This is a genomic window from Burkholderia sp. Ac-20344 (assembly GCF_017104975.1).
Taxonomy (GTDB): Bacteria; Pseudomonadota; Gammaproteobacteria; order Burkholderiales; family Burkholderiaceae; genus Burkholderia.
The window spans coordinates 1-57,671 of sequence record NZ_JAAGPP010000010.1 but is presented as its reverse complement, the minus strand read 5'-3'; the positions used below and the strand labels follow the sequence as shown (position 1 = coordinate 57,671).

Here is a 57,671-nt window from a genome sequence, read left to right as displayed (position 1 = left end):
CCAGGTCACGCAACAGGTCGGCACGACGACCGGCCTCGGCCAACCCGTCTCGGGCCTGCTCGGCCAGGTCGGCGGCGCGATCAGCTCGGCCGGCAAGCAGGTCGGCGGCGCGTCGAGCCAGCCGCTTGTCGGCGACGTCGGTCAGCTCGTGACTGCGGTCGGCAACACCGTGACCAACGCGGGTGGCCTCGTCAACCCGAATGGCCCGAACGGCGCGGCACCGATTCCCGGCCTGATCACGAGCCTCGTCGGCGGCTCGACGGCGACCGTACAGAACGGCACGTCGTCGGGTTCCGGCTCGACGAATCCGCTCGGCGGCCTGCTGTCGGGTCTCGGCTCGACGCCGCTCGGCCCGCTCACAGGCGCACTCGGCGGCGCGACCGGCGGTTCGGGCAGCAGCCCGCTCGCACCTGTCACGGGGCTCGTCTCCACTGCTACCGGCGCATTGAGCGGCGCGGCGGGCGGCAGCAGCGGCCCGCTCGCGCCCGTCACGAATCTTGTGTCGACGGTCACGGGCACGCTCGGCGGCGCAACGGGTGGCACAGGCAGTGCAAACCCTCTCGCGCCTGTCACCGGTTTGCTGAATACTGTCACCGGGGCAGTTGGCGGTGCAGCAGGATCCGGGGGAGCGAGCCCGCTCGCGCCGGTCACGTCGCTGGTCGGCAGCGTCACGGGTACGGCAACGTCGGGCAGCGGCTCGACAGGCCTGCTGGCACCGGTAACGGGGTTGCTGGGTAGCGTTGGCAAGTAAGGAGGACGGTCGCACTTTCGCAGCCGGAGCGAATGGCGCGACCGCACAAACACAACCGGCATTGCGGCACGCGGCGCGCGGCACCCTGGTGTCGCGCGCCGGCAATACAAAGAAGACGAAAAGCAAGGCCAACGAGGAAGAACAATGAAATCCAGACTCGACAGATGGATGATGCTGCTCGCCATCGCGGCAGCAGGCACGGCACATGCACAAACGCGCGCCGGGGGTAACCCGCTCGACTCCCTGCCCCAGATCAACGCACCGAAAGCCGGCCCGAACGTGACCGTACAGGTCGCACCGCAAGCGCCGCAATTGCAGGAATTGCTGTCGCGCCACCTGACGCCGACCACATTCCAGGTCGAAGGCGTGAAGTCCGTACCGTTCGAGGAAATCTCGCGTCGCTTCACCCCTCTCGTCGGCAAGGACATCACGGTCGGCGAATTGATCGAAACCGCCAACGGCGTGACGAAGCTGTACCAGGATCGCGGCTACGCACTGTCGTTCGCGTTCGTTCCCGCGCAGACGTTCGAGAACGGCGTCGTGCGCATCACGGTTGTCGAAGGCTATGTGTCGGACGTCAAGGTCACCGGCAAGCCCGGTGCGATGGAATCGAAGATTCGTGCGATCGCCGCGCATATCACTGCCGATCGCCCACTGCGCCGCGCGACGTTCGAACGCTACGTGAACACGTTCGGCCTGTTGCCCGGCCTCACGGTAAAAGCGAACGTACCGCCGCCGCAAACCACCGACGGAGCCACGACGCTCGAACTCGCGGTCGACCGCAAGCCGTTCAACGTCAGCACCGGTATCGACTTCAACCACCCAGGCGTCCAGGGACTCATTACCGCGACCGAAAACGGCCTCACGTCGTTCGGCGAGCAACTGAGCATTTCCGCGCTGGCGCCGCCGGGGCGCGACAAGCAGACTTATTTCGCATTCAGCGGCGCGGTACCCGTCGGCAGCAGCGGCCTGATCACGCGCCTCGACGCGAGCACGTATCGCGGCAAACCGACCGACAATCCGGGTTTGCCATCGTACGTGCAGCGTACGGTCAAGAACGAGAAGCTTGGTCTTTCGGCATCCTATCCGATACTGCTGAACAACCAGCGCAGCCTGCTGGGCACGGTATCGGGCTACGCAGCGCACAACGAGGACAATTACCAGAACCAGATCAACGGTGCGACGCTCAACAATCGGTCGCAGGTTCGCGTGCTGCAACTGCAGCTTGACTACACGAACGTCCAGCCGAAACAGGTACGAAAGCTGAGCTTCAACGTCGCCAAGGCGTTCGACATCCTCGGCGCGTCGAAATCGCAGACCGGCCAAGTTAACGGCACGACGATTACATACGCCGATCCGATATCACTGACCTTCGTCCGCACCGGTGCGACCTTCACGCAAACCAATGAATGGCCGTTCCGGATCGGCACGTCGGTCTCGCTGACCGGGCAATACAGCCCCGACTCGCTGCCGACGTCCGAGCAGATCTCGTTCGGCTCGACGCGCTACGCGCTCGGCTATCAGCCGGGCGAAGCGTCGGGTGACTCGGGATGGGGGATGTCTCTGGAGGTCAACCGTGGCTTCACGCCGGGCTGGACGTATATGAAATCCATTACCCCGTACATCGCGTACGACATGGCACGCGTATACCTGCACGCAGGCACGCCGTCGCCGAACCGCATGTCGTCGGTCGGCATCGGCGTGCGTTTCACGGACAGCCGCTTCTACAGCCTCGACCTGAACGTCGCGAAGCCGGTGGGTGACGCGCCCGTCGAAAGCGCATCGCGCAGCCCGCGCATCAATGCCGCATTCTCGTATCAGCTCAACTGATCGGTCACCAAGCAGCCCGCGCCACGCGGGCTGTTTCGATTAGAGTCCCCTCTATCAAACGTGGCGTGCGGTTTCACGTATTCTGGGGGAGCTCGCAACATGCCCGCCCCATGCAGACGGTCGTGCGAGCAAATCGAACACGACATGCAAAACAAGGAGGACGACAATGATTCAACTGACCCGCCCGTTGCGTGCAATCGCCATCGCCGGCGCACTGCTCGCTTGTGCCGCTCCCACGCTCGCACAAGCAGACAACCCCATCGGCATGTGGCAGACGATCGACGACAACACCCATCAGCCGAAGGCACTCGTGCAGATCGCCGAAGACGGCGACGGTGCGCTGACCGGCAAGGTCGTCAAGGGCCTCGGTGCAAACGATACGCCTGATCGCCGCTGCACAGCCTGCACGGACGAGCGCAAGGATCAGCTCATCAAGGGCATGACGATCATCAAAGCGATGAAGAAGGAAGGCGACCACTGGGACGGCGGCAACATTCTCGACCCGGAGAACGGCAAGGTCTACAAGTGCAAGATGACGCTTGAAGACGGCGGCCAGAAACTCGTCGTGCGCGGGTACATCGGCGTGTCGCTGCTCGGCCGTTCGCAGACCTGGGTTCGCCAGCAATAATGCGGCTCGCGCTTAAACGCGCAGCTCAATGAAAAAATCGGCCTGCGACGAAGTCGTCAGGCCGATTTTCTTTTGGAGCATGCATAGCTGGAACTGACGGACATCACGCTGCATGCTTCAGCGTGTCCGACGCATAGCTGCCAGGTGCGCGATACACGGGCGCCACATTGCTGCGCGCTTCCGCCGCCTTCGATTGCGTGTGCTTGCGCATCCGCGTGGACAATTCGTTGCACAGATTCACGCCTGCGTCGCCATAGAGTTCACGCATGATACTCATCAACGTGCCCGTCTCGTGCCAGACCTTGAAGCGTCGATGGCACGTTTGGTACGAAGGGTAACGGCGCGGCATGGCCGACCACGTTGCGCCACTGTAGATCACCCAGAGCACGCCATTCAGGACAGCACGTGTGTTGGCCAACGGCCGGCCGCGCAACTCGGTGCGCGGCTGCATTTCGGGCAGAAGCGGCGCGACGCAGCGCCACTCGTGGTCGGTCAGATCGCGATACGGTGTCATGGACATCTCCAGCCTTAGTAACCATGACACAACGATATCGGCTCACCTCAACAATGAATATAAGACAAATCCGAAAATACCCCGAGATCGCCCCAATTTGACCGGAATTGACGTTTGAATCCCGCCAATTGCCGGAAATCGCACTCAGGTCAGCGACGTATCGACGATGCGGCGCGGCGTTTCGATGTATTCCTTCGACTGCATCTCGACGATTCGCGAGACCGTCCGTGCAAACTCGTTGGCCATCGGGCCTTCGACGTACAACTGCTCCGCAGGCACTGCTGCGGACATCAGCAGCTTGACCTTGTGGTCGTACAGCACGTCGATGAGCCACGTGAAGCGGCGTGCCTCGGACGCCATCCGCGGCGACATCTGCGGCACCTCGGACAGCACGATCGCGTGGAAGCGGCTCGCAAGCTCGAGATAGTCGTTCTGCGAGCGCGGGCCGCCGCACAGCGTCGCGAAGTCGAACCATACGACGCCGTCCGCCTTGCGCAGCGCCTTCAGCTCGCGCTTCTCGATATGCAGGAGCGGACTTTCGTCGGGAACGGCAGCGAGCTTCTGGAAGGCATGCCGCAGTTCGCGATCGGCGTCCGCGCCGAGCGGCGTGTGATACATCTTCACCTGCGCGAGCGTGCGTTGTCGATAATCGACGCCCGCATCGACGTTGAGCACATCGAGCTTGGCCTTGATCAGAGCGATCGCCGGCAGCATGCGGTCGCGGTGCAGGCCGTCCGGATACAGGTCGTCCGGATCGTAGTTGGACGTCATCACGAACTGCACGCCGTTATTGAACAGGCGGTCGAGCAGACGATACAGGATCATCGCATCGGCGATGTCCGACACGTGGAACTCGTCGAAGCAGATCAGCCGGTAGCGCTTCGCAATACGGCGGGCGAGTTCGTCGAGCGGATCGGCCTGCCCTTTCAGCTCCTCGAGCTCGCGGTGCACTTCGCGCATGAATTCGTGGAAATGCAGGCGCGTCTTGCGCTGCACGGGCACGACCGCATAGAAGCTGTCCATCAGGAAGCTCTTGCCGCGACCGACACCACCCCACATGTAGACGCCACGCGGGAGGTCAGGATGAATGATGAGCTTCTTGAATGCGTTCGAGCGGCGCGCCTTGTACTCGACCCACTCGTCGAAACATTGCTGCAGGCGGTCGACGGCCGCGCGCTGGGCGGGATCGGACTGATAGCCGCGCGTGGTCAGTTCGCGCGTGTAGTATTCGGTGACGTTCATCGGGCAAACCGGAAAAAACGAAGGCGGACGGGAAACCCCGCCCGCCCTCGTCATGAAACGGCTGCGCCGGCCGGCGGCCGGCAGGCGCTATACCGTGCTCAGCTGTTCAGCGAGCGCTTGTCGACGGCGAGCGCCGCTTCGCGCATCACTTCCGACATCGACGGGTGCGGATGGCAGATGCGGGCGATGTCTTCCGACGCCGCCTTGAATTCCATCGCCACCACGGCTTCCGCGATCAGGTCCGATGCGTTCGCCGCGATCACGTGCACGCCGAGCAGTTCGTCGGTCTTCGCATCCGCGATCATCTTCACGAAGCCGTCCGGCGCGTTCATGCCGAGCGCGCGGCCGTTGATCGAGAACGGGAACTTGCCCGACTTGATCTCGCGGCCTTCCGCCTTCAGCTGCTGCTCCGTCTTGCCGACCCATGCGATTTCCGGGTACGTGTAGATCACCCACGGAATGCAGTTGTAGTCGATGTGCGGCTTCTGGCCGTCGATCACTTCCGCGACCAGCACGCCTTCGTCTTCCGCCTTGTGCGCGAGCATCGGGCCACGCACCACGTCGCCGATCGCGTACACGTTCGGCACCGCCGTACGGCAGTGATCGTCCACGTCGATGAAGCCGCGTTCGTTCGCCTTCAGGCCGATTGCCTCGAGGCCGAGGTTGTCGGTATTCGGCACGCGGCCGACCGATACGATCAGGCGGTCGGCGTCGAGCGTCTGCGCGTTGCCGTCCTTGTCCGTGTAGGCGATCGACACGCCGTCCGCGGTCGTCTTCACTTCGCCGATCTTCACGCCGAGATGGATGTCGAGGCCTTGCTTCTTGAACAGCTTGGCCGCTTCCTTCGCGAGCGCTTCGTCAGCTGCGCCGAGGAAGGCCGGCAGCGCTTCGAGCACCGTCACTTCGGCACCCAGGCGGCGCCACACCGAGCCGAGCTCGAGGCCGATCACGCCTGCGCCGATCACGGCGAGCTTCTTCGGCACCGTGTCGAACGTCAGCGCACCTTCGTTGTCCGACACGATCCTGTTGTCGACCGGGATGCCCGGCAGGTGACGCGCCTTCGAGCCCGTCGCGATGATCACGTTCTTCGCGGTGACGACTTCGGTTTCACCCTCGCCGCTCACTTCGATCTGCACGCCGGCGTCGGTCTTGCCGGTGAACTTGCCGTGGCCCTTCAGCCAGGTGATCTTGTTCTTCTTGAACAGGAACTCGATACCGGACGTCATCTTCTCGACGATCGCGTCCTTGCGGCCGAGCATCTTCGCGACGTCGATCTTCACGCCATCGACCGTGATGCCGTGATCGGCCAGGTGGTGCGACGTGTTCTCGAACTCTTCCGACGATGCGAGCAGCGCCTTCGACGGGATGCAGCCGACGTTCAGGCAGGTGCCGCCGAGCTTCAGCGCGCCGGCCGGGTTCTTCCACTTTTCGATACAGGCAACGGTCTTGCCCAGCTGCGCGGCACGGATCGCGGCGATGTAGCCGCCGGGGCCGGCGCCGATCACGACGACGTCAAATTCCTTGGACATGGCAATCCTTTCTTCTTGTGCATCCGCACGGGCGCGCGAGGTCGCGCGCCCGTGCGGAGCGGGTCAATGCGGTGAAACTCGGCTTACAGGTCGAGCAGCAGGCGTGCCGGATCTTCCAGCGCATCCTTCATCGCGACGAGCGACAGCACGGCTTCGCGGCCGTCGATGATGCGGTGGTCGTACGACAGCGCGAGGTAGTTGATCGGACGGATAACGATCTGGCCGTTTTCGACAACCGGACGCTCCTTCGTCGCGTGCACGCCAAGGATTGCCGACTGCGGCGGGTTGATGATCGGGGTCGACAGCATCGAGCCGAACACGCCGCCGTTCGAGATCGAGAACGTACCGCCCGTCATTTCCTCGATCGACAGCTTGCCGTCCTTCGCCTTCTGGCCGAACTCGGCGATCTTCTTTTCAATCTCGGCAAGGCTCAGTTGATCCGCGTTGCGCAGGATCGGCACGACGAGGCCGCGCGGCGAGCCGACAGCGATACCGATGTCGAAGTAGCCGTGGTAGACGATGTCGTTACCGTCGATCGACGCGTTCACGAGCGGGAACTTCTTCAGCGCGTGCACGGCCGCCTTCACGAAGAACGACATGAAGCCGAGCTTCACGCCATGTTCCTTCTCGAACTTGTCCTTGTACTTGTTGCGCAGTTCCATGACCGGAGCCATGTTCACTTCGTTGAACGTCGTCAGGATCGCGTTGGTCTGCTGCGACTCGAGCAGGCGCTCGGCGATACGCGCACGCAGGCGCGACATCGGCACGCGTTGTTCCGGACGATCGTTCAGCCACGTCGCTGCCGACGCCGGCACCTTCACTTCCGGCAGCGCCGGCTTCGCAGCGGCGGTCTTCGCCGGTGCAGCGGCCGGCGCAGCCTTCGGTGCGCTGCCTGCTGCGAGCGCGTCGCCCTTCGTGACGCGGCCGTCGCGGCCCGAACCTGCGACGTCGCCTGCCGACAGGCCCTTCTCGGCCAGCAGCTTCGACGCGGCCGGCGATGCGGCAGCCGAGCTCGATGCGACAGCGGCAGCCGGCTGGGCTGCCGGTGCGGCTGCAGCAGGTGCTGCTGCCGGCTTCACTTCGGCGGCGCCTGCCGCGGCTTCGGCAGCACCTGCCTTCGCTTCGGTGTCGATCGTCGCGATGATCTGGTCGGCAACGACCGTGTCACCGTCGTTCTGCAGCACTTGCGCGAGCACGCCCGCGGCCGGTGCCGGCACTTCGAGCACGACCTTGTCGGTCTCGAGTTCGATCAGGATTTCGTCCTGCGCGACTGCTTCGCCCGGCTTCTTCTTCCACTGCAGCATGGTGGCTTCCGAAACCGACTCCGAAAGCTGGGGGACTTTGACTTCTACGATAGCCATGTGATTTTCCTGGATGCTTAATCTGGGTAATGACGAGGTTCGTGCGATTCCTTCGGCCAGTGCGGCGCGCGACGCGCCCGGCAGGCCAAAAGAGACGGGAAAGCGCCGCGCGCCTTCCCGTTTCGCTTCCGTCGGTTATTTCGCGATCGATGCGCTCTTCAGGCGGCCGAACGCACCTTCGATGAGGGCCTTCTGCTGCTCGTAGTGCTTCGCGTAGTAGCCAACCGCCGGCGAGGCCGAAGCCGGACGGCCGCTGTATGCCAGCTTCTGCCCTTCCTTCATGCCTTCCTTCAGGTGGTGCTCGACGTAGAACCAGGGACCCTGGTTCTGCGGCTCGTCCTGCACCCAGACCACTTCAGTCGCGTTCTCGTACTTCTTCAATTCGGCTTCGAACTGCTTGTGCGCGAACGGATACAGCTGCTCGATACGGATGATCGCGACGTCGTTCGCCTTCGCTTCGCGGCGATGCGCGACGAGGTCGTAGTACACGCGGCCCGAGCAAGCCAGCACGCGCTTGACCTTCTTCGCGTCGATGCCGCCGTCGGTTTCGCCCAGCACCGGCTGGAACGAACCCTTCGCGAGTTCCGACAGATCCGACACCGCTTCCTTGTGGCGCAGCAGCGACTTCGGCGTTGCGACGATCAGCGGCTTGCGGAACAGGCGGATCATCTGGCGACGCAGCAGGTGGAAAATCTGCGCCGGCGTCGTCGGTTGGACGACCTGCATGTTGTGATCCGCACACAGTTGCAGGAAACGCTCGATACGCGTGGACGAGTGTTCCGGACCCTGGCCTTCGTAGCCGTGCGGCAGCAGCATCGTGAGACCCGACACGCGGCCCCACTTCACTTCGCCCGACGAGATGAACTGGTCGATCACGACCTGCGCGCCGTTGACGAAGTCGCCGAACTGCGCTTCCCACAGCACGAGCGTGTTCGGCTCGGCGGTCGAGTAACCGTATTCGAAGCCCAGCACGGCTTCTTCCGACAGCACCGAGTCGATCACCGTGAACTTCGCCTGGCCTTCAGCGATGTTCTGCAGCGGCACGTACGTGCCGTCGTTCCAGCGCTCGCGGTTCTGGTCGTGCAGCACCGCGTGACGGTGCGTGAACGTGCCGCGGCCCGAGTCCTGGCCGGTCAGGCGCACCGAGTAGCCCGATGCGACGAGCGACGCGAACGCGAGGTGTTCGCCCATGCCCCAGTCGAGCGGCTGGTCGCCACGCGCCATGTTGCGGCGGTCGTTGATCACGCGCTCGACGAGCGGGTGGACCTTGAAGTTTTCCGGGACCGTCGTGATGCGTTCGCCGAGGCGCTTCAGTTCTGCGAGCGGCACGGCCGTGTCGGCTGCATCCGTCCACTTGCGGTTCAGGAACGGAACCCAGTCGACCGCGTACTTGCTCTTGTAGTTCGACAGGACCGGGTCGACCGTGTGGTGACCGTCGTCCATCGCCTTGCGGTACGCCTTGACGTAGTTGTCGGCGTCTTCCGCGCTGATCACGCCCTGCTGCACGAGCTTCTCGGCGTACAGCGCACGGGTGCCCGGGTGCTGCGCGATCTTCTTGTACATCAGCGGCTGCGTGACCGCCGGCGTGTCCTGCTCGTTGTGGCCCAGCTTGCGGAAGCAGACGATGTCGATCACGACATCCTTGTGGAACTGCATCCGGTAGTCGATCGCGATCTGGATCGCGAGCACGACGGCTTCAGGATCGTCGCCGTTCACGTGCAGCACCGGCGCCTCGATCATCTTGACGACGTCGGTACAGTACAGCGTCGAGCGCGCATCGCGCGGGTCGGACGTCGTGAAGCCGATCTGGTTGTTGATGACGATGTGCAGCGTGCCGTGCGTGCCGTAGCCGCGCGTCTGCGCGAGGTTCAGCGTTTCCATCACGACGCCCTGGCCTGCGAAGGCCGCGTCGCCGTGGATCTGCACCGGCAGCACCTGCAGGCCGTCTTCGTCGCCGCGACGATCCATCCGCGCCTTCGCGGAACCTTCGACCACCGGGTTCACGATTTCGAGGTGCGACGGGTTGAACGCGAGCGACAGGTGGACCGGGCCGCCTTCGGTCGACACGTCCGACGAGAAGCCCTTGTGATACTTCACGTCACCGGCCGGCAGGTCGTCGACGTGCTTGCCTTCGAATTCGGCGAACAGGTCGGAGGGCATCTTGCCCAGCGTGTTGACCAGCACGTTCAGACGGCCACGGTGGGCCATGCCGATGATGATTTCCTGCACGCCGCGCTTGCCCGAGTGCTGGACGACTTCGTCCATCGCCGCGATGAAGCTTTCGCCGCCTTCGAGCGAGAAGCGCTTCTGGCCGACGTACTTGGTATGCAGGTAGCGCTCGAGGCCTTCAGCGGCCGTCAGGCGATTCAGGATGTGCTTCTTCTCATCTGCCGAGAAGTTCGGCGTCGCGCGGATCGACTCCAGGCGCTCCTGCCACCAGCGCTTCTGTTCCGGGTCGCTGATGTACATGTATTCGGCGCCGATCGTGCCGCAGTACGTGTCTCGCAGACCCTTGACGATGTCACGCAGCGAAGCCTGGTCGAAACCGAAATACAGGTTGCTTGCGCTGTACGTCTGGTCGAGGTCGCCTTCGGAGAAATCGTAGAACGCGGGTTCGAGCTCGGGAATGGCGGGACGTTCGCGACGCTTCAGGGGATCCAGATTGGCCCATTGCGAGCCGAGGAAGCGATAGGCGCTGATGAGGGACTGAACGTGCACTTGCTTGCGTGCCGCAGCCAGATTGCTGGTGCTTTCGCGCGGAATGAAGGCATTGGCCTTCGCGCGCTCGGCGAACGATTCGACGATCGGGAAATGGGCGACGTCATTGGCATTCGAACCGTCCGTTGCAGGCACATTCTGCAGCGCGTCGAAATACTCTCGCCAGTTCTCCGGCACCGATGCCGGATTGTTGAGGTATGCATCGTACAGTTCTTCAACGTACGAAGCATTGCCGCCGAACAGATAGGAGTTCAGCTGAAACTGCTTCATTACATCTGACATTTTACGCTCACCTTTCTTCGAGCTTCTCGAGAAATAGCGGGTTACTCAACCTTCCGCGACACGGCCTGACCGTTTAGCGGATTGCGAATCAAGTCTTGCTTGGAAGGACCTAAAACTTGCGTGCGCGCAGCATATCACAGAACCGATACCGGAGTTCACGGCGAAATGTGCCCGAAAGCACCGCGCGACGGGGTTTTGCCGGATTGCCACGACCCGCAGGAACAGTCTTTTGCAGACGACACGATTGCACTTCGCGCAGATGCAAAAAAGGCTGCCCCGAGGGCAGCCTTTTCCGTCATGCAAGGGAACGATCGAACGCTCAGTCGACCGCGCCTTCGCGGCTCGCGCGGCGACGCTCGTGCTCTTTCAGGAAGCGCTTGCGCAGGCGGATCGACTGCGGCGTCACTTCGACGAGCTCGTCGTCGTCGATGAACTCGACCGCGTACTCGAGCGACATCTGAACCGGCGGCACGAGGCGCACGGCTTCATCGGTACCCGATGCACGCACGTTGGTCAGCTGCTTGCCCTTGATCGGGTTCACGACGAGGTCGTTGTCACGGCTGTGGATGCCGATGATCATGCCCTCATAGAGCGCGTCACCCGGCTTCACGAACATGCGGCCGCGATCCTGCAGCTTCCACAGTGCGTAGGCCACGGCAGCGCCGTCGTCCTGCGAGATCAGCACGCCGTTGCGGCGCTCGAACACCGAGCCGTCCTTGACCGGTGCATACGAGTCGAAGATATGGCTCATCAGGCCCGTGCCGCGCGTGAGCGTCAGGAATTCGCTCTGGAAGCCGATCAGGCCACGCGCCGAGATCTTGTACTCGAGACGCGTGCGGCCGCGGCCGTCCGACGCCATGTCGAGCATCTCGCCCTTGCGGCGACCGAGCTCTTCCATCACGCCACCCTGATGCTCGTCCTCGACGTCGACGGTCAGCAGCTCGTACGGCTCGTGCCGCACGCCGTCGATTTCCTGCATCACGACGCGCGGACGCGACACGGCCAGTTCGTAGCCTTCACGACGCATGTTCTCGACGAGAATCGTCAGGTGCAGTTCGCCGCGGCCCGACACTTCGAACACCGTTTCGTCGCCGGTGTCCTTCACGCGCAGCGCGACGTTGTGGTTCAGTTCCTTCATCAGGCGGTCGCGGATCTGGCGGCTCGTGACGAACTTGCCTTCGCGGCCGGCGAGCGGCGACGAGTTGACAAGGAAGTTCATCGTCAGCGTCGGCTCGTCGACGGTGATCATCGGCAGCGCTTCCGGCGTATCCACCGCGCAGATCGTTGCGCCGATGCCGACGTCTTCAATACCGTTGATCAACACGATGTCGCCGGCCTCGGCCGATTCGACCTGCACGCGCTCGAGGCCCGTGAACGACAGCACCTGGTTGATCTTGCGGTTCAGCACGTCGCCTTCCGGGCCGAAGCGCATCGCGACCGGCTGGCCCGGCTTGATGCGGCCGCGCGTGATGCGGCCGACGCCGATCCGGCCAACGTACGTCGAATAGTCGAGCGACGTGATCTGCAGCTGCAGCGGCGCGTCCGGATCCGCCGGACGGACCGGCACGTGCTCGAGGACTGCCTCGAACAGCGGGCGCATGTCGCCTTCGCGCGCAGCGGGGTCGAGCGACGCATAGCCGTTCAGGCCCGATGCGTAGACGATCGGGAAGTCGAGCTGCTCTTCGGTTGCGCCGAGCTTGTCGAACAGGTCGAAGGTCTGGTTGATGACCCAGTCGATCCGCGCACCCGGACGGTCGATCTTGTTGACGATGACGATCGGCTTCAGGCCGAGCGCGAGCGCCTTCTTCGTGACGAAGCGCGTCTGCGGCATCGGGCCCTCGACCGCGTCGACGAGCAGCAGCACCGAGTCGACCATCGACAGCACGCGCTCCACCTCGCCTCCGAAGTCCGCGTGCCCCGGCGTGTCGACGATGTTGATGTGCGTGCCTTCGTATTCGACCGCGCAGTTCTTCGCGAGAATCGTGATCCCGCGCTCTTTTTCGATGTCGTTCGAGTCCATCACCCGCTCCGCAATCTGCTGGTTCTCGCGGAAGGTGCCGGACTGGCGAAGCAGTTGGTCGACGAGCGTAGTCTTGCCGTGGTCGACGTGGGCGATGATGGCGATATTGCGAAGGGCGCGGGTCATAGAAACCTGGAAATCGTTTGAACGCGCAAAAGCGCCCGCTCGTTTTTCACGGGCGCGCGCATTGCAGCTTGGAAAGCCTCAAATTATAGCACGTGAGAATGTCGAGAGCTGACCGGCACGCCCTCCCCTCGAACGCGCCAATCCGCCGACGCCCACGTCGCAGGCGAGCCCAAAAACCTTATCAGGATCAGGGATTTTTGTGGCGCGAAGCGCGCCCTTTGCCGTTCGATTAACATTTGCCGCGGCAAGCAACTGTGCCTATACTGCTGCCTAGTCAACTATTGCAGCTTCAGGGTTTTATGTCGGATTCTTCTACCCAACCGCCCGTTTCGCCGCTGTCTTCATATCAGATGAACGACAGCGTCGGTTATCTGATGTCGCGCGTGAAGTCGGTGATGACCAACCTCGTCACCCAACGCACGCAGGAAGAGCTCGGCATCACGGGCACGCAGGCAAGCATGCTGTTCATGATCGCTGTCGGCAAGTGCTCGACGGCCGCCGAGCTCGCACGCGAGTACGGAATCGACGCGAGCGCGGTCACGCGCCTGCTCGATCGGGTCGAGAAACGCGGCCTGCTGTCCCGCGTCCGCAGCATCGAGGATCGGCGTGTCGTGCGCCTCGAGCTGACCGACGAAGGCCGTGCACTCGCCGAACGGCTGCCGCCCATTTTCCGCAGTGTGCTCGACCAGGTGCTGGACGGGTTTACGCAGGAAGAAGTCGGGTTCCTGAAGAGCATGCTGCGCCGCATTCTCAGCAACTACTGCGAGACCGCCGGCGGCAGCATCACGTAATAGTTGCCATAACAATAACTTTTGACAGATTAATGTAAGGAAATCCTTGCAGTGTCCATCATTCATTCCGAGTCAGGGATCAGCGCGATGAAATCCTCCCCGTTGTCCGTGCGCGCCGGGTCGTGCCGCGCCGCCGTTGCCGCCGCGGTCGCCGCACTGGCGCTGGCGGGCTGCGCGAACTACATCGGCATCAAGAGCGACAAGCAGATCGCCCCCGCGTCGCAATTCGAATCCGCGCAGAGCCTGCCGGCCCAGGGCGGCCAGTGGCCGGCGCTCGACTGGGCCAGCCAGTTCGGCGATCCGCAGTTGCCGAAGCTGATCGACGAGGCCCTGCAGGGCAATCCGTCGATCGCGCAGGCGCAGGCGCGTATCGCAAAGGCGTCGTCGTACATCGAATCGTCGCGTTCGAACCTGATGCCGAAGGCGGAAGCCAGCTATTCGTGGACGCGCGAGCTGTATTCGGCGAACGCGCTGTTCCCGCCCCCGTACGGCGGCCAGTGGTATAGCGAGAACAACGCGCTCGCGAGCGCATCGTGGGAACTCGACCTGTGGGGCAAGAACCGCGAACGCCTGCACACCGCCGTGTCGCAGGAAAAGGCGGCCGAAGCCGACATGCAGCAGGCACGCATCACGCTCGCGTCGTCGGTCGCCCGCACCTACAACTCGCTCGCGCAGCTCTATGCGCTGCGCGATATCGCCCAACGCGAGATCTCCAACCGCGAGACAGTCGGCAAGATCACCGACGGCCGCGTGTCGGCCGGCCTCGACACCAATGTCGAACGCCAGACGGCCCGCGGCAACATCGCGACGACCCAGGCTTCCCTATCGGATCTCGACGGCCAGATCACGTCGGTGCGCTACCAGCTCGCGGCACTGCTCGGCAAGGGCCCCGATCGCGGGCTGCAGATCGCGGCCCCCGTGATGAACCCGAGCGGCGAAGTTGCACTGCCCGGCAACCTGCCGGCCGATCTCGTCGCGCGCCGCCCCGACATCGTCGCCGCGCGCTGGCAGGTCGAAGCCGCGATGCACGACGTGAAGGAAGCGAAAGCCGAGTTCTACCCCGACGTGAACCTCGCGGCCGGCTTCGGCTTCGATGCGTTCGGCTGGGGCAAATTCCTGAACTTCGCGAGCCGTCAGGCGCAGTTCGGCCCGGCGATCCACCTGCCGATTTTCGACGCCGGCGCGCTGCGCGCGCAGCTCAAGGGCCGCTACGCGGATTTCGACCTCTCGGTGGCGAACTACAACCAGACGCTGATCAGCGCGCTGAACGACGTCGCGACGCAGGTCGCATCGATCCGTGCGGTCGATCGCCAGATGGGTGATGCGCAACGCGCACTCGACGCATCGACGCGCGCATACGACCTCGCGGTCATCCGCTACAAGGCCGGCCTGTCGCCGCAGTTGCAGGTGCTGACCGCGGACAGCAACCGCCTCGCATCGGAGCAGACGGTGACCAACCTGAAGATGCGCCGCCGCGACATGCAGCTCGCGCTGATCAAGGCGCTGGGCGGCGGGTTCGATGCGACCGGCACGCCGCTCGCCGCGCCCGATGCCAACAAGCCGACAAAACTGGCCGCCAACTGAACCGGCGCCACCACTACGCAGACACTCGAAATAACGGACGGAGAAAATCGCAATGAGCGACCAACAAAACGCCGCCAGTGCGCAGCCGCAGAACAACGGCAAGCGCAAACGGATGATGACGCTGCTCGTCGCGGTCATCGTGATCGCGGCCATCGCGTATGGCCTGTACTACTTCCTCGTCGCCCGCTTCCATGAAGGGACCGACGACGCGTACGTGAACGGCAACGTCGTGCAGATCACGCCGCAAGTCACCGGCACCGTGATTGCGGTGAAGGCCGACGACACGCAGACGGTCAAGGCCGGCGATCCGCTCGTCGTGCTCGATCCGGCCGACTCGCAGGTCGCGCTGCAGCAGGCCGAAGCCAATCTCGCGCAGACGGTGCGCCAGGTACGCGGCCTGTTCGTCAACGACGACCAGTACCGCGCACAAGTCGCGCTGCGCCAGTCCGACCTGTCGAAAGCCGAGGACGATCTCCGCCGCCGCGTGGCCGTCGCGCAGACGGGCGCCGTGTCGCAGGAAGAAATCTCGCACGCACGCGACGCCGTTCGCGCCGCCCAGGCATCGCTCGACGCCTCGCAGCAGCAACTCGCGTCGAACCGCGCGTTGACCGCGAACACGACGATCGCGTCGCATCCGAACGTGATGGCCGCAGCCGCGAAGGTTCGCGACGCGTACCTGGCGAACGCTCGAAATGTGCTGCCCGCGCCGGTCACCGGCTATGTCGCGAAGCGCTCGGTGCAGGTCGGCCAGCGCGTGTCGCCGGGCACGCCGCTGATGTCGGTGGTGCCGCTGAACGCGGTGTGGGTCGACGCGAACTTCAAGGAAGTCCAGCTCAAGCACATGCGCATCGGCCAGCCGGTCGAACTGACGGCCGACATCTATGGCTCGTCGGCGGTCTACCACGGCAAGGTGGTCGGCTTCTCGGCCGGTACGGGCTCGGCGTTCTCGCTGCTGCCGGCGCAGAACGCGACGGGTAACTGGATCAAGGTCGTACAGCGCCTGCCGGTGCGGATCGAGCTCGATCCGAAGGATCTCGCCAAGCATCCGCTGCGCATCGGCCTGTCGATGCAGGCCGACGTGGACATCAAGGACGAACGCGGCGACCAGCTCGTGAACGCGCCGAACACCGTCTACGAGACCAACGTGTTCGCGAAATACGGCGACGAAGCCGACGCCGAAATCGCCCGCATCATCGCCGAGAACGCAGGCGGCAACGCATCGGCACCGGCCGCGGCGAAGTCGAACGCCGTCGCGAAGATGATGTAACCGTTCCGACTCCGGAAAGACAACCGACATGGCACAGGCTCCTGTCTCTCACCCGCCCTTGCAGGGCGGGCAGCTCGTGATCGGGACGATCGCGGTGTCGCTCGCGGTGTTCATGAACGTGCTCGACACGTCCATCGCGAACGTCGCGATCCCGACCATCTCGGGCGACCTCGGCGTGTCGTCCGACCAGGGCACGTGGGTCATCACGTCGTTCGCGGTCGCGAACGCGATCTCCGTGCCGCTCACCGGCTGGCTGACCGACCGCTTCGGGCAGGTACGCCTGTTCCTCGCGTCGATCATCCTGTTCGTGATTTCGTCGTGGATGTGCGGGCTCTCGCCCAACCTGCCGTTCCTGCTTGCGTCGCGCGTGTTGCAAGGCGCGGTTGCGGGCCCGATGATTCCGCTGTCGCAAGCGCTCCTGCTGTCGAGTTATCCGCGCGCCAAGGCGCCGATGGCGCTCGCGCTATGGGCCATGACGACGCTGATCGCGCCCGTTGCCGGCCCGATCCTCGGCGGCTGGATCTCGGACAATTACTCGTGGCCGTGGATCTTCTATGTCAACATCCCGGTCGGCATCGCCGCCGCCGCCGCGACGTGGGCGATCTACCGCAATCGGGAGTCGGCGGTGCGCCGCGCGCCGATCGACGGCGTGGGCCTTGCGCTGCTGGTCATCTGGGTCGGCTCGCTGCAGATCATGCTCGACAAGGGCAAGGATCTCGACTGGTTCGCGTCGACGACCATCATCGTGCTCGCGCTGACCGCCGTCATTGCGTTCGCGTTCTTCGTCATCTGGGAACTGACCGCCGAGCACCCGGTGGTCGACCTGTCGCTGTTCCGCATGCGGAACTTCACCGGCGGCACGGTCGCGCTGTCGATCGGCTACGGCCTGTACTTCGGCAACCTCGTGCTGCTGCCGCTGTGGCTGCAGACGCAGATCGGCTACACCGCGACCGACGCCGGTCTCGTGATGGCGCCGGTCGGGCTGTTCGCCATCCTGCTGTCGCCACTCACCGGGAAGTACCTGCCGCGCACCGATCCGCGCTTCATCTCGACGGCGTCGTTCCTGACGTTTGCGCTGTGCTTCTGGATGCGCTCGCGCTACACGACGGGCGTCGACGAATGGTCGCTGACGCTGCCGACGCTCGTGCAGGGCATCGCAATGGCCGGCTTCTTCATCCCGCTGGTGTCGATCACGCTGTCCGGCCTGCCCGGCCACCGCATTCCCGCGGCATCGGGCCTGTCGAACTTCGTGCGGATCATGTGCGGCGGCATCGGCACGTCGATCTTCCAGACGGCCTGGGACCATCGCAACAACTTCCATCACGCGCAATTGGTCGAGCAGGCGAACGTCTACAACCCAACGTTCAACCAGGCCGTCACGCAGATGGGCAACCTCGGGCTGACGCAGGACCAGGCGCACGGGCTGATCAACAATATGGCCACGCAGCAGGCCGCGCAACTCGGGGTGAACGACCTGTTCTACATCTCGGCGGCGATCTTCGTGCTGCTGATCGGGCTGATCTGGATCACGAAGCCCGAGCGCTCGGGTGGCGGCGATGCCGGTGCCGCGGCATCGGCTGCGCACTGAACGCGCAGCCTGAATGCAAACAAAAAGCCCGGTCGACCTCGACCGGGCTTTTTTTATTCCGACGGGAGCGCGCGTTCGCGCCGTTGCGTCAGGCCGCCGTGACGACGAGCCGTTCCGGTGCCAGCACGCCGTTCGCCTTGCGGGCCACGCCGAGCAGCCGAGTCGCGTCGTAGACACGCACACGCTCGCCTTCGGCCGCATCGATCGGGTCGAGCGCCGACAGCGGCAGACGCTGGCCGTGCAGGAACCGCTTCGCGCTGGTTTCATCGAGACGCACCAGCGGAAACGTCGACAGTAACGCGTCGACCGGCTGGAGCCACGCATCGCGCGACGCTTCGTCGGCATCGGACAGCGCATCGAGCGTCACCGCGTGCTCGAGCGTCAGCACACCGACACCCGTGCGACGCAGCATCGTCAGATGCGCACCGCAACCGAGCGCCTCGCCGACATCCTCCGCCAGCGTGCGCACGTAAGTGCCCTTGCTGCAGGTCACGCGAAACGTCACGTCGGGCAAGTCGCACGCGAGCAGGTCGAGCGCGAGGATCGTCACGTTGCGGCCCTCGCGCTCGACGGTTTGTCCCGCGCGCGCATATTCGTACAGCGGCTTGCCGTCGCGCTTGAGCGCCGAATACATCGGCGGCACCTGCACGATCTCGCCGGTGAAACGCACGAGCGCGGCTTCTACAGCCGTGCGATCGCATTCGACGGGCCGCGTGTCGATCACCTCGCCTTCCGCGTCGCCGGTCGCGGTACGCTGGCCGAGACGCATCGTCGCTTCGTAGGTCTTGTCTGCTTCGAGCAGATCCTGCGAGAACTTCGTCGCCTCGCCGAAGCACAGCGGCAGCAGGCCCGAAGCCAGCGGATCGAGCGTGCCGGTGTGACCGGCTTTCTTCGCGAGCAGCAGGCGCTTCGCGCGAATCAGCGCGTCGTTGCTCGACAGGCCGACCGGCTTGTCGAGCAGGAGGACGCCGTCCAGCACGCGCCGGGGCACGCGCGGACGTTGGGGTGCTGCAGTCGTCATAGGCCGGTCGAGCTCAGTCGTCCTTGGTGGCCGCATCGGCCTCGTCGTCGTCCTTGGCACGCGTCGCGTTCGCTTCCTTGATCAGGAGCGACATTTCCACTGCCTTCTCGATCGTCTGGTCGTAGTGGAAATGCAGCGTCGGCACCGTATGGATGTGCAGGCGCTTGAACAACAGGTTGTGCAAGTGACCCGACGCGTGGTTCAGCGCTTCCTGCGTCTTGGCCGGATCGCCGGTCAACGCGGTGAAGTAGACCTTCGCGTGTGCGTAATCCGGCGTGAGCTCCACGCTCTGGATGGTCACGATGCCGATGCGCGGGTCCTTGACCTCGCGCATGATGAGTTCGGACAGATCACGCTGAATCTGGTCAGCGATCTGCACGTTGCGATTGGGGGAAGTACGTTTCCTGGACATGATCGATCCGTGATCCGTTTATCAGGATAAAGCGGCGGCCAGTGTTGGCACGCCACCATGAAAATGGGCGGGACAGGCCCAAGCCTGCCCCGCCCATGAGCCGATGCGCGAGGGTTACAGCGTACGCGCGACTTCGGTCACTTCGAAGACTTCGAACTGGTCGCCTTCGATGACGTCGTTGAAGTTCTTCACCGACATACCGCACTCGAAGCCTTGCTTCACTTCCTTCACGTCGTCCTTGAAGCGCTTCAGCGATTCGAGTTCGCCCGTGAAGATCACGACGTTGTTGCGCAGCACGCGAACCGACGACGAGCGCTTGACGATACCGTCCGTGACCATACAGCCTGCAACCGTGCCAACCTTCGGCACCTTGAAGACCTGGCGCACCTCGACCATACCGGTGATGACTTCGCGCTTCTCCGGCGCCAGCATGCCCGACATTGCCGCCTTCACCTCATCCACTGCGTCGTAGATGATGTTGTAGTAGCGGATATCGATGCCGTTCGCTTCGGCCAGCTTGCGCGCCTGTGCATCCGCACGCGTGTTGAAGCCGATGATGACAGCCTTCGATGCCGTTGCGAGGTTGACGTCGTTTTCGCTGATGCCGCCCACCGCGCTGTGCACTATCTGCACGCGCACTTCGTCGGTCGACAGCTTGAGCAGCGACTGCACGAGTGCTTCCTGCGAGCCCTGCACGTCCGCCTTGATGATGAGCGGCAGGTTCTGCACTTCGCCTTCGCCCATCTGCTCGAGCATGCTTTCCAGCTTCGCGGCCTGCTGCTTCGCAAGCTTGACGTCGCGGAACTTGCCCTGACGGAACAGTGCGATTTCACGCGCCTTGCGCTCGTCCGGCAGCACGATCACTTCCTCGCCCGCACCCGGCACTTCCGACAGACCCTGGATTTCGACCGGGATCGACGGGCCGGCTTCCTTCGTCGGCTTGCCGTTCTCGTCGAGCATCGCACGCACGCGGCCGTAGGCCGTACCCGCCAGCACGATGTCGCCGCGGTTCAGCGTACCGGACTGCACGAGGATCGTCGCGACCGGGCCCTTGCCCTTGTCGAGCTTCGCTTCGATCACGATGCCCTTGGCCGGCGCTTCGACCGGTGCCTTCAGTTCCAGCACTTCGGCTTGCAGCAGCACGTTCTCGAGCAGATCGTCGATGCCTGCGCCCGTCTTTGCCGACACCGGCACGAACGGCGAATCGCCACCGTACTCTTCCGGCACGACGCCTTCCGCGACCAGCTCCTGCTTGACGCGATCGGGGTTCGCTTCCGGCTTGTCGATCTTGTTGATCGCGACGACGATCGGCACGCCACCCGCCTTCGCGTGGGCGATCGCTTCCTTCGTCTGCGGCATCACGCCGTCGTCGGCTGCCACCACCAGCACCACGATGTCGGTCGCCTTCGCGCCGCGTGCACGCATTGCCGTGAACGCTTCGTGACCCGGCGTATCGAGGAACGTGATGACGCCACGCGGCGTGTCGACGTGATAGGCGCCGATATGCTGCGTAATGCCGCCCGCTTCGCCTGCGGCAACCTTCGCGCGGCGGATGTGGTCGAGCAGCGAGGTCTTGCCGTGGTCGACGTGACCCATCACCGTGACGACCGGCGGACGCGGCAGTTGCTCCGCATCGGTACCGGTTTCGCCTTCGACGAGCAGCGCTTCCGGATCGTCCAGCTTCGCGGCAACCGCGCGGTGGCCCAGTTCCTCGACGACGATCATCGCCGTTTCCTGGTCCAGCACCTGGTTGATCGTGACCATCTGGCCCATCTTCATCATCACCTTGATGACTTCGGAGGCCTTGATCGACATCTTGTGCGCGAGATCGGCAACCGACACGGTTTCCGGCACGTGCACTTCACGGACGATCGGCTCGGTCGGCGCCTGGAACGACGATGCGCTGTCCTGGTGACGGCCGCGGCCCTTCGGGCCACCGCGCCAGCCGCGGTCGACGCCGCCGCTCGAATCGCCGCGCGTCTTGATGCCGCGGCGCTTCGACGCGTCGTCCTGCCAGCCGCCCTTGCCTGCGCCCGGCTTCTTGTTGCGGTCGCCCGCGCCTGCCGGCGCTTGCGTCGTTGCCGGTGCTGCACCAGCCGGCTTCTTCACGGCCGGACGCGCCTGCGCACCTTCCGGCTTTGCCGGCTTGTGCAGCGTGCCCTTCGCTTCGGCCGGCTTCGGCGGCTCGACCGGCTTCGGCGGCTCGACTGCCTTGACCACGGCCTTGCGCGGCGTGTTCATCATTTCGCGAATCGCACGCGCTTCGGCTTCTGCCGCCGCACGACGCTTGCTGATCTCTTCCTGCTCGGCGCGCGCCTTGTCCGCCGCCTCGCGGGCAGCGTCTTCAGCCTTCTTCGCCGCTTCGCGCTGTGCCGCACGTTCGGCGGCTGCGCGTGCTTCGTCCTGCGCGGACTGCGTGCTCGCCGCTTCCTGCTCGGCTGCTGCAGCCTGCTGCGCGGCTGCCTGCTGCTGTGCCGCCGCAGCGTCTGCCGCGGCACGCTTCGCCGCCGCTTCTTCCTCGGCGCGACGGCGCTCGGCTTCAGCCGCTTCCTCGCGGGCGCGACGTTCCGCTTCCTCGCGTTCGAGGCGTTCCTGACGCTCGCGCAGTTCCTGCGCCTGCTTCTCGAGCAGTTCGGCCTCGCGGCGCGCTTCTTCCTCGCGACGCTTCAGTTCCGCATCGTCGTCCGCTTCGGCGACCTGCGCCTGACCCTGTTCCGCACCCTCGCTCACGTCGTCGCGCTTGACGAACGTACGCTTCTTGCGGACCTCGACCTGAATGGTGCGAGCCTTGCCCGTCGCGTCAGATTGCTTGATCTCCGACGTATGCTTGCGGGTCAGCGTGATCTTGCGCTTGTCGCCGTCGGTTGCGCCGTGCGACTTGCGCAAATGATCGAGCAGACGCGCCTTGTCCGTTTCGGACAGCGCATCGTCTTCACTCGCTTTCTGGACGCCCGCTGCCTGCAGCTGTTCGAGCAGCACACCAGCAGGCATTTTCAGTTCCGCGGCAAATTGGGCTACGTTGTTACTCGCCATTCATTCCTCTTAGTGCAAGGACCGATTCCTTGCGGTTAGCATCGGGTCAGGCCATACGGCCGCCATCAAATCAGTGCGCCATGGTCATTTCTCACTGGAACCAGTGTTCACGTGCTTTCATGATCAACGCCTTAGCGGCATCCTCTTCCATCCCGGTCATGTCGACCAGTTCATCCACAGCCAGCTCGGCGAGATCGTCGCGCGTCTGCATGCCATGTTCAGCCAGCTTCGCGAGCAGCTCCGGCGTGATGCCGTCGAGGCTCTTGAGATCCAGCGCTGCGTTCTCGACCTTTTCTTCGTTCGCGATGGCCATCGTCAACAGCGCGTCGCGTGCGCGGTTGCGCAGTTCGTGCACGGTGTCCTCGTCGAACGCCTCGATTTCGAGCATTTCGTTGAGCGGCACGTAGGCGATCTCTTCCAGGCTCGTGAAGCCTTCGTCGATCAGGATGTCGGCAACTTCTTCGTCGACGTCGAGACGCGCCATGAACAGTGCACGCAGCCGGTCGCGCTCTTCGCCCTGCTTCAGTGCGGATTCGTCCGGCGTCATGATGTTGATCTGCCAGCCGGTCAGCTCGCCTGCAAGGCGAACGTTCTGACCACTGCGGCCGATCGCGACAGCCAGCTCGTTCTCGTCGACGACGACGTCCATCGAGTGCTTTTCTTCATCGACGACAATCGACTGGACAGCTGCCGGCGCGAGCGCGCCGATCACGAACTGGGCGGGATCTTCCGACCATAGCACGATGTCGATGTTTTCGCCACCGAGCTCGTTGCGCACGGCCTGCACGCGGGAACCGCGGATGCCGACGCAGGTGCCGATCGGATCGATCCGCTTGTCGTACGCGATGACGCCGATCTTCGCGCGCACGCCCGGGTCGCGGGCAGCCGCCTTGATCTCGAGCAGGCCCTGCTCGATTTCCGGCACTTCCATCTCGAACAGCTTCATCAGGAACTCGGGCGCCGTACGCGACAGCTCGATCTGCGGGCCGCGCGCGGTGCGGTCGACCTTCGCGATGTACGCGCGCACGCGGTCGCCCACGCGCAGGTTTTCCTTCGGGATCAGCTGATCGCGGCGCAGCAGCGCCTCGACACGGCCGGATTCGACGATGAAGTTGCCCTTGTCGAGGCGCTTCACCGTACCCGTCATGATCTTTTCACCCCGCTCGAGGTAATCGTTCAGGATCTGCTCGCGTTCGGCGTCGCGCACCTTCTGCAGGATCACCTGCTTCGCGGCCTGCGCGCCGATGCGACCGAACTCGATCGACGGGACGGGTTCCTCGACATACTCGCCGACTTCGACGTCGGGCTTCTGCTCACGTGCTTCGAACAACAGGATCTCGCGATCCGGCTCCTGCAAGCCTGCCTCGTCGGGCACGACGAGCCAGCGACGGAAGGTTTCGTGCTCGCCGCTTTCGCGATCGATATGGACGCGGATTTCGGCGCCTTCGTCGAACAGCTTCTTGGAAGCGGACGCGAGCGCAGCCTCGAGGGCGCCCAGCACCACATCCTTGTCGACGTTTTTCTCGCGCGCCAGCGCATCCACCAGCATCAACACTTCGCGACTCATTATTTGCGGCTCCTAAAGTCAACTTGCGGAATCAGGCGGGCTTTGTCGATATCGGCCAGCGTGAAATCCAGCATGGCCGCCTCGCCCTTCTTCCTCTCAAATTCCAAACCGATCGTTTCGCCATTCGGCGCGTGCAGAATGCCCCGGTACGTCTTGCGCCCGTCCAGCGGCTTTTTCAAGGTCACGGAAACTTCGCTGCCAGCGAAGCGCTCGAAGTCGGCCAGCTTCTTCAACGGGCGGTCGAGCCCCGGGGACGAGACTTCGAGCCGTTCGTAATCGATGTTTTCGACCGTCAAGACGTGCTGGAGCTGACGCGTGACCTTTTCGCAATCTTCGAGCGAGATGCCGGCAGGCTGATCGATATAGATGCAAAGCATGCCGCGCCCGGTGCGCTCGAGATCCACCAGCTCGTAGCCGAGCCCGGTGACCGTGGTTTCTATCAGTTCCGTCAGTTGCACTGTGTCCTCTCAGGTGTTCGCGCCCGCCGCTCGCGATTCACCCGCGGGCGCGCGCCTTAGCCGGCGCAGGAAGCGCTACCCGAGATGCCTAACCGTTTCAGCAAAAAAAAATGGGCGGAACGCCCATCTTCTTACTGGTGGTCGCACCTGAGCCGCACATTGAATCCGTACGCCCAGCGACTCCGCGATTATAGCGATTTTTGGCGCAAACGCCAAGCCAGCCGGTAAAAGCAGCGCGTCGCCTGCCTTTACGGCCCAAAAATGCGAAATCGGGCTGCTCGATCAACCGGCGCCATCGTGGCACGCCGGGGATCGGTTATGCCGGCGGCCATGCAGCGCCGCGCAACATATATACAGTCAAAGCAATAAACGCGATGCCGCGCGCCGACAAGACCTGCCGTATGCCGATCCGGTCGGCACGCTGCCGGCCTTGCGCCGCGAGCCCGAATGCTCAGCGACTACGCGTACGGCTGCGCTGCGGACGCTGGCCGCCGCGCGCGCCGCCGCCGTTGCCGGCACCCTCGGCACGATTGCCGTTCGGGTTGCGATTTCCACCCTTGCCGCCGCCGCGCTTGGGACCCGCGCTGTCACGCTTGGGCCCTGCGCCGTACGACGCGCGGTTGCCGTCGACATCGCCACGGCCACCGCCAGCGCGATTGCCATCGCGTCCACCGCCTGCACGGTTGCCATCTCGGCTACCGCCAGCGCGATTGCCGTAACCCGACGGCGCTACCGGCAGGCTGCCGTAGCCGCTCAGGCCCGGTAGCCCCGGCCCGCCGCGCCGACCACCACCGCGACGCGGCTGATCCAGTTGCCCATGAGCCGTCAGCACCGGCTCGCGGCTGATGAAGCCCATCGACGTCTGCATCGGATCGGGCTGGCGACGCTCGGCCTGCGGACCGGCGCCGCCGCGCTTGCCCTTCTCCTCGGACGGCGCCTTCAGGCCGACGGTCGCCATCAGCTTGCGCACCTGCGCGTCGTCGAGCTCCTCCCAACGACCGCGCTTCAGGCCGCGCGGTAGCGGAATCGGGCCGTGACGCGTACGGATCAGGCGGCTCACCATCAGGCCGACCGCCTCGAACATCCGGCGCACTTCGCGGTTGCGGCCTTCGGCCAGCGCGACGTGATACCAGTGGTTCGTGCCCTCGCCGCCGCCGTCGCGGATGCGCAGGAAGTTCGCCGGGCCGTCATCGAGCTCGACACCGTGCAGCAGCTTCTGCCGCATGCCTTCGGCCAGCTCGCCGACGACACGCACCGCGTACTCGCGCTCGACGCTATAGCGCGGATGCATGAAGCGGTTTGCGAGGTCACCCGAAGTCGTCAGCATCAGCAGACCTTCGGTATTGAAGTCGAGGCGGCCCACCGCGAGCCATTTCGCCGTCTTCATCGGCGGCAGGCGGTCGAACACCGACGGACGGCCTTCCGGATCCGCGTGGCTGACGATCTCGCCGGTCGGCTTGTGGTACAGCAGCACGCGCGGCGGCTTGTTCGGCAGCTTGCGCTTGACCGGCTTGCCGTTGATCCGCACCTGGTCGGTCGGCATGATGCGCTGGCCGATGTGCGCGGGCTCGCCGTTCACCGACACGCGGCCGGCGACGATCAGCTCTTCCATTTCGCGGCGCGAGCCCATGCCCGCCTCCGCCAGCACCTTGTGAAGCTTCGGCGCGTCGTCGTCCGGCGACAGCACGCGCTTGTTCGCCGGCTGGTTGCGGCCGCGACGCAGCATCGGCGCACGCACGCCGCTACCGCCCGCGGAGTTGTCCGCGTCGAATGCCGGCGACGTCACGTAGGCGAACAGTTCGTCCTGGGACGCATCGCCTTCCACCTTCGCCGCGCTGCCTTCAGCCTTCGATGTACCGCCGCGACGACCCTGGCCACCCTGGCCGCCTTGGGCCTTGGCCGCACCTTCGCGCTTGGCGGCCGGCTTGCGAGCCCCCTTGGCCGCACCTTCCTTGCGCGGTGCACGCGCCGGCGGCTGCGCTTCAGCGGCTTCGGCCGGCTGCGCGTCAGCGCCTTCGCCGCCCTGCGGCTCGCCTTCGGCGCCCTTCGACTTGGCCGCCGCGCGACGCCGCGCGATCAGGCTGCGCGGGCCTCGCCGCAGACCGCGGCGGGGACGCTCGTCGCCACCCTCGGCCGAAGCGCCCTGCTCCGGCGCATCGTCGGCACGCGCTGCCTGCATGGCAGGCGCGGACGATTCAATATCGTGGATATCTGTCAAAACAACCTCAAAATGTCAGGTCTCGCGCCCGGCGCGGGCGCGGCAAGAAGTTGGCCGCGATCAGGCGCGACGCTGTTCGGGTTCTGCTTCGTCGTCCGGCAGCGCATCGGCACCGATGGGTGCACTGGCGCTTCGAACGGCGTCAGCGAGACTGTCGGACGTGTCGTCCAGCATCTCGCCGTCCGCGGGACGGGAACGGGAGGCGTCGGCCTGGCCAGCCTCGCCGGGCATGTTGCCGGCCGCTTCCGCTCCGTCTCCGGCAACCGCTTCGGCAGCCGGCTTGCGATCTTCCTCGCTCCAATCCGCATGCAGCGGCTCGGGCAGCACATTGGCCGGCACTGCTTCGGCGCCAGCCTGTTCCAATCGTTCCGTTTGCCCGCGATCAGCATCGAGCGTATCGCGGCTCGGGATTTCCTGCGTCGACACGACGTCCGCCGCGTGATCATCCGGCAATCCCGCCGATTGACCGGCGGATGCCTCATCCGCGTGCGGCGCGTCGCCCGCTGCGTCGCCGGCAACCGGTATGCCCTCGTCGAAATCCATTGCCTGCTGCGCCAGCAGCGCAGCCTCGATGTTCGCGGCCGGCTCTTCGAGCGCAGGCAGATCATCGAGCGCCTTCAGGCCGAGATCGTCGAGGAACTGCTTCGTCGTCGCATACAGCGCCGGGCGCCCCGGCACGTCGCGATGACCGATCACTTCGATCCAGCCGCGATCCTCGAGTTGCTTGACCACCTGCGTATTGACCGTCACACCGCGAATCTCTTCGATATCGCCGCGCGTGACGGGTTGCCGGTACGCGATGATCGCGAGCGTTTCGAGCACCGCGCGCGAATATTTCGGCGGCTTCTCGGGATGCAGGCGATCCAGATAGTGACGCATCGCCGGCTTGCTCTGGAAACGCCATCCGGTCGCCAGCGCCACCAGCTCGACGCCGCGGCCGGACCAATCCTGTTTCAGATCTTCGAGCAACGTGCGGACCGTGTCAGCCGACACGCCGTCGGCAAAGAGCTTGCGCAAATCGCCGAGTTTCAGCGGCTCCTGCGCGCAGATCAAAGCAGTCTCGAGGACGATCTTCGCCTCTTGGGTATTCATGCAGCTAGGCCAGACCCTGTGGTCAAACGAACCGGATCAACAAACAGACGAAAGGAACGGAAGACGCGCTCGCCCGATTCTGATCGGTCATATTGATGGGAGCACGAACCGGGGGCGGCGAACCAACTTCAGGCCAGGCCCAAACCGGACGGAACAGCACGGCTCAACGACGGAACCGCGTGACTGAGCGCCATATTACGCAAAATTGCCCGGTGCGTAAAGATGAGCCGAACGGGCTGCCGACAGCACGCCGAGTCCGCTCCGGCCCCGCTTCAGCGGGCGGCCGCGCCACGCGCGAGGAACCGGCGCAGCCGCTCGACGCCCGCGTCGAGTCGCGCCGGATCGCATGCGTAGCACCAGCGCACGAACCCTTCCCCCTCCGGGCCGAATGCGCGCCCGGGCGCAAGGCCGAGCCCCGCGTCGCGCACCAGCGTCTTGCAGAACGCCAGGCTGTCGGCCGCGCCCGGCAGGCGCAGGAACAGGTACATCGCGCCCGGCGGAGGCGGTACCTCGACGCCCGGCAGGGTGCGCAGCGCGGCAACCAGGTGATCGCGCGCATCGCGCAGCGCCGCGACGAACGACCGCACGAACGGTTCGCCATCGCGCAGCGCGACCTCACCCGCGGCCTGCACGAAGCCCGGTGCACACGACGTGTTGTATTCGACGAGCTTCGACAGGTCGTCCATCACCGTTGCCGGCGCGATGAGCCACCCCAGGCGCCAGCCTGTCATCGCCCACGCTTTCGAGAATGAATTCACGACGACGACCCGCTCGTCGCGCGACGCGATGTCGAGGAACGACGGCGCGCCACCCGCACCGAATGCAAGCCGCTCGTACACTTCATCGGCAACCAGCCAGATGCCGTGGCGACGGCAATGGGCGAGCACGGCTTGCTGGTCGTCGCGCGACATCGTCCAGCCGGTCGGATTGTTCGGCGAGTTGATCAGCAACATCCGCGTATCGGGCGTCAGCGCCGCAAGCAGCCGCCCGACATCGAGTTGCCAGCCCGCATCGCCATAGCCGAGCGGCACGCATTCGACCTGCGCCCCAAGGATCTTTGGAATCTCGACGAGATTCGGCCACAGCGGCGTGACCGCGACGACGCGCTGGCCCGGACCGACCAGCATCTGCGCGGCCAGCATCAGTGCACTCACGCCCGAACTCGTCACGGCCACCGTGTCGGCCGCCGTCGCACCGTGACGGGCGCTGACGTAGGCTGCAATCGCGTCGCGCAGCGGCGCGGTACCGAGGTTGTGCGTGTAGAAGGTTACGCCGTCGCGCAGCGCCGCCGCTGCGGCGTCGCGGATGAAGTCCGGCGTCACGAGATCGGATTCGCCGAACCAGAACGGCAGCATGTCCGGCACGCCAAAGCCGGCGTTTGCCACGTCCCGGATCAGCGACGGACGCAACGCGTGCACCGCGTCGCGCGCTGCCGGCACACCGGCCACCGGAAGGGAATCTGCGAAATGCGCCATCGAGCACCACCATCGAGGAACACGATCCGCGTAGTGTACCGGCCCGCAAGCCGGATCGGCGCGCGTCGGTGCGCGTCAGTCGAGGTCCTCCGCCCTCGCCGGCATCTGCCGCACCAGTTCCCAGATCGCCTGCGCAGCGGGCGACAACGACCGGTCGCGGCGGCGCACCAGTTCGACCGTGCGCTCGGTGCGCGGCGTGAGCGGCCGCGCGACGAGCGTCGAGCCGGCAGGCAGCGGCAGCGACAGCCACGGCTGCACGCTCACACCGACGCCGGCCTCGACGAGTCCGAAGACAGTCGCCGAATGCCCGAGCTCCTGCATGACCGTCGCGTTGACGCGATGGGCGGCCAGCGCGGCATCGATCAGCGGCCGGCTTCCCGACGCCTGATCGAGGAGCACGAGGCGCTCGCCGTCCAGCGCCGTCCAGGGCACCTCGGCACGCGCCGCGAGCGGATGGTCGGCACGCGCGACAAGGCAGAACGAATCGGTCATCAGCGATTCGCAGACGAGATCGGCAACCGTGAGCGGCCCGATCACGACGCCGAAGTCGACCTCGCTCGACTTCACCTTGCGCAACACGTCGCTCTGCACGTCGTCGCGCAAGCCCAGCGTCACGAACGGAAACTGGCGCTCGCACGACGCAACCACGCGCGGCATCAGCCGGCATGCGATCGTCGGGCTTGCCGCGACGATCACGCGCCCGCGGCGCTGCTCGCCGATCTCGCGAATCTCGCGCAGCGTGTCGTCGAGATCGTCGAGCAGACGCGACACGCTCGAGATCAGGTTCGCGCCGACATCGGTCAACTGCACGTCGCGCGTCGTGCGGTCGATCAGCTTCAACCCGAGCTCGGCTTCGAGCTCGCGCACGCAGCGGCTGACCGCGGACTGCGTGAGCCCGATCTCGTCGCCCGCGCGACTGAAGCTCTTGAGCCGCGCGACCTCGATGAAGACGCGAAGCTGGCGCAGCGTGACGTTCATTTCCTGACCTCATCAATCGTCGATATCGATGCGCGATTTTAATGCGCGAATTCGGCGCCGGTGTGCGAATCAGGCACCTGCCCCACATGTTTCGCTGCGGTGCAATACATCCGTGAACGCACGTGGTGCGGGCGAACTGCACAAGATTGGTGATTGTCCCGATTTGCTGGCGGGTTATTTTGGCGTCTTATACGCCCCTAGCTGACTTAGCCGTTAGCTCGCTGCCAAGCGGCTCTCGAGGGAATTACCTCCGACATGGCACGCTTCGTGCATCTCCTGGCGCACAGGGCGCAGGTTTCGTCGGGCGGAAGAGCAGAAACGCCGCTGCCGGCCAACCGGACGCCCCCACCCGGCACTCGACGATCGAGTGCTTGAAGAGTGCGCGGCGCAGGGCAGCGCACCGGAGTTAGCTTCGCTGAGGTGAGGACATGATGCTGTTCGACGATTTGAGAGATAACGAGTGGGCGTTGGTCGAGGGTCTGTTTTGCTCGGAACCCGCACGGAGTGAGCGGCGCGGCCGCCCCCGCGTGGAAGCCCGCTCGGTGGTGAACGCCGTGCTGTGGGTGCTGTCGACGGGCGAAGGCTGGTCGAAGCTGCCGGGCCGCTATCCGTCACCGCCGACTTGCCGTCGTCGCTTCGACGAATGGCAGGCGGACGGCACGCTCGCCGAAATCGTGAAGCGACTCGGCACGAGCGGCCGACAGATCTCCCTGCGCGGGCGCATCGGCGCAAGCGCTGCGAAGCCGCCCGCGCCGCCGAGCCGCGACCGGCTGCGCGGCGCCTTCTGGACCAATCCGGAATCCTGGCGCGCGCCCGTCAAGATGGCGTAACGAATGCTCGATCGGGCGGCTTCGGCCGCCCGGTTTCTTTCTGCGACGCGACTTATGCGCGACGCCTGCGTTGCGTCGATTACGGTTGTCGTACCGCGATACATCTATTTACCAATATTTACAGCAAGCCTGCACTCCCGCGCTTACCTTAGCGACATATCAACAGGCCGCGTCGACGGCTTGAAGGGAGCCCCGCCATGAAACCAATGTCACTGCTCGTCGCATGCGGCATTGTCATTTCCTTGGCGTTGTCCGCTCCAGCCCACGCCGACGATCGCGCGAAGCCGCCCCATCGCCAGCAGGATCACCGGAACACCCTCCGCCAGCCACCGTCCGCCAACCCGTCCAGCCGGCAGACCGTGCCGCGCGGCGACCTGCGCGGCGACATCGCAAGCAATGCGCGAGCGCGCATCGGCTCGCAGCCGTCGGACGTACCGCGTCATCCGTAGTCCTGCCAATTTCAGGATTTCGCCAAAGAAAATGCCCGCTGCCGGGAACTGCGCCGAATGCGACGAGTCACAACGTTGCCATGAGCACAGCGTGGCAACAGCAAAAGTATCCGGTACGCCCGTATCCTCGCGATACGGGCTTTTTTTTGGCGCATGGCCGGCCGCACGGCAATGCGCGCGGCGGGATGATCGGCCGCCGCTACAAGCGGCTTTCGAGAATCGCCACGGCACTCGCTTCGCTCAATGCGTAGTCGGCCATGCGGCGATCGGTCCAGGAAAGTAATTTCTCGTCGCGCTCGAGGCGCGAGAATTCGGCTCGACCGCTTTCGGTCAGCACGGCAATGTCGACCGGCGCATGGAAGCCCGGCGCGGGGGCAACGGTTTTCTGCCTGACCGTGTCCATCAGCCCGAGCGAACGGAGATACTCGAACACGCCCGGGCGGCGCGCCCACGGTACCTGGCGGTACTGCACTCGTCTCAATGCGTCGAGCACCGCTTCGTTGGAATACGTGGCCATCTCGATTCTTTCTTAAAGTGCAGCGACAATGCGAAGCGGCGCGCCGGGCAGGGTCTCCGCCCGCCGATACCGCCACCGATTCTGGAGGCCGACGTTCGGCGTCGCGTCAGGGCCGGATCGTCAGCCGTCCATAAAAAGACACCATACCCCAATCAAATTGATTCTGTTCGATTCATTTGTACTTCTCTTCATCTGTTTCATGCTCTGCCGCAAGCGGCGGCGAATCATCTCGCTTGTCGCCGTCGCGCTGTTCTGGCTGCTCGCGACAGGCTGGCTCGCCGCGCCGCTGATCGCCTGGACCGAGGCGGGCGTCGAACCCGTCGAGCACCCCGACATGCATGGCCGGACCACACTGATTCTCATCGGCGCAGGCACGCAGCGCACCGACACCGGATTGCGGCCGCCACCTGACGGAGCCGCCCGCATCCACAAGGTCGCGGCGCTCTACCGCACCTGCCGGCAGCAGGCCGAGCACTGCACCGTGGTGATGTCAGGTGGCGACCCGCAGCATCACGGCGAAACCGAGGCGGCGGTCTACGGGCGCCAGCTCGTCGCCGAAGGTGTCGCTCCCGCGGACCTCGTTCTGGAACCAGATAGCCGCACAACCTACGAAAATGCGAAATTCACTGCGCCTATACTACGCTCACAGTATGACGACGCGCGCATTCTCGTCACTTCGTCATATCAGATGCGCCGCGCATTGCTCGATTTCCGCCGCTTCGGCATCGATCCGCAGCCCGTGTATGCGAATCGCCGGCGCGCTCAAACGGGCTGGCTGCCGCGCTGGCGCAATCTGGCCAACGCCGAGCAGGCGATGCACGAACTGGTCGGCATCGCGCAATTCCATGTCTATCGATGGCTCGGGTGGTTCTGACCGCCGCGGGGAAACCGGCCGGAAATGGCTGCAGCGGCGACGATGGCAGGCGCGTGACGATGTGCGCGAAGTGTTGCGCGACTTCAACGGGGCCTTGCGTCGCGCCACGATCCGGTGCACATTGATCCGTCACTTTTGTTACACTCGACACGCACTCGATTGCAGTCGCCAGACAAAACGGCAACACTCGGGTTCATCACCACTTAGCGGAGGTAAAGCAATGAAGAAGACGTCCCTGGCTATCCTGGTAGCGATGTCGGCGCTGACTGGCGCAGCGTATGCGCAAGAGAGCACGGAAATCAAGACGATCACCGATCCGGCCAAGATCTCCGAGATCGAGCAGCGCGCACAGGCGCTGCAGCAGCAGCAAGCGGCCGAAGCCGCTCAGCCGGCGGTGGAAGAACATCACCACGGCAAGAAGGCTGCTCACCACAAGGCTGCCGCGAAGAAGGCCGGCAAGAAAGCTGCCAAGGCCGACGCTGCCAGCCAGTAAGTTCGGCGGCACCGCACAAGCGAAAAGCCGAATCCGGGCAACCGGGTTCGGCTTTTTTGGTTGCGGTGCCCGTGCGCTGTGCTAAAGTCGCGCACCGAATTTTTCCACCCGTGCGCACCCCGGTGCGGAGGACAGCATGAGCAACATTCAACTCGACATCGAGTGGACCGAGGCCGCCACTCGCCAGATCAAGCAACTGATGCCCCGCGGCTCGGCCGACGCGTTCCTCGCGCTGCCGCCGATCGAGTGCCTGCCGATGGAGGGCGACGTGCTTTTCCTCGGCCCGCAAGGCAAGCAGCAACCGTTCATCGTCGCCGAGCGACAGTATCATCACGACGGCGACGCCGACTGGACCATCATCCTGATCCTCGACGTACCCAACACGTCGCACTGACGCACCCCGCGACCGGACGCGTCCGGTCGCTCCACCCGGCTCAGACGAGCTTCGACAGCACGCGGATTTCGGAACGCTCGATCCAGTTCGCGGCCGCTTCGCGATAAGCGAGAATGTGCGCGGAACGCGCATGAGCCGCCAGCGCCTCCTCGCTTTCCCAACGCTCGACGAATACGAACCGCGCGGGCTCCTTCAGGTCCCGATGCAGGTCGTACTGCAACGCACCTGCTTCGTTGCGGGTCGGCTCGACGATCCCTTCGAGCTGGGCGCGCAACTTTTCCTCGGCGCCCGGCTTCGCCACGATCAGCGCCACGACTGCAATTTCCGCCATTCTCGCCCCCTTCATCTGGAAAAGTCCGAGAATACGCGAATCATGCACCGAGCATCGGCCGTGCCGGCACGGCATCGCACGACGGCCCAAAAAAATAGCCCGCGCTTCAGAGAAGCGCGGGCGAAACCGTCGCCCTACGAGGATAGGCGACGGGGCCATCGAGATCCGCACGCTGGCGCGGATCATCATCAGTTGCGCCGACGCTAGTCGCGCCGGCATTCGAAGATGTCGATTCCGTTGATCGGGCGCTCGCGGCGCACCCCCGGCATCTGACGCCATCCTCCCTGTTTCAACGATTCCAACATATAAAGCAGATTGCGTGCCAGCCTCCGAATACCGGCCACCCCGTTGATTTATAAGGATAAGTTTTTGGGTTGGCGACAATGCGGCATGTGTTCTGCCGCCGTAACGCGCGCATGTTACGTAACGTCACGAGGAGGGACCGAACGTCCTGCACACGTGCGCCCCGGCGAGCGGCCATGAAAAAAGCCCGCCATGTGGCGGGCTTTGCATTGGTGCGGAGGAACGTCGAAATCAGCGGAGCTGATTCACGAGCAGCCCCATGATCTGGTGAGCCGGCGACGACGTATCGATCGCACCCGAATCGTCGACGACCGCCACGCGCGTCTGGTCGGCCGTGAGCGCCTTCACGTTGACACGGTACTGCTTCGCCTGCTTTTCCTTCTTGCCGTGGAACAGCTGGCTCCAGAAGCCCTGCTCGGCCGAACTCAGATCCTTCGGATCGACATAGCGCACGAAATACAGGCCCTTCGTACGATCGCGATCGTCGACCGTGAAGTTCGCACGGTCGAGCGCGAGACCGACGTGCAGCCACGACCGGTCGTACGGCTCGCCAAGCGTAACTTCCGACGGGACGGCAGCATCGGCCACATCGTTGCCTTGTGCCGACGTGCGGGAGACGTTTTGCGCGGCAATCGCTGCAGCGGCCTTCGACGATGCGTCGGTATCGGCCTTCTTGTCCTTGTCCTTCGGTACCGTGTTGTCCTTGATGTTCGCGATCGGCGGCTCGCCATTCTTCGCGCGCTGCGCGTTCTGTGCGAGCACAGCCATCAACCGCTTCAGGTATTCGGTCTCGAGCGCCGGATCGTTCGGCTTCGGTTCCCACTTGCTCGAATCGTTGTTCGCACCCGTGATCGCTTCGTGCATCCCCTTCTGGCTGATGAACACGTAGGTGCCGCCATTCGGCGCCGAATCGAGACGCGTGCGGTACTTGTTGCGCTCGGCCGTCACGTACGAGTTGCCCATCGCCTTCGAGATCACGCTGCGGATCAGGCCGTCGTTGATCTGCGGATGGGTTTCGTTCCAGTCGGTTTCCATCACGCCCTTGTCGCGCTGGTCGACGACGAGCAGGAAGCCCTGCTCCTGCCAGAAGCGGCGAACCTGCGGCCAGACATCGGCCGGCTGCTTGCCGTCGATCACGAGCCAGCTCTCGGTGCCGTCGCGCTGGATATGCATGCCGGCCACAGCCGGAGCAACGGTGTCCAGCGCAGGCGCCGCCTGCTGGACCTGCTGAAGCGCGGACAGGGAAGTCGCGCCGCCCTGGGGCGGCAGCGAACGCTGATCGGCCGTCTCGTCGAGCATGTTGGGCGGCACTGCGAGCGACGCTTCCTTCGATTTCGAATCGCTCTTGTAGTCCACTTTCGTGGGCGACGATGTACCGCAACCGGCGACGAGCGCGCCGGTGGCGAGCACTGCAGCGAACCGCATGGTAAGACGAAGATCAGTCATGTTCGGGGAATCCTCTTCCGCTAAATCACGGCGCTTTCCGTGGATCAACCTTGCATTTTACCGGGGCCGCGCCGCGATGTGCAAAAAAGCGACCGGCAAGAAAAAAACCCGCGTCAGCCTGTGCTGACGCGGGTTCTTTGTCTGGTCGGGGCGAGAGGATTTGAACCTCCGACCACCTGCACCCCATGCAGGTACGCTACCAGGCTGCGCTACGCCCCGAAAGAAAAAAATTATAACAGACAGTCTTCCGATTTAGAACGGGTCGCATGCATTTTGTGAATATTCTTGTGAAATTTTTTGGCGCGACGGTATCGATGCAAGCAACGACGCGCATGGCATAGCGCCCTGAGCACCGGCCACACGGCCTCACAACGCATTCACCGCTTGCGCGCGACACAGATGACCGTCAGGCCGGCGACGCGGTTGAAGCGGAACATCGGCAACTCGATCCGACAGATCGTCTTGAGCAGGCCATTGACGAACGGATGGTGACGGCGCAATTGCGATGCGGGCTCGCGCGGATGCCGACGCGCCCGCTCGCCCAGCCGCAATGCAGCCGCGAGCGGAAACGTAAGACCGAAATAATAGGCGCCGTGCTCGACGTCGAGCCCCGCGCGACGCACCACGTCCTCGAGACTGCCGAGCGTATATCGGCGCTTGTGCTCGAGAAAATCGTCGTGGCCGCTCCAGAGGAACTGGAACGCGGGAACCGTGATCAGGAACCGGCTGCCCGACGGCGCGCCCTTCACGTACTGCATCAGCAGGCCGACGTCGTCGTCGACATGCTCGAGCACGTCCATCAGCAACACGAGATCGGCATCGAATCGTTCAACGGATCGCCGAAAGTGGATGGGTTTGCCGGCCGCCTCACCGTCGGTATCGTCGGCGTAGCTCGTATCGACACACCACGCCTCCGACGCCTGCGTACGCTCCAGCAAGTGCTTCGAGAAGAAGCCGGAGCCCGCACCGACATCGAGTATCCGGTTCGCGCCCGACGCACCCAGGAACCGACGGATCGCACTCGCCTTCGACGCGTAGTACCAGTGATCGCCCACGCCCGCACCCAATACGTCGACTTCCTTGAGATCCATGACGCTCCCCCGTGATGGCTACTGTGCTTTGGTCGATACAGCCACTGACGCCGATCTTACCTCGCCGCTGCCACCGATCCTATCGGTCGACGACTCGCGGCCGACACCGGGGGGCCTAATCGAAAAGGACGATGGCCGGTTCGCCGCAATTCGCTACTCGAGATCGATGCGCACGGGCGAACCGTCCGACTGCATGCCGATCGATCCGGCCCGCCCGGCTTTGCCGCGTCGCGCGTGATACAGAAGGCGGTGTCGGTCACCCCCGCAGTCGCGACCTCTTGTAACCGTCTCCGACAAAAGGCATTGCATGCATCGGAAAAACGAAACTTCCCGTCGACATTTTCTCCGGCTGGGTGCCGGCACGATAGGCGTGGCGCTGGGGAGCGTGTCATTGCTGTCGGCATGCGGAGGCGACTCGATTGCGGTCGCGCCGGTCACGACACTGCGCCTGAGTTCGGCATCGAATTTTCGTGACACGGCCGGGCCGGACGGAACCGGCTACGTGACGACGAGCGGCGCGAAGATGAAGAAAGGCGTGATCTATCGGTCATCCGCACTCGCGTTGTCCGCCGCAGACGTCGCCACCGTCGGCACGCTCGGCATCAGGCGAGTCTGCGGCACGCCTGCCGAGATCAGGACGCAACCGGATGTGCCGTTGGCCGGCGCCACCTGGCAAAACCTCGACGTGCTCGGGGCCGCCAGCATCGATCCGATCCCGACCACCGGCGTCACAGCGACGGCATTCATGCTGACCATGTACCGCGCGTTCGTCACGTCGGCCACCGCACATGCCAGCTATCACGCGCTCTTCACCGGCTTCGCTGCCTCCGGCAAAAACCTGGTGTTCCACTGTACGGCCGGCAAGGACCTCACGGGCGGGGCGACCGCCATCCTGCACACGATCCTCGGCGTCTCCGAGCAGACGATACTCGCGGACTATCTGCTGACCAACGTCTATAGCGTGTCGGAAATCGCCGCCTCCGTCGCCCAGGCGCAACAAGCCGGCGGGCAAAATGCGGCAGACATGATGACGCGCTGCAAGGCGCTCACACCGACTACCTGCAGGCAGCATTCGATCAGGTCACTACGTCGTACGCCTCGATGAGGTCGTATATCGCGAACGGCCTGCGACTCGACCAGGCCACGCAGAACGCGATCCGGCAGCACATGCTGGTCTGATCGGCCCGCGGGCCGCTGTGACGGGGCCGGATCGCATCCGCGCTTCGACCGTACGGGCCGCTGCACCTCGCGTCCGGCGAAACCCGCACCGGTCAAGGCTGAGGCGGGTTTGCCAAGGTGCAGCAACATCCGCCATTGATGGATTGCACAAAGCAAACGACCGTTTGATCCGGTCGCCCAACCACCCCGAATCCGTTGTCCCGCAGCGCGCCGGCCCGCTCGGCCCCGGCGCCCGTTGTTTGGTAACGCCGCTCTAGCACGCTATGACACACTGCACGGCATCGACGCTCGCGCCGTGCAGTGGTGCGCGCCGCCGTCGATCACGACAAGACATGGAGACAGACGATGCGGAATGCGGTCCGGCGCGGCCATCGCTCGCCTTTGGCAATTTTCGACTGGATTTCCGGCCCGCCACGCGCGGCCCGTCCCCTCTCGCCCACGACATCCCGCGTATTCGGCTGCGGCGTGCTGGCGCTCGCGCTGTTGTGTGCCGGTTGCGCGGAATCGTCCGCGCAGCGCGACGGCAACACGTCGGTCGCCTCGACGAAGATCGAGCGCACCAAAGCCGAACGCCTCGCCCGCGAGCAGCAGGTTGCACGCACCGTGCCGTCGCTTGCATCGATCAGCCTCACGCAACCGCGCCCGTTCACGCTGCGTGACTCGGGCCAGAACGGCGCGATGACGTTCCTGCGCGACGTCGATTTCCGTATCGTCAACAACCTCGGTTTCTTCATCCATCAGTTGTCGGCGACGCTCGTGCCGACGCAGGCCGGCTCACCGATCGTATTCGACGATCCGACGAGTTTTGCGATCGACGTGCATGAAGGCACGGTCACGCTCGACAATGCGAAGCTGACCGCCCTCTTCAACACCTACATCTTCGGCTACCGCAACGCGCCGCTGCGCAAGCTCGTCGTGTCGGCCGGCGACGGCGTGATTCATCTGCAAGGCGAGATGCAGCGCGACGGCTGGGTGCCGTTCTCGCTGACCGGCACGCTCGCGATCCGCGACGGCAGCCAGCTCGTGTTCCATCCGACGGGTGTGCGCGTATCGGGCATCAACGCGCAGCCGGTGATGCGCGCGGCCAACGTGAAGATGGCCGACCTGCTGAAAGTCCAGACGCCGATCGCGCAGCTCGCCGGCGACGATCTCGTGATGTCGGTCGACAAGCTGATGCCGCCGCCGCGCCTGAAGCTCACGATCACCGCGCTGCGCGTGACGCCGGCCGGCCTCGACCTGAAGCTCGACGACGGTACGCATGCCGGCTTCGCGATGCCTGCGAACGCACCGCAGCAAGCGATGGTCATTCGCGGCGGCGACGTGAAGTTCATGCGCTCGATGCCGATGAACGCGGACATCCTGATCGGTCCGGTCGATTCCACGAAGCGCGACCAGACCTTCGTGTTCGACCTGTATCACTATCGCGACCAGGTCTCGGCCGGCTACTTCAATTTCGACGAAAGCGGTGCAATGGCGATCCGGATGCCGTCGTACACGGGCCCGGCCAGCGGCGCGCTGCTCGGCAACGCGGCCGCGCGCCTGAACGACAGCTTCCTCGCCGCGCAGCAGAATGCGCTGCGCGACGTGCGCCAGCACTGGGAGGCCTATGCACTCGCGGCGAACACCGCTCACCCCGGCATGCAGAAGGTCGCCATGCGGCGCACGTCGACTACGCCGTTCAACGAGCGGCACGTGTCGAACCGCAACCCGACGATCCACCTGCGCAACGTCGACTTCAACCTGTCCGGGGATATCGGCTTTCATGTCGAGGATCTCGACGTGGAACTCGTCTCGAAGCGGCCCGGCGAACCCGTCGATCTCGACGATCCGAACCAGTACGACATCCGCATTCTCGGCGGCACCGTCGTCGAGTCGTGGAAGGCCATGTCCGCGCTCTTCAACAACTATCTGCTCGACTACTCGCCACGCTCGCTCAACGACCTGCAGCTGAGCGCGGACGGCACGAACCTGCGAGTCCAGGGCGGCATCAAGCTGTGGAACCATGTACCGGGCGTCTGGCTGCCGACCGACATGAAGGGCTCGTTGTCCGTGCTCGACGACCGGCACCTCGCGTTCAAGCCGTCCCAGGTGTCGGTGCTCGGCATTCCGCAGGCGAAGCTGCTGCGTTCGCTCGGCATCGAGCTCGCTTCGCTAACGCCGTTGCAACGGCGCGGCGCGGAACTGCGCGGCGACACGCTCGTGCTCGACCAGTACACCGTGTTCCCGCCGCCCGTGCTGAACGGCAAGCTCGGACAGGCAGCGGTCGAGCGTGACGGGCTGCGCCTCACGTTCAGGCGTCTGGCAGGCGCGCCCGCGCCGCAACGGCCGCAGATCGATGCGCCGAGCTACATGTGGATGGAAGGCGGCGACATGAAGATGTTCAACGTGCTCGAACTGAACGTGCGCGCGCTGATCCGGAATTCGGCCGAGGCCGGCCCGATGCGTTTCGACCTGTACGGCTACCGCAGCCAGGTCGCGCAAGGCTCGGTGCGGATGCTGCCGGACGGCACGCTGGTGGTCGACATGGGGCAAAGGAATCCGCTCGCATCGCGTTGATGCCCGCGCACGACACGCATGAAAAAAGCCCGGTGGCACGTCGCCAACCGGGCTTTTCATCTCATCTTTCGCGCTTCGCGCTCAGTCGTGCTTCAGTCCTTCGATCACGTCGAGCAGCGCCTGCCGCAACGCAGTCGGGTCGACGGTTGCGCCCGGCTTGCCCGGTGCGCGTGCATCGGCGGCCTGCGACTCCGGCTCGACGGGTGCCGCCGCGGCCCGCTCGCCGCCCGGCGAATCGAGCCGGTTGCGCGCGCCGTTGATCGTGAATCCCTGCTCGTACAGCAACTCGCGAATCCGCCGGATCAGCAGCACTTCGTGGTGCTGGTAATACCGACGATTGCCACGCCGCTTCACCGGCCGCAGCTGAGTAAATTCCTGTTCCCAATAGCGCAGCACATGCGGCTTGACCCCGCACAGTTCGCTGACTTCACCGATCGTGAAGTAGCGCTTCGCGGGAATCGGAGGCAAGACGACTTTCTCAACCGTAGTGGTCATCGTCGGTTAACCGTCGGTAAAGGGTGCGCGGCGGCCGCGCAGGGACGTCGGCGCGCGGGACTTACTCCGTGCCGTTTTCGACCAGCGCCTTCAGCTTCTGGCTCGCGTGGAAGGTTACCACCCGGCGGGCCGCGATCGGAATCGCCTCGCCCGTCTTCGGATTGCGGCCCGGACGCTGCGGCTTGTCGCGCAGCTGGAAATTGCCGAACCCCGACAGCTTGACGCTTTCGCCGTTTTCGAGCGCGTCGCGGATCACCTCGAAAAACGCCTCGACCATGTCCTTCGCTTCACGCTTGTTCAGCCCGACGCTGTCGAACAGCAGCTCCGCCAGCTCCGCCTTCGTCAGCGTGGGCGTCTCGGTGGACGCCGGCGCCGAAGCGTCGCGGTTCATGGCACTGCGTTGCGCCGTCAGGAGGGCTTCGAATTCACTCGAGGTCATGTCGTTCATATCTGCCATACAGCGCGTTAAATCAAAACTTACGATCGGAAAAGGCCGCCCGCGAGCGGGCGGACCTCCTCCTTAGCCGCGCAGGCGCGCACCGGCGCGAGCCATCCGCTCGACCAGCGTCTGGATCGCCTGATCGACGACCTCGTCCTGTAGCGTGCCAGCCGCGTCCTGCAGCGTCACGCGGAAGGCAAGGCTCTTCTCGTGCGCGGCAAGACCACCGGAAGTATTTGATTTTGCACGAAATTCGTCGAAGAGTACAACCTTCTGAACGAATCGGCAGGCCTCTTCGGCAAGCGCCTTCTTCATTTCGTCGAAAAGTGCCTGAACCTCGACCGCCTGATCGACGACAACGGCGATATCGCGACGAACCGGCGGGAATTTCGAAACGTCGGTCGGCGCAGGCAACGCACGCGCAATCAGCGCGTCCGCGTCGACCTCGAACATCACCGGCGCGTGCGGCAGCTCGTACTTCTGCATCAGGCGCGGGTGCAGTTCGCCGATCCAGCCGACCGCACGGCCGTCGACTTCGATGCGCGCGCTGCGGCCCGGATGGAGGGCCGGATGCTCTGCCTTCACGAAGCGCGCGGCCGCAGGCGCGAGCAGCGCCTCCAGATCGCCCTTCAAGTCGAAGAAATCGACCGCGCGGGTCGCCACGCCCCACTGCTCGTCGAGCGCCGGGCCATAGGCAAGCGCACCGACGCGCTTCGGCTGCACGTAGCCCTCGACCGTCAGCTCACCGGCCTTCGCCGCCGCATCGGTAAGGAACACGCGGCCAGCCTCGAACACGCGCACGCGATCTGCACGGCGGTTCAGGTTGTGGCGCAGCACGGAAATCAGGCTACCGAACAGCGTCGTGCGCATCACCGACAGCTGGCTCGCGATCGGGTTCAGCAGGCGGATCGGATGATCGTTGCCCGCGAAATCCTGCTCCCACTCCGCATCGACGAAGCTGAAGTTGACGGTTTCCGCATAGTCGCGCGCGGCGAGCGCGTGACGGATGTCGTGAATCGAGCGCCGCGTCTCGTTGGTCGCGCGCATTTCGCTCGTCGCGACCGGCGGACGCGCCGGGATCTTCTCGAAGCCGTAGATGCGCGCCACTTCCTCGATCAGGTCTTCCTCGATCTCGATGTCGAAGCGATGCGACGGCGGCGTGACGAGGAACGCGTCGTCTTCGCGCTCGAACGGCAGGCCGAGGCGCGTGAAGATGCTGGCGATCTCGTCGGCGCCGATCTGCACGCCGATGATGCGGTTCGCGCGCGACACGCGCATCTTCACCGGCGCGCGCTGCGGCAGGTTCACCGACTGATCGTCGACCGGGCCGGCTTTGCCGCCGCAGATCTCGAGAATCAGTTGCGTAATGCGCTCGACGTGCTCGACGGTCGTCGCGTAATCCACGCCGCGCTCGAAACGATGAGCCGCATCGGTCGAGAAGTTGTACTTGCGCGCACGACCGCGGATGCTGTCCGGCCACCAGAACGCGGCTTCCAGGTAGATGTTGGTCGTATCGAGCGTGACGGCCGTGCTGTCGCCACCCATGATGCCGGCCAGGCTTTCGACATGACGGTCGTCCGAAATCACGCCGACCGTTTCGTCGAGTTCGACCGTGTTGCCATTGAGCAGCTTCAGCGATTCGCCGCGCTTGCCCCAGCGCACCTCGATACCGCCGTGGATCTTGTCGAGATCGAACACGTGCGACGGGCGGCCGAGCTCGAACATCACGTAGTTCGAGATGTCGACGAGCGCCGACACGCTGCGCTGGCCGGAACGCTCGAGGCGCTCGACCATCCACTGCGGGGTCTTCGCGTGCGCGTTCACGCCGCGGATCACGCGACCCGAGAAACGGCCGCACAGATCGGGCGCGGCGATGCGCACCGGCAGCGTCTCGTCGAGCTCGACGCGCACCGGGCGGATGTCGACCGGCGTCAGCGGCGCGCCGGTGATCGCGGCCGTCTCGCGTGCGATACCGAACACGGACAGGCAGTCGGCCTTGTTCGGCGTCAGCTTGATTTCGAAGATCGTGTCGTCGAGATTGAGCGTCTCGCGGATATCCTGGCCGACCGGCGTATCTTCCGGCAGCACCAGCAGGCCGCTGTGATCCTCGGACAGCTTCAGCTCGCGTGCCGAGCACAGCATCCCCTGGCTCTCCACGCCGCGCAGCTTCGACAGCTTGATCGCGAACGGCTTGCCGCCCTCTTCCGCCGGCGGCAGTTCCGCGCCCACCAGCGCGACCGGTACCTTGATGCCGGGCGCGACGTTCGGTGCGCCGCAGACGATGTTCAGCGTCGCGCCGGTGCCGGCGTCGACCTGGCAGACATTGAGCTTGTCCGCATCCGGATGCTTGACGACTTCGAGCACGCGGCCGACGACGATCTTCGACGTCGGCGGCGCAGCCTTGCTCAGCGATTCGACTTCGAGCCCCGCCATCGTCAGCGCGTGCGACAGTTCGTCGGTCGTCAGCTGCGGGTCGACAAAGGTTCTCAACCAGGATTCAGGGAATTGCATGGATGTCTACGTTCGAAACAGGTTAGATCGACGCCCGGGCCCCTCGGAAACGTCCGTGGGGGCGTGCGCGGGCACAGGTCGGCGCGGCGCGCGCGTTACGCGAACTGGCGCAGGAAACGCAGGTCGTTCTCGAAGAACAGCCGGAGATCCTGGACGCCGTAGCGCAGCATCGTCAGGCGCTCGAGGCCGCTGCCGAACGCAAAGCCGATGTAGCGCTCGGGATCGAGGCCCATGTTGCGAATCACGGTCGGATGCACCTGCCCCGAACCGGAGATCTCGAGCCACTTGCCGGCGTTCTTGCCTTGCTCGAACATCATGTCGATCTCGGCCGACGGTTCCGTGAACGGGAAATACGACGGACGGAAGCGCACGAGGATGTCGTCGCGCTCGAAGAATTTTTTCAGGAAGTCGGTATAGACGCCCTTGAGGTCGGCAAAGCTGATGTTTTCGTCGATCCACAGCCCCTCGACCTGATTGAACATCGGCGAGTGGGTCGCATCGCTGTCGACGCGATACGTGCGGCCCGGCGCGATCACCTTGATCGGCGGACGGTTCATGCGCGCGTAACGCACCTGCATCGGGCTCGTGTGGGTGCGCAGCAGCAGCTGGCGGCCGTCGGCATCCTTGCCTTCGACGTAGAAGGTGTCCTGCATCGAACGCGCCGGATGGTTCTCCGGGCTGTTCAGCGACGTGAAGTTGTACCAGTCGGTCTCGATCTCGGGGCCGTCTGCCACGTCGAAACCGATCGAGCCGAAAATCTGTTCGACACGCTCCCACGTGCGCATCACGGGGTGCAGGCTGCCTGCACCGGCGCCGCGGCCCGGCAACGTCACGTCGATCGATTCGGCGGCGAGGCGCTGGTTCAGCAACGCATCGGCCAGTGCCTGACGGCGTGCGGTCAGCGCAGCTTCAACCTGCTGCTTCGCGACGTTGATGCGTGCGCCTTCGGTCTTGCGTGCTTCGGGATCGAGCTTGCCGAGGCCCTTCAGCAACTCGGTCAGCGCACCCGACTTGCCGAGAAATCGTGCTTTCTCGTTTTCGAGCGTGGTGATGTCGGCAGCCTGTTCGAAGGACTGCTGCGCGTCGGCGACAATCTGGTCCAGATCCATAGATCCCATCATTTCCAACGTCATTCGGTCTTGGCGAGCGAAATCGCACACCAAACAAAAAAGGGGCTCGGAAGAGCCCCGTTTTCGCTGCAGCGGCCGAGACTACCGGAACATCGCTGCAACTAACCACGCAGTGCTAATTTCGCAATTAGGCTGCAACGGCGGCTTTCACCTGCTTGACGATCGCAGCAAAAGCAGCCTTGTCGAACACCGCCATGTCGGCCAGCACCTTACGGTCGAGTTCGATCGACGCCTTCTTCAGGCCGTTGATGAACACGCTGTAGGTCATGTCGTGCTGGCGAACTGCCGCGTTGATACGCGTGATCCACAGTGCGCGGAACACACGCTTCTTGTTGCGGCGATCGCGGTACGCGTACTGACCAGCGCGCATCACCGCCTGCTTGGCGATGCGGTAGACGTTATTGCGACGGCCGCGATAACCCTTGGCCAGGTTGATGATCTTCTTGTGGCGGGCCCGTGCGGTTACCCCACGTTTGACTCGAGGCATGTTTCTCTCCTTGGAGTATCGATTGAGGGGTTACGCGAACGGGAGCATCGCGCGGACGGAGTTCAGATCGGAATCATGAACTGCCGTTGCACCGCGCAGATGGCGCTTGTTCTTCGTGGTTTTCTTGGTCAGGATGTGGCGCTTGAAGGCTTGACCGCGCTTGACGGTACCGCCCGGACGCACCACGAAGCGCTTTGCAGCGCTCTTCTTGGTCTTCATCTTAGGCATGACGAACAACTCCAGTTTATTAGATGGCGATGGGTGTGCGGTTGGCTTGCGCCCTTGACCCGCCCTTCGAAACCCAGTCCACTTGTGTACGGCGAACCGCTTGCGCAGCCGCCGTCATTGTTGGCACGCCGCCCTGACCGGGCAACGCGCCGAACCACTGCGAACCTGCGCGCGACGCGCGCGGGCCCGTTACTTCTTTTTCTTCGGCGAGAGCACCATGATCATCTGGCGCCCTTCCATCTTCGGCATCTGCTCGACCTGGCCGACTTCCTCGAGATCCGTGCGCAGACGCTCAAGCATCCGCATACCGATTTCCTGGTGAGCCATTTCGCGGCCACGGAAACGCAACGTGATCTTCGTCTTGTCGCCCTCTTCGAGGAAGCGCACGAGATTGCGGAGCTTGACGTTGTAATCCCCGTCATCGGTACCCGGGCGGAACTTGACTTCCTTGACCTGGATGACCTTCTGCTTCAGCTTCGCTTCGTGCTGCTTCTTCGATTCCTGGTACTTGAACTTGCCGTAATCCATCAGACGGCAAACCGGGGGAACCGCTTGCGGCGCGATTTCCACCAGGTCAACATCCAGTTCTTCCGATTTACGGAAAGCATCAGCGAGTTTTACGATACCGAGCGGTTCGTTCTCGATCCCGACCAGACGCACTTCCGGCGCAGTGATTTCACCGTTGATGCGATGCGACGACTTATCAGTAGCGATGTTACGTTTCCTCTAAAAATTAAAAAAACGAGCCGCGCTGCCAGGGCGGTTACTTGAACGAGCGCAGATCTTCCTGCAGACGCTCAACGAAGGCTTCGACCGGCATCACGCCAAGATCGACGCCGCCACGGGCACGCACGGCTACCGTTTGCGCATCACGCTCCTTATCCCCCACGACGAGGAGATAAGGCACCTTTTCCAGCGTGTGCTCGCGTATTTTATAGCTAATCTTCTCATTGCGCAAATCGGCCGACACTCTAACCCCTTGTTTTTGCAACGATTGGGCCAGAGATTGCGCATATTCGGCCTGACTTTCGGCGATATTGAGCACAACTGCCTGGAACGGCGCGAGCCAGGCCGGCATCGCACCAGCGTGGTGCTCGATCAAAATGCCCAGGAAACGCTCCATCGAACCGACGATCGCACGGTGCAACATCACCGGACGACGGCGGCTGCTGTCATCCGCGACATACTCGGCGCCGAGGCGCTCCGGCAGCACCATGTCGAGTTGCAGCGTGCCGCATTGCCACGAACGGCCGAGCGCATCCTTGATGTGGTACTCGATCTTCGGGCCGTAGAACGCACCTTCACCCGGCAGCTCTTCCCACGTGAGGCCGCAGGCCGTCAGCGCGTCGCGCAGGCCCTGCTCGGCGCGATCCCACGTCTCGTCCGTGCCCGCGCGCTGCTCCGGGCGCAGCGACAACTTGATGTCGATGTGATCGAAACCGAAGTCCTTGTACACGCTCATCGCCAGCGTGTTGAACGCAATCGATTCCGAGATGAACTGGTCTTCCGTACAGAAAATATGCGCATCGTCCTGCACGAAGCCACGCACGCGCATCAGGCCGTGCAGCGCGCCCGATGCCTCGTTGCGGTGGCACGAACCGAATTCCGCGTAACGCAGCGGTAGGTCTCGGTACGAACGCAGGCCGTGCTTGAACACCTGGACGTGGCCCGGGCAGTTCATCGGCTTGATCGCGTAGTCGCGCTTCTCCGACTCCGTCGTGAACATGTTCTCGCGGTAGTTCTGCCAGTGGCCCGACGCCTCCCACAGCGAGCGGTCCATGATCATCGGCGTCTTGATCTCGAGGTAACCGGCTTCGTTCACGCGGCGGCGCATGTACTGCTCGACCTGCTGCCACAGCGCCCAGCCCTTCGGATGCCAGAACACCATGCCCGGCGACTCTTCCTGCATGTGGAACAGGTCGAGCTGCTTGCCGAGCTTGCGGTGGTCGCGCTTTTCCGCCTCCTCGAGCATGTGCAGGTACTGATCCTGGTCTTCCTTCTTCGTCCAGGCCGTACCGTAGATGCGCTGCAGCTGCTCGTTCTTCGAATCGCCGCGCCAGTAGGCACCCGCGACCTTCATCAGCTTGAAGACTTTCATCTTGCCGGTGGACGGCACGTGCGGGCCGCGGCACAGATCGGTGAAGCCGCCATGCGAGTACAGCTTGATTTCGTCGCTTTGCGGAATCGATTCGATGATCTCGGCCTTGTACTTCTCGCCGATGCTGCGGAAATAACCGGCCGCCTCGTCGCGCGACACGACACGGCGCGTCACAGGCTCGTCCTTCTTCGCGAGCTCCTGCATGCGCTTTTCGATCTTTTCCAGATCTTCCGGCGTAAACGGACGGTTGTACGAGAAGTCGTAATAGAAGCCGTTGTCGATCACCGGGCCGATCGTCACCTGTGCATCCGGATACAGATCCTTCACCGCATACGCGAGCAAGTGCGCGGTCGAGTGACGGATGATGTCGAGGCCGTCGGCATCCTTGTCGGTCACGATCGCGAGCGACGCGTCGCGGTCGATCACGGCCGAGGTATCAACGAGCTCGCCATCGAGCTTGCCACCAAGCGCAGCCTTCGCAAGGCCGGGACCGATCGAGGCTGCAACCTCGGCAACTGTCACCGGATGCTCGTATTGTCGAACTGAGCCGTCAGGCAAGCGTATCGAAACCATAGGAATCTCCGTGATGCCGACAGTGGGCGGCAGACCAGGTACGCGATATAAAAATCACGCGGGAAAATTTCGCGACAAAAAAAATGCGGCCCCGCTTTCGAGGGGCCGCATTCGATACTTCACTCAGACTGAAAGGGCGAAAGGGTTCCTCGACTAGCGTCGCTCCGAAAAGGTTTCGGTCAACGTTCGCGGTGTCATAACCGTATTCGCCTTGTTCGCGTTGAGTTATTTACTGCATCGAACACCCGGAGACCGGGCATTCTCAATTCGTTGGTAGGCTCGATTGGACTCGAACCAACGACCCCCACCATGTCAAGGTGGTGCTCTAACCAGCTGAGCTACGAGCCTAGTGAAGCTAAGATTATATGGAGCCGTTACCCGCTTGGCAAGTCTTTTTATGCGGTCGCAGCAAAATAACGGGGTTCGAACCCCACATCATGCCTTCCGCCCGGCCCGCATGACGCCCTGCACCTCCCCGAGCAACGTGCACGCGCGCTGCACCTGCGCCGAGTTCGACACCTCGACCGTGAACTGCATGAATGCCGCGTTGCGGCGGCTCTGCGTCTTCACGCCCACGACGTTCATCTTCTCGCGCGCGAACACTTCGGAGATGTCGCGCAGCAACCCTTGCCGGTCGCTCGCCTCGATCATCAGGTCGACCGGATAGACGGACACGCCGCGCCCGCCGAGCACGTCGGCCGACCAGGTCGTCTGCAGCACGCGTTCCGGCGCACGCTCGACCATCCGGCGGAACGTCGGGCAATCGGTGCGGTGGATCGACATCCCCTTGCCGCGCGTGACGAAACCACTGATCGGATCGGGCGGCGCCGGACGGCAGCAGCGCGCGAGCTGGGTCAGCAGCGCATCGACGCCCACGACCAGCACGCCGGTCGACGCGCCGTGCGCCACGCTCGCGCCGCTGCCGCGCTTCTCGAAATCGGCCGGCGCTTCGGGCGCCGGTTCGGGCGGCGGTGCATCGGACAGCGCGTGCTCGACATTGCGCAGACTGAACTCTTCCTTGCCGACGACCGAGAACAGCTCCTCGGGCGACTTGAAGCCGAGCTTCGCGGCGAGGTTGTCCAGGTTGACCGACGTCTTGCCCTCGCGTTGCAGTGTCTTTTCGACGAGCGCGCGGCCATGCGAGACGTTTTCTTCCTGCTCGATCGAGTTGAACCATGCACGCACCTTCTGACGCGCGCGCGGGCTCTTCATATAGCCGAGCTGCGGGTTCAGCCAGTCGCGCGACGGCCCGCCCTCCTTCACCGCGACGATCTCGACCGTCTGGCCGTTTGCGAGCGGCGTGTTGAGCGGCACCATCGCGCCGTCGACGCGCGCGCCGCGGCAGCGATGGCCAAGCTCGCTGTGCAGGTGGTACGCGAAATCGACCGGCGTCGCGCCCTGCGGCAACGCGATCACGCGCGCCTGCGGCGTCAGCACGTAGATGTGGTCGTCGTCGAGCGACGTCTCGCGCAATTGCGCCCACGCCTTGTCGCCAGACTTTTCCGCGCCGTCCTCGACGTCGTCCTTCCACGCGAGCAGCTGGCGCAGCCATGCAATCTTCTCGTCGTACTTGTCGCTCGCCGAGAACTGGCCGCCGTAACCGCGCGCGCCAGCCTCCTTGTAGCGCCAGTGCGCGGCGACGCCGTACTCGGCGAAACGGTGCATCTCCTGGGTGCGGATCTGCACCTCGAACGCACGGCCGTCGTCGCCGATCACGACCGTGTGCAGCGACTTGTAGCCGTTCGGCTTCGGCCGCGAGATGTAGTCGTCGAATTCCTTCGGCACCGGCTGCCACAGGTGATGCACGATGCCGAGCACCGCGTAGCAATCCTTGATGTCCGGCACGATCACGCGAAACGCGCGCACGTCGTACAACTCGGAGAAATCGAGCTCCTTGCCGCGCATCTTGCGCCAGATGCTGTAGATATGCTTCGGCCGGCCGCTCACGTCGGCCTGGATGTTCGCGTCCGCCAGCTCCTGCTGCAACCGATCGATCGCCTGCGTGACGTACGCTTCGCGCTCGATGCGCTTCTCGTCGAGCAACTTCGCGATCCGCTTGTAGGTGACGGGATCCTCGAAGCGGAACGCGAGATCCTCGAGTTCCCACTTCAGTTGCCAGATGCCGAGACGGTTCGCGAGCGGCGCATAGATCTCGAGCGTCTCGCGCGCGACGTCGGGCGGCGGGTCGATCTTCGCGGCCGCGTAGTAGCGCAGCGACTGCAGGCGCGACGCGAGCCGGATCAGCACCACGCGGATGTCTTGCGCGAACGCAAGCAGCATCTTGCGCAGCGCCTCGATCTGCGTACGCCGCTCTTCCGCCGCGTCGCGCCCCGCGTCGGGCACCGCATTCTGCGCAGCACGCAGGCTGACGGTACCGAGCCGCAACAGCTTGCGCACGTCGGACACGAGCCGCGCCACTTCGTCGCCGAAACGCTCGGTGAGTTCGCGCTCGGGGTCGCTCAGGTGCGGCGTCAGCACGAACAGCGCGGCCGCCTGCATCGCGGACGGATCGACGTTCAGCGTGCGCATGATCGACGCCGTGCCCGCCGAGTGATCGGCGAGCAGTTCGCCCGACGACAGGCGCACGTCGCCGGCCCGCTCGCGCACGAACGCGAGCACGTCGTCGAACGACGGCGCCGCGACGGGGGAAACGGAAACGGACTCGGTCATTGCTCGGCCTGGCGGAATACGGTCATCGTCGGATTACGTTCAGTTCAGCTCCGCTGCGCGGCGACGACCACGATTTCGACGAGCAGCGCGGGATCCGCGAGCTTCGCTTCGACGGTGGCACGCGGCGGCGTGTTGCCGTGCGCGACCCATGCATCCCACTCCGCATTCATGCCTTCGAAGTTCGCCAGATCCGAGATGTAGATCTGCACCGACAGCAGATGCGCCTTGTCGCTGTTCGCTTCGGCAAGCAGGCGGTCGATGTGGCCGAGCACTTCGCGCGTCTGGCCCTTGATGTCCTGCGTGGTGTCTTCGGCGATCTGGCCGGCCAGATACACGGTACCGTTGTGGATCGCGGTTTCGGAGAGACGGGCCCCGACGTGGTGACGAATGACTGCCATGGAATGTTCCGGTCGTGAGTGGGTGAAATCGGACGGCGGCACGGCCGGCGTGCCGCCGAACCGCATATTATGACGCGTTTATGCGCCGCCTTCGACGAAAAACCGCCGCGCGAGCGCAATCTGGCCGGCGTCGATGAACGCCGGCGCATGGCCCGCCCCGGGAATCTCGGCGTGCGTCACCTGCCGGCCGCGGCGCACCATGTCGGCCACCGTCTCGCGCGACAGCAGGTCGGACGTCTCGCCGCGCACGACGAGCAGCGAGGCGTTCGTCGTCTCGATCGCGTGCCACAGCGCCGCTTCGCCGAGGGCAGCCAGCTCGGGCGTCGTCGCCTTGAACGGTTCGGCGATGCGTGGATCGTAGCGGATCGCCCAGCCACCTTCGGGCAGCTCGCGCAGCAGCGGCCCGTTGATCTCGCGCCACTCGTCGGCGGTCAGCGCACCGAACGGCAGCGACAGCGACGTCAGATAATCGATGCCTTCCTGCCGGGTCGCAAAGCGCGGCTGCACGCCGAGATATTCGCCGATGCGCGTCAGCGAATCGGGTTCGATGCGCGGACCGACGTCGTTGACGATCATCCGGCGCAGCGGCGAACCGGGCAGCCCCGCGAACGCCATGCCGATCAGCCCGCCCATCGACGTGCCGAACCAGTCGACCGATTCGACGTCGAGTCGCGCGATCAGCGTCACCATGTCGGCCACGTACTGCGGAATCGCATAGAGCCGCGGATCGGCCAGCCAGTCCGATTGGCCGCGCCCGACGACATCGGGGCAGACGACGCGATACGTATCGGACAGCGCAGCGGCAAGCCGGTCGAAATCGCGCCCGGAGCGGGTCAGGCCATGCACGCAGACCAGCACGCGCGGGTTGGCAGGATCGCCCCACTCGGTATAGGCGACGTAGTGAAGGCCGGCAGCGCTCGCACACTGCACGCGCCGCTGGCGAGGAACCTGGGAATTCGCTGGGGTCGTTGGCATCGTTGGCATCCTGTCGAACGGGGGGGCGACGCGCGGGGCAACGCTTGCGACGCCCGATGCAAACGATTGTAAACCGCTTCAGCCGCACGGGTCCGCTCGTCGGGCACCCGACAATCGGCCTGACGGAGGACACAATGACAAACGCCCCGCATGCCGTCGTCCGGCGTGCGGGGCGTCGAATCCGCGCCGACGCGCGGAACCTTATGCGACCGCGCTGACGTCGAGCGGCGCGCCCGTCTTCGCCTGGATCTCGTCGGCGCTCACGCCATCCGCGAGTTCAAGGACCTTCAGGCCGGACGGCGTCACTTCGATCACGCCGAGATCGGTGATGATCAGGTCGACCACGCCGACCCCCGTCAACGGCAGGTTGCATTCCTCGAGGATCTTGTGCTGGTCGCCCTTCGCGACATGCTCCATCAGCACGACGACGCGCTTCACGCCGGCGACCAGATCCATTGCGCCGCCCATCCCCTTGATCATCTTGCCGGGGATCATCCAGTTCGCGAGGTCGCCCTGCTTGCTGACCTGCATCGCGCCGAGGATCGCGAGGTTAATGTGGCCGCCGCGGATCATCGCGAACGAATCGGCCGACGAGAAGATCGACGAGCCCGGCAGCGTCGTGACGGTCTGCTTGCCGGCGTTGATGAGATCGGCGTCGACTTCGTCTTCGGTCGGCGACGGGCCGATGCCGAGCAGGCCGTTCTCCGACTGCAGCCACACCTCGACGCCTTCCGGCACGTGGTTCGCGACGAGCGTCGGCAGGCCGATGCCGAGGTTCACGTAGAAGCCGTCCTGCAGTTCCTTCGCCGCGCGCGCGGCCATCTGGTCACGATTCCAGGCCATGTCAGTCTCCTTTCGCGCGTACGACGCGTTGTTCGATGCGTTTTTCGGGCGTCGCGTTCAGCACGATGCGCTGCACGAAAATCCCCGGCGTGTGGATGTGGTCCGGGTCGAGTTCGCCGTTCTCGACGATTTCCTCGACTTCCGCGACGGTGATCTTGCCGGCCATCGCGCACATCGGGTTGAAGTTGCGCGCAGTGCGGCGAAAAATCAGGTTGCCCGACTTGTCGGCCTTCCAGGCCTTCACGAGCGCGACATCGGCCGTCAGCGACGGCTCGAGCACGTAGTGGCGATCGCCGAACTGGCGGGTTTCCTTGCCTTCCGCGATCACGGTGCCGTAGCCCGTGTTCGTGAAGAACGCCGGAATGCCCGCGCCGCCCGCACGCAGCTTTTCGGCCAGCGTGCCTTGCGGCGTGAATTCGAGCTCGAGTTCACCGGCCAGGTACTGGCGCTCGAACTCCTTGTTCTCGCCGACGTACGACGAGATCATCTTCTTGATCTGGCGCGTTTCCAGCAACAGGCCGAGACCGAAGCCGTCGACGCCCGCGTTGTTGCTGATGCAGGTGATGCCCTTGACGGCCGAATCGCGCAACGCCGCGATCAGTGCCTCCGGAATCCCGCACAGGCCGAAGCCGCCCACCGCGAAGGTCTGTCCGTCACGGACGATCCCTTCCAGCGCGGCAGCCGCGCTTGGATAGACTTTGTTCATCTGTTGTCCCTTCCTCTATGGAAACCAGCGAAACCGGTTCACGCGCCCACTTGGCCCGCAAGCCCGCCGCATCATTCTATGCATGCACGGCGATGCCTGCGTCGAGGCGCGCTGTTTTTATACCGCGGCGAACCGCCACGAGATGCCTGAAAGGGTACGATGCAGCGCGGATGCGGCACAATACGCAAAAATACATAAGCGTTTGCCTCCGCTTGCCTGCGCCATGCCCGCTCTCGACTACCAGACCGCCTTCCACCTCGCGCCGCTCGGCCTCGTCCTGTCGCGCGACCGCGTGATCGAGGACTGCAACGACGCGCTCGCGTCGATCTTCCGCTGCGTGCGGGCCGACCTGATCGGGAAATCGTACGAGGTGCTGTACCCGTCGACGGACGAATTCCAGCGAATCGGCGAACGTATCGCGCGCGTCATGGCCGCGAACGGCATCTACTCGGATGACAGAATCATGAAGCGCGCGGACGGCGAGCTGTTCTGGTGTCATGTTACCGGCCGCGCGCTCGACCGTACCGCGCCGCTCTCGGCGGGCGTCTGGACTTTCGAGGATTTGAGCGCGACGCGCCGGGTCGCCGTGGAGCTGACCCCGCGCGAGCGCGAGATCGCCGCGCAGCTCGCGACCGGCAAGACCAGCAAGCAGATCGGGCGCGTGCTCGACATCAGCTCGCGCACGGTCGACATCTACCGCGCACGCCTGATGCGCAAGTACGGGACCAACAATACGCCGGAGCTGCTGCAGCGCCTGCTCGGGCAGTGAATGGCGGCTCCCGGATGACAATCGGCCGCGCATGGCGGCCGATTCGGGAAACAACGGGCACGGCGTACCGCCGGCGACCTGGCGCCGGCCTCGCCGTCTCGACGCTCAGCCGACTTTCGTCGCGAGCGCGCGCTCGATCGTGTCGCGCAGCAACTGGGGCAGCGGCACCGACTTGCCGAGCGCGTAGTCGACCCACACGCAGCGCGCATTGCCGCGCGCATAGACATGCTGCGGATCGTCGGCGCGCGTCAGCTCGAAACCCGTGTCGAAGCTGCTGCGGCCGGGTTTCGCCGCCGACATCCTCGCGATCACGTCGCCCGGATAGTGCAGCTGCTTGAGAAACTCCATCGACGCCGTGACGATGACGGGCCCCTGCCCCTCGCCGTTGCCGCCGGCGATGCCGAGCGCCTCGAACCACGAGATCCGCGCCTGCTCCATGTAGCGGAAATAGACCGTGTTGTTCACATGGCCGAACGCGTCCATGTCGCCCCAGCGGATCGGCATCGACATCTCAAAAACGGGGGAATAATCGCTCATTGCAGTCTTCTTTGTTGCTGAATGTCATCCGCTCAGGCGAGGCCAAAGCCATCGTCGGCGGAGATAACCGAGCCATTGATGAACTGCGACTCGTCGGCCGCGAGCAGCAACAACAGCCCGTCGAGATCCTGCGGCTTGCCGACGCGCCGGCGCGGCAGCATCGACTGCAGCTTCTGGCCCTGCTCGGTTTCCCACAGGTAATGATTGATTTCGGTATCGATATAGCCCGGACAGATCGCGTTGACGTTGATCCCGTGGCGCCCCCACTCGAGCGCCATCGCGCGCGTCATCTGCACGACCGCGGCCTTGCTCATCGCGTACAGCCCGATCTGCGGAAACACGCGCAGCCCGGCCACCGACGCGATGTTGATGATCCGGCACGGCGGCTTGCCGTTGCCGCTTCCGTTCGCGCGCATGATCATCCGCTTCGCGACTTCCTGCGCGACGAAAAACGCGCCGCGCGTGTTGGTATCGAACACGAACTCGAAATCCGCCGGCGTCACGTCGACGAGCTTCTGCATCGTCGAGACGCCCGAATTGTTCACGAGGATGTCGATCGTACCGGCTTCCGTCTCCGCGTGCGCGACCGCCGCCTTGATGCTCTGGACGTCGGTGACGTCGAGCGACACGACGTGCGCGGCACCGCCCGCGGCCTCGATCTCGGCACGCAGTTCCTTCAGGCGCTCGACACGACGGCTCGCGAGCACGACCTTCGCACCGGCCTGCGACAGCACCTGCGCAAAGCGCTGCCCGAGGCCGCTCGACGCACCCGTGACCAGCGCAACCTTGCCTTCCAGATTGATCGATCGACCCATTTGCACTTCCCCTTTCGATGTCGTTTCGCCGCCACGGGCAGCATGGCCCGAACGGCATTACCCTAGCACGAAAATAGAACGATCGTGCTAATCTAGCCGCATGCTGTTGCGGCAAGCGTTTCGTTTCGCAGACAATACGCTCCCGAATAAAAGCATTCTAACGGTTAGAGGAACGCCAATGACCCCCGCAAGCCTCATCGAGCAATACGGCCCGCGCGAATCGATGGAATACGACGTCGTGATCGTCGGCGGCGGCCCCGCCGGGCTGTCGGCGGCGATCCGGCTCAAGCAGCTGGCCGCCGAGAAAGGCACCGAAATCGGCGTGTGCGTGCTCGAGAAGGGTTCCGAGATCGGCGCGCACATCCTGTCGGGCGCGGTGATGGACCCGCGTGCGATCAACGAACTGTTCCCCGACTGGAAGGAACGCGGCGCGCCGCTCGACGTCGAGGTGACGGAAGACCGCTTCCTGTTCCTGTCCGAGAAGAGCGCGGTCACCACGCCGAACTGGGTGCTGCCCGCCAACTTCCAGAACCACGGCAACTATGTGATCTCGCTGGGCAACGTCACGCGCTGGCTGGGGGCACAGGCCGAGGCGCTCGGTGTGGAAATCTTCCCGGGCTTCCCGGCTGCGGAGATCCTCTACAACGACGACGGCTCGGTAAAAGGCGTCGCGACCGGCAACATGGGCGTGGGCAAGGATGGCGAGCCGACCGAGAACTTCCAGCTCGGCATGGAGCTGCACGCGAAGTACACGCTGTTCGCCGAAGGCTGCCGCGGCCACCTCGGCCGCCAGCTGATCTCGAAGTTCAAGCTCGACGCGAACGCGGATCCGCAGGCCTACGGGATCGGCCTCAAGGAGCTGTGGGAGATCGATCCGGCCAAGCACAAGCCGGGCCTCGTGATCCACACGGCCGGCTGGCCGCTGAAGTCGGACACCTACGGCGGCTCGTTCCTGTATCACATGGACAACAACCAGGTGGTGGTCGGCTTCGTGGTGGGCTTGGGCTACACGAACCCGTACCTGTCGCCGTTCGAGGAATTCCAGCGCT

Annotated in this window: 51 protein-coding genes, 2 tRNA genes and 1 pseudogene (1 of these 54 running past the window's edge); 18 read left to right on the top strand and 36 right to left on the bottom strand. The window is 64.4% G+C overall.

All coding sequences use genetic code 11. The features are described 5' to 3' along the window. The 3 genes from G3N64_RS05330 to G3N64_RS05320 form a co-directional block, all read left to right on the top strand. Positions 1–751 carry the 3' portion of a collagen-like triple helix repeat-containing protein gene (locus G3N64_RS05330; RefSeq protein ID WP_205782703.1) on the top strand. Its footprint begins 662 nt before the window's first position, so the window shows 751 of its 1,413 coding nt (coding positions 663–1,413); its start codon lies off the left edge, out of view; the stop codon is at positions 749–751. 144 nt (positions 752–895) lie between these two features. Next, positions 896–2,581 carry a ShlB/FhaC/HecB family hemolysin secretion/activation protein gene (locus G3N64_RS05325; protein WP_205782702.1) on the top strand — a complete coding sequence of 562 codons (1,686 nt, stop codon included), beginning with the start codon at positions 896–898 and terminating at the stop codon, positions 2,579–2,581. 166 nt (positions 2,582–2,747) lie between these two features. Next, positions 2,748–3,209, top strand: a complete 462-nt coding sequence (locus G3N64_RS05320) for a DUF2147 domain-containing protein (RefSeq protein ID WP_205782701.1) — start codon at positions 2,748–2,750, stop codon at positions 3,207–3,209. A gap of 103 nt (positions 3,210–3,312) precedes the next feature. Here G3N64_RS05320 and G3N64_RS05315 read toward each other — a convergent pair whose 3' ends face one another. From G3N64_RS05315 to typA, 6 genes are all read right to left on the bottom strand, one after another. Then, on the bottom strand, positions 3,313–3,723 hold the full coding sequence (locus G3N64_RS05315) for a transposase (RefSeq protein ID WP_205782700.1): 411 nt from the start codon (positions 3,721–3,723) through the stop codon (positions 3,313–3,315). 144 nt (positions 3,724–3,867) lie between these two features. After that, positions 3,868–4,965: a cell division protein ZapE gene (gene zapE, locus G3N64_RS05310; protein ID WP_205782699.1), complete on the bottom strand. Its 1,098-nt coding sequence runs from the start codon at positions 4,963–4,965 to the stop codon at positions 3,868–3,870. A 98-nt stretch (positions 4,966–5,063) separates the two neighbouring features. Then, positions 5,064–6,494 carry a dihydrolipoyl dehydrogenase gene (lpdA, locus tag G3N64_RS05305; RefSeq protein WP_205782698.1) on the bottom strand — a complete coding sequence of 477 codons (1,431 nt, stop codon included), beginning with the start codon at positions 6,492–6,494 and terminating at the stop codon, positions 5,064–5,066. A gap of 83 nt (positions 6,495–6,577) precedes the next feature. Continuing rightward, on the bottom strand, positions 6,578–7,855 hold the full coding sequence (gene odhB / locus G3N64_RS05300) for a 2-oxoglutarate dehydrogenase complex dihydrolipoyllysine-residue succinyltransferase (protein ID WP_011656695.1): 1,278 nt from the start codon (positions 7,853–7,855) through the stop codon (positions 6,578–6,580). A 135-nt stretch (positions 7,856–7,990) separates the two neighbouring features. Continuing rightward, the gene (locus tag G3N64_RS05295; RefSeq protein WP_205782697.1) at positions 7,991–10,855 is read right to left on the bottom strand and encodes a 2-oxoglutarate dehydrogenase E1 component; all 2,865 of its coding nucleotides are present in this window, start codon (positions 10,853–10,855) and stop codon (positions 7,991–7,993) included. Between the two features lie 319 nt (positions 10,856–11,174). Beyond that, positions 11,175–13,001, bottom strand: a complete 1,827-nt coding sequence (typA, locus tag G3N64_RS05290; RefSeq protein WP_039358989.1) for a translational GTPase TypA — start codon at positions 12,999–13,001, stop codon at positions 11,175–11,177. A 299-nt stretch (positions 13,002–13,300) separates the two neighbouring features. On the opposite strand from typA, the gene G3N64_RS05285 reads away from it, so the two are divergent. The 4 genes from G3N64_RS05285 (at position 13,301) to G3N64_RS05270 (ending at position 18,231) form a co-directional block, all read left to right on the top strand. After that, positions 13,301–13,792: a MarR family transcriptional regulator gene (locus G3N64_RS05285; protein WP_205782696.1), complete on the top strand. Its 492-nt coding sequence runs from the start codon at positions 13,301–13,303 to the stop codon at positions 13,790–13,792. 87 nt (positions 13,793–13,879) lie between these two features. Continuing rightward, positions 13,880–15,376 (top strand): efflux transporter outer membrane subunit, encoded by a 1,497-nt coding sequence (locus tag G3N64_RS05280; RefSeq protein ID WP_205782695.1) that lies wholly within the window; start codon positions 13,880–13,882, stop codon positions 15,374–15,376. Between the two features lie 52 nt (positions 15,377–15,428). Then, entirely contained in the window at positions 15,429–16,643 is a 1,215-nt protein-coding gene (locus G3N64_RS05275) for an HlyD family efflux transporter periplasmic adaptor subunit (protein ID WP_205782694.1), read from the top strand. Positions 16,644–16,671: 28 nt separating this feature from the next. After that, entirely contained in the window at positions 16,672–18,231 is a 1,560-nt protein-coding gene (locus G3N64_RS05270; RefSeq protein ID WP_205782693.1) for a DHA2 family efflux MFS transporter permease subunit, read from the top strand. 88 nt (positions 18,232–18,319) lie between these two features. Here G3N64_RS05270 and truB read toward each other — a convergent pair whose 3' ends face one another. The 9 genes from truB to G3N64_RS05225 form a co-directional block, all read right to left on the bottom strand. After that, positions 18,320–19,252, bottom strand: a complete 933-nt coding sequence (truB, locus tag G3N64_RS05265) for a tRNA pseudouridine(55) synthase TruB (RefSeq protein ID WP_205782692.1) — start codon at positions 19,250–19,252, stop codon at positions 18,320–18,322. A gap of 13 nt (positions 19,253–19,265) precedes the next feature. Further along, a complete protein-coding gene (rbfA, locus tag G3N64_RS05260; protein WP_205782691.1) occupies positions 19,266–19,664 on the bottom strand; it encodes a 30S ribosome-binding factor RbfA in 399 nt (132 codons plus the stop codon). A gap of 114 nt (positions 19,665–19,778) precedes the next feature. Next, positions 19,779–22,697 carry a translation initiation factor IF-2 gene (gene infB / locus G3N64_RS05255; RefSeq protein ID WP_205782690.1) on the bottom strand — a complete coding sequence of 973 codons (2,919 nt, stop codon included), beginning with the start codon at positions 22,695–22,697 and terminating at the stop codon, positions 19,779–19,781. A gap of 91 nt (positions 22,698–22,788) precedes the next feature. Next, positions 22,789–24,264 (bottom strand): transcription termination factor NusA, encoded by a 1,476-nt coding sequence (nusA, locus tag G3N64_RS05250; RefSeq protein ID WP_043182579.1) that lies wholly within the window; start codon positions 24,262–24,264, stop codon positions 22,789–22,791. Further along, a complete protein-coding gene (gene rimP, locus G3N64_RS05245; RefSeq protein ID WP_014897219.1) occupies positions 24,264–24,722 on the bottom strand; it encodes a ribosome maturation factor RimP in 459 nt (152 codons plus the stop codon). Before rimP ends, nusA begins: the two co-directional genes overlap by 1 nt. 451 nt (positions 24,723–25,173) lie before the next feature. Beyond that, a complete protein-coding gene (gene rluB / locus G3N64_RS05240) occupies positions 25,174–26,940 on the bottom strand; it encodes a 23S rRNA pseudouridine(2605) synthase RluB (protein ID WP_205782689.1) in 1,767 nt (588 codons plus the stop codon). A 60-nt stretch (positions 26,941–27,000) separates the two neighbouring features. Beyond that, on the bottom strand, positions 27,001–28,032 hold the full coding sequence (scpB, locus tag G3N64_RS05235; protein ID WP_205782688.1) for an SMC-Scp complex subunit ScpB: 1,032 nt from the start codon (positions 28,030–28,032) through the stop codon (positions 27,001–27,003). Between the two features lie 272 nt (positions 28,033–28,304). Further along, positions 28,305–29,507 carry a pyridoxal phosphate-dependent aminotransferase gene (locus G3N64_RS05230; protein WP_205782687.1) on the bottom strand — a complete coding sequence of 401 codons (1,203 nt, stop codon included), beginning with the start codon at positions 29,505–29,507 and terminating at the stop codon, positions 28,305–28,307. Between the two features lie 75 nt (positions 29,508–29,582). Then, the gene (locus G3N64_RS05225; protein ID WP_205782686.1) at positions 29,583–30,485 is read right to left on the bottom strand and encodes a LysR family transcriptional regulator; all 903 of its coding nucleotides are present in this window, start codon (positions 30,483–30,485) and stop codon (positions 29,583–29,585) included. Positions 30,486–30,916: 431 nt separating this feature from the next. Between G3N64_RS05225 and G3N64_RS05220 the strand changes: the two are divergent. Both G3N64_RS05220 and G3N64_RS39605 read left to right on the top strand, forming a co-directional pair. After that, positions 30,917–31,303: pseudogene (locus G3N64_RS05220) on the top strand (transposase); the annotation flags it as partial. A gap of 209 nt (positions 31,304–31,512) precedes the next feature. Next, positions 31,513–31,764: a hypothetical protein gene (locus G3N64_RS39605; protein WP_241020783.1), complete on the top strand. Its 252-nt coding sequence runs from the start codon at positions 31,513–31,515 to the stop codon at positions 31,762–31,764. Between the two features lie 199 nt (positions 31,765–31,963). On the opposite strand, the gene G3N64_RS05210 is transcribed toward G3N64_RS39605, so the two are convergent. Continuing rightward, positions 31,964–32,281: a hypothetical protein gene (locus tag G3N64_RS05210; protein ID WP_011351791.1), complete on the bottom strand. Its 318-nt coding sequence runs from the start codon at positions 32,279–32,281 to the stop codon at positions 31,964–31,966. Positions 32,282–32,438: 157 nt separating this feature from the next. On the opposite strand from G3N64_RS05210, the gene G3N64_RS05205 reads away from it, so the two are divergent. From G3N64_RS05205 to G3N64_RS05195, 3 genes are all read left to right on the top strand, one after another. Then, a complete protein-coding gene (locus tag G3N64_RS05205) occupies positions 32,439–33,155 on the top strand; it encodes a YdcF family protein (RefSeq protein WP_205782684.1) in 717 nt (238 codons plus the stop codon). Between the two features lie 220 nt (positions 33,156–33,375). Then, positions 33,376–33,648: a hypothetical protein gene (locus G3N64_RS05200; protein ID WP_205782683.1), complete on the top strand. Its 273-nt coding sequence runs from the start codon at positions 33,376–33,378 to the stop codon at positions 33,646–33,648. A 136-nt stretch (positions 33,649–33,784) separates the two neighbouring features. After that, on the top strand, positions 33,785–34,042 hold the full coding sequence (locus G3N64_RS05195) for a hypothetical protein (RefSeq protein WP_021162409.1): 258 nt from the start codon (positions 33,785–33,787) through the stop codon (positions 34,040–34,042). A 40-nt stretch (positions 34,043–34,082) separates the two neighbouring features. On the opposite strand, the gene G3N64_RS05190 is transcribed toward G3N64_RS05195, so the two are convergent. Together G3N64_RS05190 and bamC are read right to left on the bottom strand one after the other, a co-directional pair. Further along, entirely contained in the window at positions 34,083–34,373 is a 291-nt protein-coding gene (locus tag G3N64_RS05190) for a putative quinol monooxygenase (RefSeq protein WP_174912666.1), read from the bottom strand. Positions 34,374–34,907: 534 nt separating this feature from the next. Further along, positions 34,908–36,122, bottom strand: coding sequence for an outer membrane protein assembly factor BamC (gene bamC / locus G3N64_RS05185; protein WP_205782682.1), 1,215 nt, complete (start codon positions 36,120–36,122; stop codon positions 34,908–34,910). Between bamC and G3N64_RS40150 the strand changes: the two genes are divergently transcribed. Beyond that, positions 36,121–36,249, top strand: coding sequence for a hypothetical protein (locus tag G3N64_RS40150; protein WP_277399091.1), 129 nt, complete (start codon positions 36,121–36,123; stop codon positions 36,247–36,249). The genes bamC and G3N64_RS40150 overlap by 2 nt on opposite strands. 15 nt (positions 36,250–36,264) lie before the next feature. Here G3N64_RS40150 and G3N64_RS05180 read toward each other — a convergent pair. Next, positions 36,265–36,341: transfer RNA gene (locus G3N64_RS05180), tRNA-Pro, on the bottom strand. 158 nt (positions 36,342–36,499) lie between these two features. After that, a complete protein-coding gene (locus tag G3N64_RS05175; protein WP_205782681.1) occupies positions 36,500–37,213 on the bottom strand; it encodes a methyltransferase domain-containing protein in 714 nt (237 codons plus the stop codon). A 307-nt stretch (positions 37,214–37,520) separates the two neighbouring features. Between G3N64_RS05175 and G3N64_RS05170 the strand changes: the two genes are divergently transcribed. The 3 genes from G3N64_RS05170 to G3N64_RS05165 all read left to right on the top strand — a co-directional run bounded on the left by G3N64_RS05170 (position 37,521) and on the right by G3N64_RS05165 (position 40,948). Next, on the top strand, positions 37,521–38,318 hold the full coding sequence (locus G3N64_RS05170) for a tyrosine-protein phosphatase (RefSeq protein ID WP_241020782.1): 798 nt from the start codon (positions 37,521–37,523) through the stop codon (positions 38,316–38,318). Then, a complete protein-coding gene (locus tag G3N64_RS39600; RefSeq protein ID WP_241020784.1) occupies positions 38,273–38,392 on the top strand; it encodes a tyrosine-protein phosphatase in 120 nt (39 codons plus the stop codon). The genes G3N64_RS05170 and G3N64_RS39600 overlap by 46 nt, the downstream gene beginning before the upstream one ends. 345 nt (positions 38,393–38,737) lie before the next feature. Beyond that, positions 38,738–40,948, top strand: coding sequence for a hypothetical protein (locus tag G3N64_RS05165; RefSeq protein WP_205782680.1), 2,211 nt, complete (start codon positions 38,738–38,740; stop codon positions 40,946–40,948). Positions 40,949–41,029: 81 nt separating this feature from the next. Here G3N64_RS05165 and G3N64_RS05160 read toward each other — a convergent pair whose 3' ends face one another. The 14 genes from G3N64_RS05160 to G3N64_RS05095 form a co-directional block, all read right to left on the bottom strand. Further along, positions 41,030–41,443: a MerR family transcriptional regulator gene (locus G3N64_RS05160; RefSeq protein ID WP_205782679.1), complete on the bottom strand. Its 414-nt coding sequence runs from the start codon at positions 41,441–41,443 to the stop codon at positions 41,030–41,032. 61 nt (positions 41,444–41,504) lie between these two features. Further along, positions 41,505–41,891 (bottom strand): integration host factor subunit alpha, encoded by a 387-nt coding sequence (locus G3N64_RS05155; protein ID WP_046545481.1) that lies wholly within the window; start codon positions 41,889–41,891, stop codon positions 41,505–41,507. A 72-nt stretch (positions 41,892–41,963) separates the two neighbouring features. Continuing rightward, entirely contained in the window at positions 41,964–44,393 is a 2,430-nt protein-coding gene (pheT, locus tag G3N64_RS05150) for a phenylalanine--tRNA ligase subunit beta (RefSeq protein WP_205782678.1), read from the bottom strand. Between the two features lie 95 nt (positions 44,394–44,488). Further along, positions 44,489–45,502, bottom strand: coding sequence for a phenylalanine--tRNA ligase subunit alpha (gene pheS, locus G3N64_RS05145; RefSeq protein ID WP_021162419.1), 1,014 nt, complete (start codon positions 45,500–45,502; stop codon positions 44,489–44,491). Positions 45,503–45,650: 148 nt separating this feature from the next. Further along, the gene (rplT, locus tag G3N64_RS05140) at positions 45,651–46,010 is read right to left on the bottom strand and encodes a 50S ribosomal protein L20 (protein ID WP_004192938.1); all 360 of its coding nucleotides are present in this window, start codon (positions 46,008–46,010) and stop codon (positions 45,651–45,653) included. A gap of 30 nt (positions 46,011–46,040) precedes the next feature. Further along, positions 46,041–46,238 (bottom strand): 50S ribosomal protein L35, encoded by a 198-nt coding sequence (gene rpmI / locus G3N64_RS05135; protein ID WP_004191477.1) that lies wholly within the window; start codon positions 46,236–46,238, stop codon positions 46,041–46,043. A 189-nt stretch (positions 46,239–46,427) separates the two neighbouring features. After that, a complete protein-coding gene (infC, locus tag G3N64_RS05130; protein ID WP_071734130.1) occupies positions 46,428–46,952 on the bottom strand; it encodes a translation initiation factor IF-3 in 525 nt (174 codons plus the stop codon). A 49-nt stretch (positions 46,953–47,001) separates the two neighbouring features. Beyond that, positions 47,002–48,909 carry a threonine--tRNA ligase gene (gene thrS, locus G3N64_RS05125; RefSeq protein ID WP_205782677.1) on the bottom strand — a complete coding sequence of 636 codons (1,908 nt, stop codon included), beginning with the start codon at positions 48,907–48,909 and terminating at the stop codon, positions 47,002–47,004. Between the two features lie 271 nt (positions 48,910–49,180). Beyond that, positions 49,181–49,257: transfer RNA gene (locus G3N64_RS05120), tRNA-Val, on the bottom strand. Positions 49,258–49,344: 87 nt separating this feature from the next. After that, positions 49,345–51,579: a bifunctional (p)ppGpp synthetase/guanosine-3',5'-bis(diphosphate) 3'-pyrophosphohydrolase gene (locus G3N64_RS05115; RefSeq protein WP_205782676.1), complete on the bottom strand. Its 2,235-nt coding sequence runs from the start codon at positions 51,577–51,579 to the stop codon at positions 49,345–49,347. Between the two features lie 44 nt (positions 51,580–51,623). Beyond that, positions 51,624–51,977, bottom strand: coding sequence for a RidA family protein (locus G3N64_RS05110; RefSeq protein ID WP_011351776.1), 354 nt, complete (start codon positions 51,975–51,977; stop codon positions 51,624–51,626). Positions 51,978–52,055: 78 nt separating this feature from the next. Next, complete coding sequence (locus G3N64_RS05105) at positions 52,056–52,952, bottom strand: alpha/beta hydrolase (RefSeq protein WP_205782675.1); 897 nt, start codon at positions 52,950–52,952, stop codon at positions 52,056–52,058. A 201-nt stretch (positions 52,953–53,153) separates the two neighbouring features. Next, positions 53,154–53,795, bottom strand: coding sequence for a CoA transferase subunit B (locus G3N64_RS05100; protein ID WP_021162427.1), 642 nt, complete (start codon positions 53,793–53,795; stop codon positions 53,154–53,156). A 1-nt stretch (position 53,796) separates the two neighbouring features. Further along, positions 53,797–54,501, bottom strand: coding sequence for a CoA transferase subunit A (locus G3N64_RS05095; RefSeq protein ID WP_043182547.1), 705 nt, complete (start codon positions 54,499–54,501; stop codon positions 53,797–53,799). 223 nt (positions 54,502–54,724) lie between these two features. On the opposite strand from G3N64_RS05095, the gene G3N64_RS05090 reads away from it, so the two are divergent. Further along, positions 54,725–55,270, top strand: coding sequence for a LuxR C-terminal-related transcriptional regulator (locus G3N64_RS05090; RefSeq protein WP_205782674.1), 546 nt, complete (start codon positions 54,725–54,727; stop codon positions 55,268–55,270). 105 nt (positions 55,271–55,375) lie between these two features. Here G3N64_RS05090 and G3N64_RS05085 read toward each other — a convergent pair whose 3' ends face one another. After that, on the bottom strand, positions 55,376–55,807 hold the full coding sequence (locus G3N64_RS05085) for a thioesterase family protein (protein WP_205782673.1): 432 nt from the start codon (positions 55,805–55,807) through the stop codon (positions 55,376–55,378). Between the two features lie 32 nt (positions 55,808–55,839). Continuing rightward, positions 55,840–56,622 (bottom strand): SDR family oxidoreductase, encoded by a 783-nt coding sequence (locus G3N64_RS05080; protein WP_205782672.1) that lies wholly within the window; start codon positions 56,620–56,622, stop codon positions 55,840–55,842. A 178-nt stretch (positions 56,623–56,800) separates the two neighbouring features. On the opposite strand from G3N64_RS05080, the gene G3N64_RS05075 reads away from it, so the two are divergent. Beyond that, positions 56,801–57,671, top strand: an 871-nt coding sequence (locus G3N64_RS05075; RefSeq protein ID WP_205782671.1) for an NAD(P)/FAD-dependent oxidoreductase, incomplete at its 3' end; no start/stop codon positions are given.

Excerpts from the sequence above, each read along its gene's own strand:
- G3N64_RS05325 (WP_205782702.1), top strand. The coding sequence starts at position 896 with ATGAAATCCAGACTCGACAGATGGATGATGCTGCTCGCCATCGCGGCA.
- G3N64_RS05320 (WP_205782701.1), top strand. The coding sequence starts at position 2,748 with ATGATTCAACTGACCCGCCCGTTGCGTGCAATCGCCATCGCCGGCGCA.
- G3N64_RS05315 (WP_205782700.1), bottom strand. The coding sequence starts at position 3,723 with ATGACACCGTATCGCGATCTGACCGACCACGAGTGGCGCTGCGTCGCG.
- zapE (WP_205782699.1), bottom strand. The coding sequence starts at position 4,965 with ATGAACGTCACCGAATACTACACGCGCGAACTGACCACGCGCGGCTAT.
- lpdA (WP_205782698.1), bottom strand. The coding sequence starts at position 6,494 with ATGTCCAAGGAATTTGACGTCGTCGTGATCGGCGCCGGCCCCGGCGGC.
- odhB (WP_011656695.1), bottom strand. The coding sequence starts at position 7,855 with ATGGCTATCGTAGAAGTCAAAGTCCCCCAGCTTTCGGAGTCGGTTTCG.
- G3N64_RS05295 (WP_205782697.1), bottom strand. The coding sequence starts at position 10,855 with ATGTCAGATGTAATGAAGCAGTTTCAGCTGAACTCCTATCTGTTCGGC.
- typA (WP_039358989.1), bottom strand. The coding sequence starts at position 13,001 with ATGACCCGCGCCCTTCGCAATATCGCCATCATCGCCCACGTCGACCAC.
- G3N64_RS05285 (WP_205782696.1), top strand. The coding sequence starts at position 13,301 with ATGTCGGATTCTTCTACCCAACCGCCCGTTTCGCCGCTGTCTTCATAT.
- G3N64_RS05280 (WP_205782695.1), top strand. The coding sequence starts at position 13,880 with ATGAAATCCTCCCCGTTGTCCGTGCGCGCCGGGTCGTGCCGCGCCGCC.
- G3N64_RS05275 (WP_205782694.1), top strand. The coding sequence starts at position 15,429 with ATGAGCGACCAACAAAACGCCGCCAGTGCGCAGCCGCAGAACAACGGC.
- G3N64_RS05270 (WP_205782693.1), top strand. The coding sequence starts at position 16,672 with ATGGCACAGGCTCCTGTCTCTCACCCGCCCTTGCAGGGCGGGCAGCTC.
- truB (WP_205782692.1), bottom strand. The coding sequence starts at position 19,252 with ATGACGACTGCAGCACCCCAACGTCCGCGCGTGCCCCGGCGCGTGCTG.
- rbfA (WP_205782691.1), bottom strand. The coding sequence starts at position 19,664 with ATGTCCAGGAAACGTACTTCCCCCAATCGCAACGTGCAGATCGCTGAC.
- infB (WP_205782690.1), bottom strand. The coding sequence starts at position 22,697 with ATGGCGAGTAACAACGTAGCCCAATTTGCCGCGGAACTGAAAATGCCT.
- nusA (WP_043182579.1), bottom strand. The coding sequence starts at position 24,264 with ATGAGTCGCGAAGTGTTGATGCTGGTGGATGCGCTGGCGCGCGAGAAA.
- scpB (WP_205782688.1), bottom strand. The coding sequence starts at position 28,032 with ATGAATACCCAAGAGGCGAAGATCGTCCTCGAGACTGCTTTGATCTGC.
- G3N64_RS05230 (WP_205782687.1), bottom strand. The coding sequence starts at position 29,507 with ATGGCGCATTTCGCAGATTCCCTTCCGGTGGCCGGTGTGCCGGCAGCG.
- G3N64_RS05225 (WP_205782686.1), bottom strand. The coding sequence starts at position 30,485 with ATGAACGTCACGCTGCGCCAGCTTCGCGTCTTCATCGAGGTCGCGCGG.
- G3N64_RS39605 (WP_241020783.1), top strand. The coding sequence starts at position 31,513 with ATGAAACCAATGTCACTGCTCGTCGCATGCGGCATTGTCATTTCCTTG.
- G3N64_RS05210 (WP_011351791.1), bottom strand. The coding sequence starts at position 32,281 with ATGGCCACGTATTCCAACGAAGCGGTGCTCGACGCATTGAGACGAGTG.
- G3N64_RS05200 (WP_205782683.1), top strand. The coding sequence starts at position 33,376 with ATGAAGAAGACGTCCCTGGCTATCCTGGTAGCGATGTCGGCGCTGACT.
- G3N64_RS05195 (WP_021162409.1), top strand. The coding sequence starts at position 33,785 with ATGAGCAACATTCAACTCGACATCGAGTGGACCGAGGCCGCCACTCGC.
- G3N64_RS05190 (WP_174912666.1), bottom strand. The coding sequence starts at position 34,373 with ATGGCGGAAATTGCAGTCGTGGCGCTGATCGTGGCGAAGCCGGGCGCC.
- G3N64_RS40150 (WP_277399091.1), top strand. The coding sequence starts at position 36,121 with ATGTTCGGGGAATCCTCTTCCGCTAAATCACGGCGCTTTCCGTGGATC.
- bamC (WP_205782682.1), bottom strand. The coding sequence starts at position 36,122 with ATGACTGATCTTCGTCTTACCATGCGGTTCGCTGCAGTGCTCGCCACC.
- G3N64_RS05175 (WP_205782681.1), bottom strand. The coding sequence starts at position 37,213 with ATGGATCTCAAGGAAGTCGACGTATTGGGTGCGGGCGTGGGCGATCAC.
- G3N64_RS05170 (WP_241020782.1), top strand. The coding sequence starts at position 37,521 with ATGCATCGGAAAAACGAAACTTCCCGTCGACATTTTCTCCGGCTGGGT.
- G3N64_RS05165 (WP_205782680.1), top strand. The coding sequence starts at position 38,738 with ATGCGGAATGCGGTCCGGCGCGGCCATCGCTCGCCTTTGGCAATTTTC.
- G3N64_RS05160 (WP_205782679.1), bottom strand. The coding sequence starts at position 41,443 with ATGACCACTACGGTTGAGAAAGTCGTCTTGCCTCCGATTCCCGCGAAG.
- G3N64_RS05155 (WP_046545481.1), bottom strand. The coding sequence starts at position 41,891 with ATGAACGACATGACCTCGAGTGAATTCGAAGCCCTCCTGACGGCGCAA.
- pheT (WP_205782678.1), bottom strand. The coding sequence starts at position 44,393 with ATGCAATTCCCTGAATCCTGGTTGAGAACCTTTGTCGACCCGCAGCTG.
- pheS (WP_021162419.1), bottom strand. The coding sequence starts at position 45,502 with ATGGATCTGGACCAGATTGTCGCCGACGCGCAGCAGTCCTTCGAACAG.
- rplT (WP_004192938.1), bottom strand. The coding sequence starts at position 46,010 with ATGCCTCGAGTCAAACGTGGGGTAACCGCACGGGCCCGCCACAAGAAG.
- rpmI (WP_004191477.1), bottom strand. The coding sequence starts at position 46,238 with ATGCCTAAGATGAAGACCAAGAAGAGCGCTGCAAAGCGCTTCGTGGTG.
- thrS (WP_205782677.1), bottom strand. The coding sequence starts at position 48,909 with ATGGTTTCGATACGCTTGCCTGACGGCTCAGTTCGACAATACGAGCAT.
- G3N64_RS05115 (WP_205782676.1), bottom strand. The coding sequence starts at position 51,579 with ATGACCGAGTCCGTTTCCGTTTCCCCCGTCGCGGCGCCGTCGTTCGAC.
- G3N64_RS05110 (WP_011351776.1), bottom strand. The coding sequence starts at position 51,977 with ATGGCAGTCATTCGTCACCACGTCGGGGCCCGTCTCTCCGAAACCGCG.
- G3N64_RS05105 (WP_205782675.1), bottom strand. The coding sequence starts at position 52,952 with ATGCCAACGACCCCAGCGAATTCCCAGGTTCCTCGCCAGCGGCGCGTG.
- G3N64_RS05100 (WP_021162427.1), bottom strand. The coding sequence starts at position 53,795 with ATGGCCTGGAATCGTGACCAGATGGCCGCGCGCGCGGCGAAGGAACTG.
- G3N64_RS05095 (WP_043182547.1), bottom strand. The coding sequence starts at position 54,501 with ATGAACAAAGTCTATCCAAGCGCGGCTGCCGCGCTGGAAGGGATCGTC.
- G3N64_RS05090 (WP_205782674.1), top strand. The coding sequence starts at position 54,725 with ATGCCCGCTCTCGACTACCAGACCGCCTTCCACCTCGCGCCGCTCGGC.
- G3N64_RS05085 (WP_205782673.1), bottom strand. The coding sequence starts at position 55,807 with ATGAGCGATTATTCCCCCGTTTTTGAGATGTCGATGCCGATCCGCTGG.
- G3N64_RS05080 (WP_205782672.1), bottom strand. The coding sequence starts at position 56,622 with ATGGGTCGATCGATCAATCTGGAAGGCAAGGTTGCGCTGGTCACGGGT.